This window comes from Actinomadura fibrosa, assembly GCF_900659615.1.
Classification (GTDB): Bacteria; Actinomycetota; Actinomycetes; order Streptosporangiales; family Streptosporangiaceae; genus Spirillospora; species Spirillospora fibrosa.
The window spans coordinates 1-56,259 of record NZ_CAACUY010000033.1 but is presented as its reverse complement, the minus strand read 5'-3'; the positions used below and the strand labels follow the sequence as shown (position 1 = coordinate 56,259).

At 71.9% G+C, this 56,259-nt stretch carries 52 protein-coding genes (1 of these 52 only partly in view); 27 read left to right on the top strand and 25 right to left on the bottom strand.

The window, feature by feature from the left end; translation table 11 throughout:
- A protein-coding gene (locus E1300_RS14755; protein ID WP_131757560.1) for a lactate 2-monooxygenase crosses the window boundary here: on the bottom strand, positions 1-847 show its 5' portion. 317 nt of this gene lie to the left of the window's left edge; only the first 847 of its 1,164 coding nucleotides appear in the window; its start codon is at positions 845-847; its stop codon lies beyond the left edge, outside the window.
- A gap of 173 nt (positions 848-1,020) precedes the next feature.
- On the opposite strand from E1300_RS14755, the gene E1300_RS14750 reads away from it, so the two are divergent.
- Positions 1,021-3,552, top strand: a complete 2,532-nt coding sequence (locus E1300_RS14750; protein ID WP_131757559.1) for a DNA gyrase/topoisomerase IV subunit A — start codon at positions 1,021-1,023, stop codon at positions 3,550-3,552.
- A gap of 188 nt (positions 3,553-3,740) precedes the next feature.
- On the opposite strand, the gene E1300_RS14745 is transcribed toward E1300_RS14750, so the two are convergent.
- Complete coding sequence (locus E1300_RS14745) at positions 3,741-4,097, bottom strand: DUF1801 domain-containing protein (protein WP_131757558.1); 357 nt, start codon at positions 4,095-4,097, stop codon at positions 3,741-3,743.
- Between the two features lie 161 nt (positions 4,098-4,258).
- On the opposite strand from E1300_RS14745, the gene E1300_RS14740 reads away from it, so the two are divergent.
- Entirely contained in the window at positions 4,259-4,825 is a 567-nt protein-coding gene (locus E1300_RS14740; protein ID WP_131757557.1) for a thioredoxin family protein, read from the top strand.
- A gap of 25 nt (positions 4,826-4,850) precedes the next feature.
- Here the strand turns inward: E1300_RS14740 and E1300_RS14735 are convergent, their stop codons facing one another.
- The 5 genes from E1300_RS14735 to E1300_RS14710 all read right to left on the bottom strand — a co-directional run bounded on the left by E1300_RS14735 (position 4,851) and on the right by E1300_RS14710 (position 10,121).
- On the bottom strand, positions 4,851-5,261 hold the full coding sequence (locus E1300_RS14735) for a hypothetical protein (protein ID WP_131757556.1): 411 nt from the start codon (positions 5,259-5,261) through the stop codon (positions 4,851-4,853).
- A gap of 197 nt (positions 5,262-5,458) precedes the next feature.
- Complete coding sequence (locus E1300_RS14725) at positions 5,459-6,121, bottom strand: response regulator (RefSeq protein ID WP_242619154.1); 663 nt, start codon at positions 6,119-6,121, stop codon at positions 5,459-5,461.
- Positions 6,122-6,137: 16 nt separating this feature from the next.
- Complete coding sequence (locus tag E1300_RS14720; RefSeq protein WP_131757553.1) at positions 6,138-7,325, bottom strand: sensor histidine kinase; 1,188 nt, start codon at positions 7,323-7,325, stop codon at positions 6,138-6,140.
- Positions 7,322-7,906 (bottom strand): hypothetical protein, encoded by a 585-nt coding sequence (locus E1300_RS14715; RefSeq protein WP_131757552.1) that lies wholly within the window; start codon positions 7,904-7,906, stop codon positions 7,322-7,324. Before E1300_RS14715 ends, E1300_RS14720 begins: the two co-directional genes overlap by 4 nt.
- 124 nt (positions 7,907-8,030) lie before the next feature.
- Positions 8,031-10,121, bottom strand: coding sequence for a DNA gyrase/topoisomerase IV subunit B (locus tag E1300_RS14710; RefSeq protein WP_131757551.1), 2,091 nt, complete (start codon positions 10,119-10,121; stop codon positions 8,031-8,033).
- A 212-nt stretch (positions 10,122-10,333) separates the two neighbouring features.
- Here E1300_RS14710 and E1300_RS14705 point away from each other — a divergent pair, with 212 nt between their 5' ends.
- The 4 genes from E1300_RS14705 (at position 10,334) to E1300_RS14690 (ending at position 13,705) form a co-directional block, all read left to right on the top strand.
- Complete coding sequence (locus tag E1300_RS14705) at positions 10,334-11,236, top strand: ABC transporter ATP-binding protein (RefSeq protein WP_131757550.1); 903 nt, start codon at positions 10,334-10,336, stop codon at positions 11,234-11,236.
- Positions 11,233-12,306, top strand: coding sequence for an ABC transporter permease (locus tag E1300_RS14700; RefSeq protein ID WP_131757549.1), 1,074 nt, complete (start codon positions 11,233-11,235; stop codon positions 12,304-12,306). Before E1300_RS14705 ends, E1300_RS14700 begins: the two co-directional genes overlap by 4 nt.
- A 143-nt stretch (positions 12,307-12,449) precedes the next feature.
- Entirely contained in the window at positions 12,450-12,680 is a 231-nt protein-coding gene (locus E1300_RS52460; protein WP_131757548.1) for a DUF7455 domain-containing protein, read from the top strand.
- 284 nt (positions 12,681-12,964) lie between these two features.
- Positions 12,965-13,705, top strand: coding sequence for a YaaA family protein (locus E1300_RS14690; protein WP_131757547.1), 741 nt, complete (start codon positions 12,965-12,967; stop codon positions 13,703-13,705).
- 86 nt (positions 13,706-13,791) lie between these two features.
- On the opposite strand, the gene E1300_RS14685 is transcribed toward E1300_RS14690, so the two are convergent.
- From E1300_RS14685 to E1300_RS14670, 4 genes are all read right to left on the bottom strand, one after another.
- Complete coding sequence (locus E1300_RS14685) at positions 13,792-14,778, bottom strand: hypothetical protein (RefSeq protein WP_131757546.1); 987 nt, start codon at positions 14,776-14,778, stop codon at positions 13,792-13,794.
- 199 nt (positions 14,779-14,977) lie between these two features.
- Complete coding sequence (locus tag E1300_RS14680) at positions 14,978-16,627, bottom strand: RNA polymerase sigma factor (protein WP_131757545.1); 1,650 nt, start codon at positions 16,625-16,627, stop codon at positions 14,978-14,980.
- A 254-nt stretch (positions 16,628-16,881) separates the two neighbouring features.
- The gene (locus tag E1300_RS14675) at positions 16,882-19,008 is read right to left on the bottom strand and encodes a SpoIIE family protein phosphatase (RefSeq protein WP_131757544.1); all 2,127 of its coding nucleotides are present in this window, start codon (positions 19,006-19,008) and stop codon (positions 16,882-16,884) included.
- A 541-nt stretch (positions 19,009-19,549) separates the two neighbouring features.
- Positions 19,550-20,131, bottom strand: coding sequence for an HhH-GPD-type base excision DNA repair protein (locus E1300_RS14670; RefSeq protein WP_131757543.1), 582 nt, complete (start codon positions 20,129-20,131; stop codon positions 19,550-19,552).
- 152 nt (positions 20,132-20,283) lie between these two features.
- Between E1300_RS14670 and E1300_RS14665 the strand changes: the two genes are divergently transcribed.
- From E1300_RS14665 to E1300_RS14620, 10 genes are all read left to right on the top strand, one after another.
- Complete coding sequence (locus E1300_RS14665) at positions 20,284-20,988, top strand: molybdopterin-dependent oxidoreductase (RefSeq protein WP_207399724.1); 705 nt, start codon at positions 20,284-20,286, stop codon at positions 20,986-20,988.
- The gene (locus tag E1300_RS14660) at positions 20,975-21,736 is read left to right on the top strand and encodes a cytochrome b/b6 domain-containing protein (protein WP_131757542.1); all 762 of its coding nucleotides are present in this window, start codon (positions 20,975-20,977) and stop codon (positions 21,734-21,736) included. Before E1300_RS14665 ends, E1300_RS14660 begins: the two co-directional genes overlap by 14 nt.
- A 143-nt stretch (positions 21,737-21,879) precedes the next feature.
- Positions 21,880-22,203 (top strand): three-helix bundle dimerization domain-containing protein, encoded by a 324-nt coding sequence (locus tag E1300_RS14655; RefSeq protein ID WP_242619153.1) that lies wholly within the window; start codon positions 21,880-21,882, stop codon positions 22,201-22,203.
- A gap of 173 nt (positions 22,204-22,376) precedes the next feature.
- Entirely contained in the window at positions 22,377-23,915 is a 1,539-nt protein-coding gene (locus E1300_RS14650) for a hypothetical protein (RefSeq protein ID WP_165502838.1), read from the top strand.
- A 104-nt stretch (positions 23,916-24,019) separates the two neighbouring features.
- The gene (locus E1300_RS52455; RefSeq protein ID WP_242619152.1) at positions 24,020-25,657 is read left to right on the top strand and encodes an SseB family protein; all 1,638 of its coding nucleotides are present in this window, start codon (positions 24,020-24,022) and stop codon (positions 25,655-25,657) included.
- 71 nt (positions 25,658-25,728) lie between these two features.
- On the top strand, positions 25,729-27,768 hold the full coding sequence (locus E1300_RS53410) for an SseB family protein (RefSeq protein WP_131757540.1): 2,040 nt from the start codon (positions 25,729-25,731) through the stop codon (positions 27,766-27,768).
- Complete coding sequence (locus tag E1300_RS14635) at positions 27,765-28,133, top strand: UCP033725 family protein (protein ID WP_131757539.1); 369 nt, start codon at positions 27,765-27,767, stop codon at positions 28,131-28,133. The genes E1300_RS53410 and E1300_RS14635 overlap by 4 nt, the downstream gene beginning before the upstream one ends.
- 75 nt (positions 28,134-28,208) lie before the next feature.
- On the top strand, positions 28,209-28,961 hold the full coding sequence (locus tag E1300_RS14630) for a LamB/YcsF family protein (RefSeq protein ID WP_131757538.1): 753 nt from the start codon (positions 28,209-28,211) through the stop codon (positions 28,959-28,961).
- Positions 28,958-29,584 carry a 5-oxoprolinase subunit PxpB gene (gene pxpB, locus E1300_RS14625; protein WP_131757537.1) on the top strand — a complete coding sequence of 209 codons (627 nt, stop codon included), beginning with the start codon at positions 28,958-28,960 and terminating at the stop codon, positions 29,582-29,584. Before E1300_RS14630 ends, pxpB begins: the two co-directional genes overlap by 4 nt.
- Positions 29,581-30,429, top strand: coding sequence for a 5-oxoprolinase subunit C family protein (locus E1300_RS14620; protein ID WP_131757536.1), 849 nt, complete (start codon positions 29,581-29,583; stop codon positions 30,427-30,429). The genes pxpB and E1300_RS14620 overlap by 4 nt, the downstream gene beginning before the upstream one ends.
- Positions 30,430-30,432: 3 nt before the next feature.
- Here E1300_RS14620 and E1300_RS14615 read toward each other — a convergent pair whose 3' ends face one another.
- From E1300_RS14615 to E1300_RS14605, 3 genes are all read right to left on the bottom strand, one after another.
- Positions 30,433-31,128: a histidine phosphatase family protein gene (locus E1300_RS14615; protein ID WP_131757535.1), complete on the bottom strand. Its 696-nt coding sequence runs from the start codon at positions 31,126-31,128 to the stop codon at positions 30,433-30,435.
- Positions 31,129-31,247: 119 nt separating this feature from the next.
- Positions 31,248-32,336, bottom strand: a complete 1,089-nt coding sequence (locus E1300_RS14610; protein ID WP_131757534.1) for a winged helix DNA-binding domain-containing protein — start codon at positions 32,334-32,336, stop codon at positions 31,248-31,250.
- Positions 32,337-32,400: 64 nt separating this feature from the next.
- The gene (locus E1300_RS14605) at positions 32,401-35,031 is read right to left on the bottom strand and encodes an AAA family ATPase (protein ID WP_207399723.1); all 2,631 of its coding nucleotides are present in this window, start codon (positions 35,029-35,031) and stop codon (positions 32,401-32,403) included.
- Between the two features lie 184 nt (positions 35,032-35,215).
- Here E1300_RS14605 and E1300_RS14600 point away from each other — a divergent pair, with 184 nt between their 5' ends.
- The 4 genes from E1300_RS14600 to E1300_RS14585 all read left to right on the top strand — a co-directional run bounded on the left by E1300_RS14600 (position 35,216) and on the right by E1300_RS14585 (position 38,579).
- Positions 35,216-36,430, top strand: a complete 1,215-nt coding sequence (locus tag E1300_RS14600; protein WP_131757533.1) for a sensor histidine kinase — start codon at positions 35,216-35,218, stop codon at positions 36,428-36,430.
- Between the two features lie 35 nt (positions 36,431-36,465).
- A complete protein-coding gene (locus tag E1300_RS14595; protein ID WP_131757532.1) occupies positions 36,466-37,071 on the top strand; it encodes a response regulator transcription factor in 606 nt (201 codons plus the stop codon).
- A gap of 93 nt (positions 37,072-37,164) precedes the next feature.
- Positions 37,165-37,875: a ribonuclease HII gene (gene rnhB / locus E1300_RS14590; protein WP_131757566.1), complete on the top strand. Its 711-nt coding sequence runs from the start codon at positions 37,165-37,167 to the stop codon at positions 37,873-37,875.
- A gap of 71 nt (positions 37,876-37,946) precedes the next feature.
- Positions 37,947-38,579, top strand: a complete 633-nt coding sequence (locus E1300_RS14585) for an HhH-GDP family DNA glycosylase (protein ID WP_131757531.1) — start codon at positions 37,947-37,949, stop codon at positions 38,577-38,579.
- A 77-nt stretch (positions 38,580-38,656) separates the two neighbouring features.
- Here the strand turns inward: E1300_RS14585 and E1300_RS14580 are convergent, their stop codons facing one another.
- Positions 38,657-40,204 (bottom strand): TerD family protein, encoded by a 1,548-nt coding sequence (locus E1300_RS14580; RefSeq protein ID WP_131757530.1) that lies wholly within the window; start codon positions 40,202-40,204, stop codon positions 38,657-38,659.
- A 129-nt stretch (positions 40,205-40,333) separates the two neighbouring features.
- Positions 40,334-40,975, bottom strand: coding sequence for a TetR/AcrR family transcriptional regulator (locus E1300_RS14575; RefSeq protein WP_131757529.1), 642 nt, complete (start codon positions 40,973-40,975; stop codon positions 40,334-40,336).
- Between the two features lie 143 nt (positions 40,976-41,118).
- Here E1300_RS14575 and E1300_RS14570 point away from each other — a divergent pair, with 143 nt between their 5' ends.
- Positions 41,119-42,279 carry a Gfo/Idh/MocA family protein gene (locus E1300_RS14570; protein WP_131757528.1) on the top strand — a complete coding sequence of 387 codons (1,161 nt, stop codon included), beginning with the start codon at positions 41,119-41,121 and terminating at the stop codon, positions 42,277-42,279.
- A 15-nt stretch (positions 42,280-42,294) separates the two neighbouring features.
- Here E1300_RS14570 and lplAB read toward each other — a convergent pair whose 3' ends face one another.
- Both lplAB and E1300_RS14560 read right to left on the bottom strand, forming a co-directional pair.
- Entirely contained in the window at positions 42,295-43,344 is a 1,050-nt protein-coding gene (lplAB, locus tag E1300_RS14565; protein ID WP_131757527.1) for a lipoate-protein ligase LplAB, read from the bottom strand.
- Positions 43,345-43,499: 155 nt separating this feature from the next.
- Complete coding sequence (locus tag E1300_RS14560; RefSeq protein ID WP_131757526.1) at positions 43,500-44,273, bottom strand: amidohydrolase family protein; 774 nt, start codon at positions 44,271-44,273, stop codon at positions 43,500-43,502.
- A 77-nt stretch (positions 44,274-44,350) separates the two neighbouring features.
- Between E1300_RS14560 and E1300_RS14555 the strand changes: the two genes are divergently transcribed.
- The 4 genes from E1300_RS14555 to E1300_RS14540 all read left to right on the top strand — a co-directional run bounded on the left by E1300_RS14555 (position 44,351) and on the right by E1300_RS14540 (position 48,562).
- Positions 44,351-44,725 carry a MerR family transcriptional regulator gene (locus E1300_RS14555; protein WP_131757525.1) on the top strand — a complete coding sequence of 125 codons (375 nt, stop codon included), beginning with the start codon at positions 44,351-44,353 and terminating at the stop codon, positions 44,723-44,725.
- A gap of 122 nt (positions 44,726-44,847) precedes the next feature.
- Complete coding sequence (locus E1300_RS14550; protein ID WP_242619151.1) at positions 44,848-45,177, top strand: winged helix-turn-helix transcriptional regulator; 330 nt, start codon at positions 44,848-44,850, stop codon at positions 45,175-45,177.
- A gap of 74 nt (positions 45,178-45,251) precedes the next feature.
- The gene (locus E1300_RS14545; RefSeq protein ID WP_131757524.1) at positions 45,252-45,800 is read left to right on the top strand and encodes a carboxymuconolactone decarboxylase family protein; all 549 of its coding nucleotides are present in this window, start codon (positions 45,252-45,254) and stop codon (positions 45,798-45,800) included.
- A 1,796-nt stretch (positions 45,801-47,596) separates the two neighbouring features.
- Positions 47,597-48,562: a pirin family protein gene (locus tag E1300_RS14540; protein ID WP_131757523.1), complete on the top strand. Its 966-nt coding sequence runs from the start codon at positions 47,597-47,599 to the stop codon at positions 48,560-48,562.
- Between the two features lie 12 nt (positions 48,563-48,574).
- Here the strand turns inward: E1300_RS14540 and E1300_RS14535 are convergent, their stop codons facing one another.
- From E1300_RS14535 to E1300_RS14525, 3 genes are all read right to left on the bottom strand, one after another.
- The gene (locus E1300_RS14535; RefSeq protein ID WP_165502836.1) at positions 48,575-49,738 is read right to left on the bottom strand and encodes an alpha/beta hydrolase; all 1,164 of its coding nucleotides are present in this window, start codon (positions 49,736-49,738) and stop codon (positions 48,575-48,577) included.
- Between the two features lie 93 nt (positions 49,739-49,831).
- Positions 49,832-50,734 (bottom strand): LysR family transcriptional regulator, encoded by a 903-nt coding sequence (locus E1300_RS14530; RefSeq protein WP_131757521.1) that lies wholly within the window; start codon positions 50,732-50,734, stop codon positions 49,832-49,834.
- 28 nt (positions 50,735-50,762) lie between these two features.
- Entirely contained in the window at positions 50,763-51,542 is a 780-nt protein-coding gene (locus E1300_RS14525) for a helix-turn-helix domain-containing protein (RefSeq protein ID WP_242619150.1), read from the bottom strand.
- Between the two features lie 86 nt (positions 51,543-51,628).
- On the opposite strand from E1300_RS14525, the gene E1300_RS14520 reads away from it, so the two are divergent.
- Positions 51,629-52,003: a nuclear transport factor 2 family protein gene (locus E1300_RS14520; protein WP_131757520.1), complete on the top strand. Its 375-nt coding sequence runs from the start codon at positions 51,629-51,631 to the stop codon at positions 52,001-52,003.
- 15 nt (positions 52,004-52,018) lie between these two features.
- Here E1300_RS14520 and E1300_RS14515 read toward each other — a convergent pair whose 3' ends face one another.
- Both E1300_RS14515 and E1300_RS14510 read right to left on the bottom strand, forming a co-directional pair.
- Positions 52,019-52,483, bottom strand: a complete 465-nt coding sequence (locus E1300_RS14515) for an OsmC family protein (RefSeq protein ID WP_131757519.1) — start codon at positions 52,481-52,483, stop codon at positions 52,019-52,021.
- Entirely contained in the window at positions 52,480-53,106 is a 627-nt protein-coding gene (locus E1300_RS14510) for a GntR family transcriptional regulator (RefSeq protein WP_131757518.1), read from the bottom strand. The genes E1300_RS14515 and E1300_RS14510 overlap by 4 nt, the downstream gene beginning before the upstream one ends.
- A gap of 163 nt (positions 53,107-53,269) precedes the next feature.
- Here E1300_RS14510 and E1300_RS14505 point away from each other — a divergent pair, with 163 nt between their 5' ends.
- Positions 53,270-54,244: a serine hydrolase gene (locus E1300_RS14505; protein WP_131757517.1), complete on the top strand. Its 975-nt coding sequence runs from the start codon at positions 53,270-53,272 to the stop codon at positions 54,242-54,244.
- Between the two features lie 174 nt (positions 54,245-54,418).
- Here the strand turns inward: E1300_RS14505 and E1300_RS14495 are convergent, their stop codons facing one another.
- Complete coding sequence (locus E1300_RS14495) at positions 54,419-55,606, bottom strand: FAD-dependent monooxygenase (RefSeq protein ID WP_165502835.1); 1,188 nt, start codon at positions 55,604-55,606, stop codon at positions 54,419-54,421.
- Positions 55,596-56,096 carry a GbsR/MarR family transcriptional regulator gene (locus E1300_RS14490; protein WP_131757515.1) on the bottom strand — a complete coding sequence of 167 codons (501 nt, stop codon included), beginning with the start codon at positions 56,094-56,096 and terminating at the stop codon, positions 55,596-55,598. Before E1300_RS14490 ends, E1300_RS14495 begins: the two co-directional genes overlap by 11 nt.
- Positions 56,097-56,259: the final 163 nt, after the last annotated feature.

The window sequence follows — 56,259 nt, the reverse complement described above, 5'->3', positions numbered from 1 at the left end:
TGGAGACGATCACGCCGTCCATGCCGGCGTCCACGGCGCGCCGGGCGTCGTCCGGATGCTGGATGCCCTTGAGCGCGATCGGCCCGTCCCAGTGCTCCCGCAGGAAGGCCAGGTCGTCCCAGGTCAGCGAGGGATTCCCGAAGTTGGCGACCCAGTGGAGCAGCGCGGCGTCGCGGTTGGCCTCCGTCACGGGCCCGCCGATCGCCCGCTGGAACACCGGATCGCTGAAGTAGTTCGCGACGCCGATGCCGCGCAGGAAGGGCAGGTACGCCCGGTCCAGGTCGCGCGGGCGCCACGCCAGCGTGAAGGTGTCCAGGGTCACGACGAGGGCCGTGTAGCCCGCCGCCTTGGCCCGCCCCAGGAAGCTGGCGGCGAGGTCGCGGTCCTTGGGCCAGTAGAGCTGGTACCAGCGCGAGCCTTCGCCGTTGGCGGCGGCGACGTCCTCCATGGCGTACGAGGCGGCCGTGCTGAGCACCATCGTGAGCCCGGTGGCCGCCGCCGCCCGCGCCACCGCGAGCTCCCCGTCCGGGTGGAAGATCGACTGGACGCCGATGGGCGCGAGCAGCACCGGGGACGGCATCGAGGTGCCGAGGACGTCCACCGAAAGGTCCCGGTGGGCCACGTCCCGCAGCATCCTCGGGACGATCCGCCACCGGTCGAACGCCGCGCGGTTCGCCCTCGCGGTGGCCTCGCTGCCCGCCGACCCGGCCACGTACCCGAACGCCTGCGCCGACAGGACCTTCTCGGCCCGCGCCTCCAGCTTGGTCGGATCGGTGGGCAGCGTGGGCAGCACGTCCCCGAGACCTTGCAGGTAGATGGAGTTCTGGAAGTCGGCCAGCGCGCTCAAGGGAAACCTCCGCCGAGGGGACGCGGCCCGGCGGCCGCTCATGGATCGTCCCCCCAATCTGCCACGGCCGCTGACCGGACCGCCGGCCGGACCGTGTGACAGAACGGCACCAATCGGCGGGACCTCCGGTGGGGCGGGCCAAAGATGTCCGTGGGACCGGCCACAATGTGCTCATGGCACGACGCGGATCCCAAGCCCCTCCACCGCCGCCGGACTTCGAAGAGAACATCATCGACGTCGATGTCTCCGAGGAGATGCGCGGCAGCTTCCTCGAGTACGCCTACTCGGTGATCTACCAGCGGGCGCTCCCCGACGCGCGCGACGGGCTGAAGCCCGTCCAGCGGCGGATCCTGTACTCGATGAACGAGATGGGCCTGCGGCCCGACCGGGGGCACGTCAAGTGCGCCCGCGTCGTCGGCGAGGTCATGGGCAAGCTGCACCCGCACGGCGACAGCGCGATCTACGACGCGATGGTCCGGATGGCGCAGCCGTGGGCGATGCGGATGCCGCTGGTCGACGGGCACGGCAACTTCGGCTCGCTCGGCGGCGACGACCTGCCCGCCGCCATGCGGTACACCGAGGCCCGGATGTCCCGCGAGGCGATGCTCATGGTCGCCTCCATCGACGAGGACACCGTCGACTTCCGGCCCAACTACGACGGCCAGGAGACCGAGCCCGAGGTCCTGCCCGCCGCGTTCCCGAACCTGCTGGTGAACGGCGCGTCCGGCATCGCGGTCGGGATGGCCACCAACATGGCGCCGCACAACCTCGGCGAGGTCATCGCCGCGGCCCGGCACCTGATCGACCACCCCGAGGCGTCGCTGGACGACCTCATGCGCTTCGTGCCCGGCCCCGACCTGCCGACCGGCGGCAAGATCGTCGGTCTGGAGGGCATCCGCGACGCCTACGAGCGGGGCCGCGGGACGTTCCGCACCCGTGCCACGACGTCCATCGAGAACGTCACGGCCCGCCGCAAGGGCATCGTCGTCAGCGAGCTGCCGTACGCCGTCGGCCCCGAGCGCGTCAAGGCCAAGATCAAGGAACTGGTCAACGCCAAGAAGCTCCAGGGCATCGCCGACCTGAAGGACCTCACCGACCGCACCGTCGGGCTCCGCCTGGTCATCGAGGTCAAGAACGGCTTCAACCCCGAGGCCGTGCTCGCCGACCTCTACCGGCTCACGCCGATGGAGGAGACCTTCGGCATCAACAACGTCGCCCTCGTCGACGGCCAGCCCCGCACGCTCGGGCTGCGCGACATGCTCCAGGTCTACGTCGACCACCGCATCGACGTCGTGCGCCGCCGCTCGCTGCACCGGCGCAAGAAGCGCGAGGACCGCCTCCACCTGGTCGAGGGCCTCCTCGTCGCGCTGCTCAACATCGACGAGGTCATCCAGGTCATCCGGCAGAGCGACGACGCCGGCCAGGCCAAGCAGCGCCTCATGCAGATCTTCGAGCTGTCGGAGATCCAGGCGCAGTACATCCTCGACACGCCGCTGCGCCGCCTCACCCGCTTCGACCGGCTGGAGCTGGAGAAGGAGAAGGAGCAGCTCACCAAGGAGATCGCGAAGCTGACCGCGATCCTCGAATCGGAGAAGAAGCTCCGCAACCTCGTCTCCAAGGAGCTCGGCGAGGTCGCCGCCGAGTTCGCGACGCCCCGCCGCACCGTCCTGCTGGAGTCCTCCGGGCACACCGCCGCGTCCGCGGTCCCCCTGGAGGTCCCCGACGACCCGTGCACGGTGCTGATGTCGTCCACCGGCCTGCTCGCCCGCACCCACGGCGCCGAGCCGCTGCCCGACAGCGGCGCCCGGTCCCCGCACGACGTCCTGCTCTCCGTGGTCCCCGCGACGGCACGCGCCCAGGTCGGCGCCATCACCTCGCACGGGCGGGCGATCCGGATCGACGTCCTCGACCTGCCGACGCTGCCCCCGTCGGCCGCGCCCCCGTCCCTCGCCGGCGGCGCCCCCGTCACCGAGTACGTCGACCTCGAACCCGACGAGACCGTCGTCGGCATCGCCGCCCTCGACGACACCGGCGGCGGCCTCGCCCTCGGCACCGCGCACGGCGTGGTGAAGCGGGTCGTCCCCGACTTCCCCGCCAACCGCGACGACTTCGAGGTCATCGGCCTCAAGGACGGCGACCGCGTCATCGGCGCCGTCCAGCTCCTCTCCGAGGACCAGCACCTCGTCTTCATCACCAGCGACGCCCAGCTGCTGCACTTCGCCGCGTCCAACGTCCGCCCGCAGGGCCGCGCCGCCGGCGGGATGGCCGGCATCAAGCTCGGCGCGGGCGCCTCCGTCATCTGGTTCGGCGCGCTCGACCCCGGGCGCGAGGCCCGGGTGATCACCGTGTCGGGCTCGTCGTCCGCGCTGCCCGGCACCCAGACCGGCGCGATCAAGGTGGCCGACTTCGCCGACTTCCCGGCCAAGGGACGCGCGACGGGCGGCGTCCGCTCGCACCGCTTCCTCAAGGGCGAGGACGTGCTGATCCAGGCATGGGCCGCCCCGACCCCGCTGCGGGCGGCCGGGGCGGGCGGCCGGCCCGCCAACCTCAACGCGCCGCTCGGCCGCCGCGACGGATCCGGTGAGCGGCTCGACAAGCCGATCACGGCCATCAGCGGCCCGATCGGCCCCACCGCCGACGACTCCGGCGTCTCCCCGGCCGACACCGCCGCCGCGGCCGCCGAGTCCGACGCGTCCGACGGCTGACCGACACCGCCCCCGGCCCGGCCGCGCGAAACGGCGGCCGGGCCAAGAGCCGCACACGAGGTCGGTTGGCTGTCTCAGCCCAATCGCCCGCCTAAGCCCGGTCGCCGACCTCAGGCCGGCTTACCCGGTCTCAGGCCGGGTGCCCACCTCAGCTCGGGTGCTCGGCTCCGGTCGGGTGCCCGGCTGTCTCAGGTCGGTTGCTCGTCGAGGCGGACGGCTTGCGCGATGTAGGCGCGGAGGGCGTCCTCGTCGATGTCCGCCACGGTCCTGAGCTTGACGTGGCGGGTCTTGCTGCCGGCGCCCTCCAGCAGGCCGTGCTCGTCCTCGAACTCGGCGCCGCGGCCGAACGCCAGGGTGAGGTGGGTCTTGCTCTGGCTGATCACCGCGAGGACCTGCCGGCCGCGCCAGGCGGGCGAGCCGTAGGCGAGGCACTCGACGGCGTCCGGGGCGGCGGACGCCATCAGGCGCCGCAGCGCGCTCACGATCTCGGTGTACCTCGGATCGAGCCTGGTGGCGACGTACGCGTCCACTCCGTTACCGGCCATTGGGGGTCCTTTCAGCGTGTGATGCCGCCACCCTCGCCGGAGGGCTGCCGCAACCGTAGGCCGGGGCAAGATCCTGTATCAGGGCCCAAGGGCCCCGATCCGGGGCCGCGGGGGCCCTAGGGTCCCCCCGCGGCGGCTACTTATGGGTAACAATGGGGCGCATGGCGATCGCATCGTTCATGGTCCCGCTCGGCTCGCCCGCACCGCCGTTCCGGCTCCCGTCCATCGACGGCGGTCCGGTCGCGGACACGGACTTCGGCACGGCGTCGGCCCTGCTGGTGATCTTCCTGTCCAACCACTGCCCGTACGTGCGGCGCGTCGAGAACGGCATCGGCGCCCTCGCCGCCGAGTACGCCGGGAAGGGGGTCGCCACCGTCGGCATCTGCAGCAACGACGTGTCGCGGTACCCCGACGACGGCGCCGACCACCTGCGCGAGCAGGCCGCGAGGGCGGGCTTCGAGTTCCCGTACCTGGTGGACGAGTCGCAGGAGACGGCCCGCGCCTACCGCGCCGCCTGCACGCCCGACTTCTTCCTGTACGACGGCGACCGGAGGCTGGCCTACCGGGGCGAGTTCGACGGTGCGCGGCCGCGCAACGACGTGCCCGTGGACGGCTCCTCCCTGCGCGCCGCCCTCGACCTCGTCCTCGCGGGCAAGGCCGTCCCGGAGCCGCACACGCCCAGCCTCGGCTGCGGCATCAAGTGGATCCCGGGCAACGAGCCCGTGTGAACGCCGCCGGGGGTCGCTCAGCGCGTCACGCCGAGGCGGCCTCTCCTTGACGTGGGTGGGGCAGCGATGGGCCTCGTATCGCGCCGGACGTGACCACGACCTTGCGGTCGCCGCCGGGCTGCAACCCGCGTTCGGCGGACGCCGCGAGCGCCTCCAGGAGCTCGGCGGGCCCGCCGGCGGCGTCGTCGTAGTGCCAGAAGCGGATGATCGCCTCGCCCTCGGCGCCCGGGTTGAAGCGGCCCAGGGCGAAGCAGCCGGCGATGGCCATGCGGACGATGACGCGCTCGCTGTCGTCCATCTGGGCCACGTACGCGGCCGCGTCGATGAGGCCGATCGCGGCGCGGGCGTTGCGGCCGTCGTCGCACGGATCGGCCCGGTTGATCCGCCATTGCGCGTACGGTCGCAGATAATCAGCGATCATCCAGGTCTTGAGCACGCCGCAGTCCTCTCGGGGTCAGCAATGCCTTCATGGTGCTGACGATGACCTGCCGCTGCGGGCGTTTTGACCGACCTCTTGCCGCCGGCTGCCGACCTCTTACCGCGAGCTGCCGGATGTTGACCTTGTCCTGACCTGCGTAGATCTACTCGGCGCCCGCGCCGCACCCGGCGGGCGGCCGGACCCCGGCCGGACGATCAGCCGGTGAGGCCGTGCCGGAACGCGTAGGTGACCGCCTGGGCGCGGTCGCGCAGCCCGGCCTTCGCGAACAGGTTGTTGATGTGCGTCTTGACGGTCGCCTCGCTGATGAACAGGTCGCCGGCGATCTCGGCGTTGGAGCGCCCCTGGGCGATCAGTGTGAGCACCTCGGCCTCGCGGCGGGTCAGGCCGTCGGGCAGGTCCCCGCCCTGCCGGCGCGGCCGGGACGGCTCGCCGGACGCGACCGCCTCCACCAGCCGCCGCTGGACGGCGGGGTCGAGCTGGGCCGCTCCGCCGCGGACGGCGGCGACGGCGCGCGCGATCTCGTCCGCCCCGGCGTCCTTGGTCAGGTAGCCGCGCGCCCCGGCGCGCAGCGCGGCGAAGACCGACTCGTCGTCCGCGTAGGTGGTGAGGACGACGACCTCCACCTCGGGGTGCGCCTCCTTGATGCGGCGGGTCGCCTCCACGCCGTCCACCCGCGGCATCCGCAGGTCCATCAGGACGACGTCGGGCCGTACCTCGCCGACCATGGCGAGGGCCGCCTCCCCGTCGCCCGCCGATCCGGCGACCTCGATGCCGGGCAGCAGTTCCAGCAGCAGGACCAGGCCCTCCCGCACCACCGTCTGGTCGTCGACGACCAGGATCCTCGTCGTGTCGCTCACCGCGTCCCGTCCCCTGTCATGCGGGCACCCGGAGGAACACCCGGAAGCCCTCGCCCTGCTGCCCGGTCTCCAGAATCCCATCGATCAGCTCCGCACGCTCCCGCATGCCGACCAGGCCGTATCCGCCGGTCTCCAGATCCATGGGCCGCTCCGCACCGCCGGTGTCGGTCACCTCAAGTTCCACTTCGTCGTCCAGGTACCGGAGGGTCACGTGCGCGCGCGCTCCCGGGGCGTGCTTCCGGACGTTGGTGAGCGCCTCCTGAGCCGTCCGGACGACCGCGAGGCCTGCCTGCGGGGACAGCTCGCGCGGCTCACCCGTCACCTGCACGTCGCAGGGACGGCCGGTACCGACGTAGAACTCGTCCGCCAGCTCGGCGAGCACGTCCTTCGGCTCCGGGATCTCTCCGCGCAGCGTGGCGAGCGCCCGCTTCGTCTCCTCAAGCCCCGTCCTGGCGAGGTTGCGCGCCCGCTCGACGCGGTCGAGCGCCTGGACCCGGTCGCCGTCGCGGGCCAGCAGCAGCCGCGCGCCCTCCAGGTGGACGAGCTGCGCCGACAGCGAGTGGGCGAGGATGTCGTGGATCTCCCTGGCGATGCGGGAGCGCTCGGCCAGGACGGCGCCGGCGGCCTCGGCCCTCCGCGTCGCCTCCCGCGCGGCGTCCGCCTGCCGGCCGGCGACGGCGCCCACCGTCAGGCCCGCGACCGCCGCCATCAGGCCGAGGTCCGCGCCGCCCTGCCGGACGATCTCGCCGACGACGCCCGTGACGGCGGCGCCCAGCGCGCCGAGGCCGAGGCCCCAGGGCAGCGGGAGCCGCCTGACCAGCACCCAGAGGGCGGGCAGGGCGAAGAAGAAGCCGCTGCCCGACCGCGGCGAGATTCCGTAGAGCGCGAGTGCGGCGGCCATCGCGGTGACCAGCAGGGCGACGACCGTCCGCCGCCACCGGGCCTCCTTGCGCCCCTTCAGGACCAGCGCGGCGACGAGGGAGCCGAGCATGACCCCGTTCAGCAGGACGAGGGCCAGGCCCGCCCCGTGCAGCGCCGGACGCGGGGTGTTGTCGAAGAGGCCGCGGACGTAGGAGGTGCTGCCCCAGACGGCCAGCGCACCGAAGACGAGCATTCGTAGCCACCAGGACAGCGGGAGGCCCTCCAGCCTCCCGAAGGTCCTGCCGATGCCCGCGGGGCGCTTCACCACGAGGTCATTGTTCACGACCGGGAGCCGGCTGGCACGGTCGCTGGCACGGCGGCGGGAGCGTCGGCGGGCACGGCGGCGGGAGCGGCGGTGGGCACGGTCGCGGGAGCGGCGGCGGGCACGGCGGCGGGCACGGGCACGGTGGCGGGCATCCGCCGTGCGCGCAGCCCGACGGCGAGGTTCTGGACGAGCAGCGTCAGCCCGAGGAACACGAGGACGGCACCGGCGGCGGGGTGGACGCCCGCGGCGTAACCGGCGCCGATGAGCGCCGCCCGGATCGCGATCGAGGCGGTCCACGCCGCCGCCGTCCAGGCGGTGCCGCGCCGCCACAGCGCGCCCCCGGGTCCGCGCCACAGATGGACGGTGGCCGCCCGCCACACGCCGAGGGCGACGGCGGCGACGGCCTCCGCGGCGAGCAGCGCGACGCTCACGGCGGGATGCGCCGCGTCGGCGAGGCCGCCCTGCGCGGCACCGATGATGATCATCACGATGGGGATCGTGGCGAGGCTGCGCTCGTCCAGGGGCCGGGCCCGCATCTGCCGGTGGAGGACGAAGGCGAGGACCGCGATGGCGAGGAGGACGTCGTCCAGCGTGTTCATGCCCTCAACGCTAGGGACGGCCGCGTTCCTGAGGATCGGAGCCAGGCTGGACTTCACCGCCTCCACCGGAGGGTGGAGACGGCGCCGCGGACCAGCCGCGGACCAGCCGCCGACCAGCCGCGGGCTACACGTCGATGCGCTCGGCGTCGAGCTCGGAGGCGCCGGCGGTGATGAACTCCCGGCGGGGCGCCACCTCGCTCCCCATGAGCAGGTCGAAGATCTTGGCGGCGTCCTCCGCGTCCTCGATGCGGATGCGGCGCAGGATGCGGTGGCGCGGGTCCATGGTGGTCTCGGCGAGCTGGTCGGCGTCCATCTCACCGAGGCCCTTGTAGCGCTGGACGGGCTCCTTCCAGCGCTGGCCCTTGCGCTCGAACTCGACGAGCTTGCGGGTCAGCTCGCCGTCGCTGTAGCAGTAGACGTACTTGTCCTGGCCCTTGCGGGGCTTGGTCAGCTCGATCCGGTGCAGCGGCGGGACGGCCGCGAAGACGCGCCCGGCCTCCAGCATCGGCCGCATGTACCGGTACAGCAGCGTGAGCAGCAGGCAGCGGATGTGCGAGCCGTCGACGTCGGCGTCGGCCATCAGGATGATCCGGCCGTAGCGGGCGGCGTCGATGTCGAAGGTGCGGCCGGAGCCCGCGCCGATCACCTGGATGATCGCGGCGCACTCGGCGTTCTTCAGCATGTCGGCGACGGACGCCTTCTGCACGTTGAGGATCTTGCCGCGGATCGGCAGCAGCGCCTGGAACTCGGAGTCGCGGGCGAGCTTGGCGGTGCCGAGCGCCGAGTCGCCCTCGACGATGAACAGCTCGCTGCGGTCGTCGGCGGTGCGGCAGTCGACGAGCTTGGCCGGGAGCGCCGAGTTCTCCAGGGCGTTCTTGCGGCGCTGGTTGTCGCGCTGGGTGCGGGCGGCGATGCGGGTCTTGGCCGCGCCCACCACCTTCTCCAGGACGGTGCGCAGGGGCTGCTTCTGGCCGCGCGACGGGTTCTCGAACACCGCCCGCAGCTCGCGCATCACGACCTGGGACACGATGCGGGTGGCGGCGGAGGTGCCGAGGATCTCCTTGGTCTGCCCCTCGAACTGCGGTTCCGGGAGCCGGACCGTCACCACGGCGGTCAGGCCCTCCAGGACGTCCTCCTTGATGACGTCCTCGTCGCCGTTCTTGAGCAGCCGGACGGCGCGGAGCTGCTCGTTGATCACCTTGAGCACGGCCCGGTCGAAGCCGCGCACGTGCGTGCCGCCCTTCGGGGTGGCGATCACGTTGACGAACGACTTGGTGATCGTGTCGTAGCCGGTGCCCCAGCGCAGCGCGACGTCGACCTCCAGGTCGCGCTCCACGTCGGTGGGCGTGAGGTGGCCCTGGTCGTCGAGGACGGGGACGGTCTCGGTGAAGTGCCCGCGCCCCTGGAGCCGCAGCACGTCGATGAGCGGGGCGTCCTTGGCGAGGTAGGAGCAGAACTCGCCGATGCCGCCGTCGAAGCGGAAGGTCTCCTCGACGACCTCCTCGCCGCGCTCGTCGCGGACGTCGATGGTGAGGCCCGGGATCAGGAACGCGGTCTGGCGCATGCGGTCCATCACGAGGGCCTGGTCGACCGTGGCGTCCTTGAGGAAGATCTGGAGGTCGGGCCAGAAGCGGACGCGGGTGCCGGTGACCTTCTTGGCGACCTTGCGGGTCTGCCGCAGGCCCGACTTCTTCTTGAAGCGGGCGTTCGGGCGGCCGTCGTCGGCGAACTCGCCGGGCAGGCCGCGCCGGAAGCTGATCGCGTGGGTGTGGCCGTCGCGGTCGACCTCGACGTCGAGGCGGGCGGACAGGGCGTTGACGACGGACGCGCCGACGCCGTGCAGGCCGCCGGACGCCGTGTAGGACACGCCGCCGAACTTGCCGCCCGCGTGGAGCCTGGTCATGACCAGCTCCACGCCCGGCAGGCCCGTCTTGGGCTCCAGGTCGACGGGGATGCCGCGACCGTTGTCGCCCACCTCGAACGACCCGTCGGCGTACATCGTCACGCTGATATGGGTGCAGTGTCCGGCGAGGGCCTCGTCGACGGAGTTGTCGACGATCTCCCACAGGCAGTGTGCGAGGCCTCGGCTGTCGGTCGACCCGATGTACATGCCGGGTCGCTTGCGCACGGCCTCCAGCCCCTCCAGCACCGAGAGGTGCCGGGCGGAGTAGCCGTGCGGGTCATCGGTGGGCGCTTCGGCGGTCGCGGCGGTCAACTGCGTGTGCTCCTCGGGGGTAGGACATTCGGCAGAAGGGTACCCCCGGCCGACGACATTCCACCGAAAGGCTCGCCGCCGCAGGGGGTGCGACGGGCGATCCGCCGGGTTTCCAACGGTCCGCCGAGCGGGTCCGCACCCGGGGGTGGAGAGGCAGAACGTCCACCTCTGGGTTGGTGTTCCCGGCATGCCCGATCTCTAGTCTCCTCGGCATGGCACAGACGATCGAGGTCACGGGCCTCCGCAAGCGATACGGCGACGTCCAGGCCGTGGACGGGGTCACCTTCTCGGTCCCGGAGGGCGAGTTCTTCGGCATCCTCGGGCCCAACGGGGCGGGCAAGACCACGACCCTGGAGATCATCGAAGGGCTGCGCGAGGCGGACGAGGGCGGCGTCTCGGTCCTCGGCATGGCGCCGTGGCCCCGCAACCCCCGGCTGCTGCCCCGCATCGGCGTGCAGTTGCAGGCGACCGCCTTCTTCGAGCGGCTGACCGCCCGCGAGCAGCTCCAGACGTTCGCCTCCCTCTACGGCGTCCCGGCGCGCAAGAGCGACGCGATGCTGGAGAAGGTCGGGCTGGGCGACAAGGCCGACGTCCGCGTCGAGAAGCTGTCGGGCGGCCAGGCGCAGCGGCTGTCGATCGCCTGCGCGCTCGTCCACGACCCCGAGCTCGTGTTCCTGGACGAGCCGACGGCCGCGCTGGACCCGCAGGCCCGCCGCAACCTCTGGGACGTCCTCAGGGACATCAACACCGAGGGCCGGACGATCGTCCTGACCACGCACTACATGGACGAGGCCGAGCTGCTCTGCGACCGCGTCGCGATCATGGACGCGGGGCGGGTGCTGCGGCTCGGGCCGCCGGCGGCGCTCGTGCGCGGCCTGGACGTGCCCGCCCGGATCAGCGTCGCGAGCGGGGTCCTGCCGGTCGGCGACGCCCGGCGGCTGCCGGGGGCCGACGAGGCCGCCGACGACGGGGTGTCCCTGACGATCTCCACGCGCGACCCCTCGGCCGTCGTCGCCGCCATGGCCGCCAAGGACGCCCTGGACGGCGTCCAGATCCGCGGCGCCACCCTGGAGGACGTCTTCCTCGACCTGACCGGACGGGAGTACCGGGCATGAGCACGCTCGACAGCTTCAAGAGCCTCTCGCGGGCCATGCTGCTCGGCTTCCGCCGGGACCGCGGGGCGCTGTTCTTCACCGTGCTCTTCCCCCTGATGTTCCTGGTCATCTTCGCCGGGGTGTTCGGGCACCAGAGCACGGCGAAGGCGAAGGTCCTGGAGGTCGGCCCGGTCGCGGCCGTGGACCAGGCGGTCGCGCGGGACCCGGCCGAGCTGAAGAAGATCATGGAACTGACCCGGACGGCGGACCGGGCCGCGGCGCTGCGCAAGGTCGAGAAGGGCGACGCCGACGCGGTCGTGGAGCAGCGCGGCAGCGAGGTCGTCGTCCACTACTCGGCGGCCGACCAGGTCCGGTCGGGAACGGTCCGGGGCCTGATGGACTCGCTCGTCCAGTCGGCGAACCAGGCCGCCAGCGGCAAGCCTCCGGCCTTCACGCTGCGCTCGCAGCAGGTCGAGGACGACTCGCTCAAGGCGATCCAGTTCTTCACGCCGAGCCTGCTCGGCTGGGCGCTGGCCTCCGCCGGGGTCTTCGGCGCCTCGCAGACGCTGGTGACGTGGCGGACGAAGGGCATCCTGCGGCGCCTCCAGCTCTCCCCCGCGCCCATCCCGACGGTGTTCGCCGCGCGGGTCGCGGTCAGCCTCGGCGTCGCGCTCGGGCAGTTCGCCCTCTTCATCGTGGTCGCGCAGCTTCCGATGTTCGGGCTGAAGCTCGGGCACGCATGGTGGATGGCGATCCCGATGGTGATGGCCGGCGTCCTCGCGTTCCTGTCGATCGGCATGGTGATCGGGGCGTGGGCCAAGAGCCAGGAGACGGCCCAGGCCGTCACGCAGCTCGTCGTCCTGCCGATGGCGTTCCTCGGCGGTTCGTTCTTCCCGCTGGACTCGGCCCCGGCGTGGATGAAGGGCCTCTCGTACGCCTTCCCGCTGCGCTATCTGAACGAGGGGATGCTCAACGTGATGGGCCGGGGCCTCGGACCCGGGTCCGCACTGCCCCAAATCGGCGTGCTGCTGGGCGTCGCCGCGGTCGGCGCCCTGATCGCCACGCGGCTGTTCCGCTGGGAAGCGGCCTGATCAGGACGGTGGGCCACGACGCGATGTGACCTCGGTCACTTATTGGGCCATTCTGCTGTGGGCGTACGAAGAAACAGGTTGGGAACGTCCACGTCGGGTTAGATGTTCTCCTAAGTACCGACCCCGAGCATGAGGAAGGTGCCGTGACTGGAGCCCTTGCCCCAACCAAGCCGTTGACCGTCGCCGACCGTTGCGACCGCTGCGGCGCCCAGGCCTACGTCCGTGCAGTCCTTGTAGGCGGCGGCGACCTTCTGTTCTGCGCCCACCACGGGCGTAAGTACACAGAGGCCCTGCGCGCCAACGGGGCCGACATTCAGGATGAGACCGACAGGCTGAACGAAACCCCGGCCTCCGCTTCACCCGACGAGCGGTAGCCCTCGAAATAGAACGACCCGGAACGGCGGCCACCGGACACGGTGACCGCCGTTCGCATTCCCTGCGTCCGCGTCGCCGTTTCGCACCGTTTCGCCCGCGACTCCTTACCGTGAGCAGTCGGATACTCTGCGTGCTTATTCGCGTTGCCCCGGTGGCGGGAATCACCGGTCCGCCGCCACGACGCACCGTAGTGTTCTTATTCACTCTGCGTAGTTCGTGCGTCAAGCGCAATATCCTGAGAGAACAGCGCGGACGGCCGCGACGACGAGTTATCGGGGGGATCGTGCACTTCCTGCTGCCACCGTCGGAGAAGAAGGCGCCCGAGGGGGACGGCCCTCCGCTCGACCTGGCATCGCTCAGCTTCCCCGAGCTGAACCCGGTCCGCGAGCGCGTCCTCGCCGCACTGGGCGAGGCGTGCCGGCTGGACAGCGCCGGCGAGGTGCTCGGGCTGCCCGCCGGGCAGGCCGACGAGGCGCTCGCCCGCAACCGGGCCCTGCGCACCGCCCCGACCCTGCCGGTGGCCCGCCTCTACACCGGCGTCCTGTACGACAACCTCGACCTCGCGGACCTGGACGAGCGCGCCGCGAACGAGCAGATCATCGTCTTCTCGGGCCTGTGGGGCGCGCTGAGGCTTACCGACCGCATCCCGCCGTACCGGCTGGCCATGGCGGTCTCGCTGCCGCCCGAGGGGCGGCTGGCGGCGCTCTGGCGGCCGGTGATGCGCAAGGCCCTGCGCCTCGACGGGCTGATCGTCGACATGCGCTCGGGCCCTTACGCCTCCGCGTGGAAGGCTCCTCAGCCCGCCGTCGCCGTGCGGGTGTTGCGCGAGCGGATCCTGGGCGGCGTGCCGAAGCGCACGGTCGTGAGCCACATGGCCAAGGCGACACGGGGCAAGGTCGCGCACGACCTCCTCAAGGCCGACGCCAGGCCCACCACCCCTGAGGAGCTGCTGAAGGCGGTCGCCGACCTCGGGTACACGGTGGAGCTCAACGGGACGAACCTCGACGTCATCCTGCACGCCTGACCCGCAAAGACGCCTGTCCCGCAGAGGCGCCTGACCCGCAGGGGCGCCTGTCCTCCGCGCGGTCGAAGTGTCTCCCGGCCGTGACGTCAGTCGAGGACGACGTTGAGGTGCCGGCACGCCTTGACGTACTGGCTCACCTCGTCTCCGCCCAGGTAGGTCCAGGGAAGGCTGCTGGGGCGCCCCCAGGTGCGCAGGAGGTGCTGCCGTGCCGGACGGCGCGCGTCCGCGAGGTGGAAGGCGGCCCCGAAGAGGTTGTGGGCCTCGACCGTCCGCGGATGGGGGCGCGGGCCCTCGAACCAGCCCCGCGCGGCGACCTGGACGTCCCGGCACTCCTCGTGCGAGAACCACGACGACGAACCGCGGATGATGCCCGACCGCTCCTGCACGAAGTACTCGAAGTACGCCAGCGGGAGCAGGGCGGAGCGCGGGTCCTCCCGCGACGCCGTGCCCATCGCCGTCCGCGCGAAGCCGAACATCTCCTCCGCTAGGCCGCCCCACTGCGGGGACAGGCTGACGACCCGCGCGACGTGCGCGCCGTAGAGGGTGGGGCACCGCCTGCTGGCCTGCACCCACAGGGCGTCCTTCTCGTCCCGGTCCAGGTCGAGGCCCAGCGCGTACCAGAGCATCGCCTCCCACGGGACCGGATCGTCCGGCCACAGCGCCGCCGCGCGCATCAGCGGCTCCCGGGCCGCCTGCATCGTCCTCGTGTACGCGGTGTACCCGGCCGCCTGGACCGCTCGTGCGCGCGCGTCCGGCCGGATCGCCCACGCCTCCTCCACCCGCGTCCGGCCGAGCCACAGCCACAGGTCCGGGTTGTGCGGATCCTCCGCGGCGAGGACCTCGATCCCCTTGCTCTGGCCCAGCGCGGCCTTGGCGAGGGCCTCGACGCGCAGCGACCGGACCTCCGGGTCCACCCGGCTCTGGGCGAGCGCGTGCGCGCCGGGCCGCAGGAATTGCTCGCGGACCGCACTGACCGCCGCGTCGAGCCCCGTATCGTGCCAGGGACGTCCGCCGACCACCTGCGCCGCACGCGGACGGACCGCGGAAGGGCCCGCGAACCTGCTGTGCTCCACCGGACCTCCAGATGGCCGGTCAAGCTCCGTCAGTCCCATGCGCGCGAGCGTAGGAACGGGCAAGACGGTGAACGCTACCCGGAGGTTAAATGTGTGTTACATGCCCTACAGCACGGTGACGTGGAACTTTTCCACGAGTCAGAGGTAAACGCGAGAGAAGGCCCGTCCGGAGCGGACGGGCCCTCTTCGAGAGCGCGGGTCAGTCGAGGTAGTCGCGAAGCACCTGCGACCGCGACGGGTGGCGCAGCTTCGACATCGTCTTGGACTCGATCTGCCGGATGCGCTCCCGGGTCACCCCGTACACCTTGCCGATCTCGTCCAGCGTCTTCGGCTGGCCGTCGGTGAGGCCGAACCGCATCGACACCACGCCCGCCTCGCGCTCGCTCAGCGTGTCGAGCACCGAGTGCAGCTGCTCCTGGAGGAGCGTGAAGCTGACCGCGTCGGCCGGGACGATCGCCTCGGAGTCCTCGATGAGGTCACCGAACTCGCTGTCGCCGTCCTCGCCCAGCGGCGTGTGCAGGGAGATGGGCTCGCGGCCGTACTTCTGGACCTCGACGACCTTCTCCGGCGTCATGTCGAGTTCCTTGGCCAGCTCCTCCGGGGTGGGCTCGCGGCCCAGGTCCTGGAGCATCTGCCGCTGCACGCGGGCCAGCTTGTTGATGACCTCGACCATGTGCACCGGGATGCGGATGGTGCGGGCCTGGTCGGCCATCGCCCGGGTGATCGCCTGCCGGATCCACCAGGTGGCGTAGGTGGAGAACTTGTAGCCCTTGGTGTAGTCGAACTTCTCGACCGCGCGGATCAGGCCGAGGTTGCCCTCCTGGATCAGGTCCAGGAACAGCATGCCGCGGCCGGTGTAGCGCTTGGCCAGCGAGACGACCAGCCGCAGGTTGGCCTCCAGCAGGTGGTTCTTCGCGCGGCGCCCGTCCTCGGCGATCCACTCGAAGTCCTCCTGGTCCTCCTCGGACATGGCGGGACCGTCGGCGGCGAGGCGCTCCTCGGCGAAGAGGCCGGCCTCGATGCGCTTGGCGAGCTCCACCTCCTGCTCGGCGTTGAGCAGCGGGACCTTGCCGATCTGCTTGAGGTAGTCCTTGACCGGGTCGGCGGTGGCGCCGGCGGCCGCGATCTGCTGGGCGGGAGCGTCCTCGTCGTCGTCACCGAGCGTGAACGACTCCTCCTCGCTCGTCGGCGCGGCGCCGTCGGCGCCCGGCTTGCCGGGGGCCGCCTTGGCCACCGGCGCGGCGACGGGCTCGTCCTCCTCGGCCTCGGGCGCCTCGTCGGCCTCGACGACGGCCTCCTCGACCTCCAGGTCGACCTCCAGGTCGGTGAGGTCCTCGTCGAGGTCGACCTCGACGTCGTCCTCCAGCTCGGGGTCGTCGCCGGCCTTCTTCGCCGGGGCCGCCGCCTTGGGCGCCGCCGCGGGCGCCTTCTTCGCGGGAGCGGGCTTCTTCGGCTTGGCGGCCTTCGGGGCCGCGGGCTTGCGCGGAGGCGCCGGACGCGGCGCGGCGGCCTCCTCGGCGGGCTCGTCGTCGCTGACGACGGCGGTCACCGTGTCGGGCTGCTCCTTGGCAGCAGCGGCGGTCTTGGGCCTGCGCGCCGGCGGCGCCGCACGTTTGCGCGGACGCTTGGGCGCTGCGGAGTCGGCAGCGCTCACCATGACGGTCACACCCTCCTTGCTGAGGCTCCGCAAGATGCTGGAGGCCTTCGACACGGGGATGTCGGCCTCCTCGAACGTACGTCGTACGTCGTCGGCTTCGAGGTAACCCTGGGACCGTCCACGCTCGATCAGTTGCGCGATGACGTGCTCGTGCAGATCTGACGCTTTCGAGGTCGAGCTAGCAGGCGACACAAATACCTCTCGAACGAACGTGTGGCTGGGCTGACCCAAGTGCCCTGACGGGCCGGCCTCACACTGGGTGGGACCACACACTGGGCGGGACCTCCCGGTGCGGGACCGCAGCGTACCCGCTCTTACTAGGGTCAAGCATTCTGGCACTGCTGCGCATTCCGCGTTGATGTCCTGCCCGGTAACACTCCACCTTAGAGGGCGCGGGACGGTCCTTCGTACGTACTACACCGTCTTCGGGCCGTCTTCGGCGGGTGTCACGCGGGCTTCGGCGGGACGTGCAGGGCAAGCACGGTCACATCGTCCACCTGCTCGTATCCGGCAAGCATCCGATCGACCAGGAAGTCGACGAGTCTCTCGGGATCTCCTACCACCTCGGGCGGGGCGTCCGCCGCCACGGCGACGAGCTCCTCCAGCCCGGCGTCCACCCCGCGTCTACGGTTCTCCACAAGTCCATCGGAATAGAAGACCACAGTGTTGCCGGTCTCGATGGAAAAACTTGTCTGCTGCCGCTGGCTCGGCCAGCCGAGGGGTGTGCCGGGCTCCCGCGTGCTGACCCGCGCGGGCGTGTCGGGCGAGATCAGCAGGGGCGGCGGGTGGCCCGCGTTGCTGAAGGCGCCGCGGCCGGTCTCCGGGTCGATGACCGCGTACGCGACCGTGGTGAACTGCTCCTCGTCCTCGGTGGCGCTGAACAGCCGGTCGAGGCCGGCGAGGACCGCGGCGGGCCGCGGATCGTTCAGCGCGAGGGCGCGCAGGGCGTTGCGGACGCGTCCCATTCCGGCCGCGGCGAGCACGCCCTTGCCCATGACGTCCCCGACGGCGACGGCGAGCCGGTCGTCGGGGAGGCGGAACACGTCGTACCAGTCGCCGCCGACCTGGACGTGCCGCGTCGCCGGGTTGTAGCGGGCGGCGAGGACCATGCCGGGCAGCTGCGGGAGATCGCTCGGCAGGAGGCTGCGCTGGAGCTCCTCGGCGGTCTTGTGCTCGCGCTCGAACAGCAGCGCCCGCTCCACCGCCAGCGCGCACTGGCCGGCGAGCGCCTCCAGGAAGACCCGCTCCTCCTCGGTGATCTCCCGCGGCCGGGTGAAGGAGAACCGCAGCGCGCCGATCGGTGCGCCGGCGGCCAGCAGCGGCAGGCCCACCCAGGCGCGCTCCCCCGTGTGCTGGGCGAACAGGCCCTTCTCGTCGTGGCCGAGCTGGAGGCGGAGGCTGTCGGGGTGCTCGGCCAGGAACGGCCGGCTCTCGCGGACCGCGACGGACATGACCGTCTGGTCGCTGACCTTGATGTCGTCGCGGGAGGCGGGCCGGGCCTCGCCCTCGCCGCCCGGCTGGGACGGCGCCACGATGCTCAGCCGCAGCTTGTCGTCGTCCAGCAGCGCCACCGCGGAGTAGTCGGCGCCGATCGCCGACCGGCCCACCTCGGTGATCACCTGGACGACCTGCGAGACGGTGAGCGCCTCGGCGAGCATGGACGTGGCCTGCTGGAGGCGCGCGGTCCGCAGCGCGGCGGCGGAGAGCTGCTCGGTCAGCCGCCCGCGCATCTCCTCGGCCTCGCGCTGGCCGGTGACGTCGGTGTTGGCGCCGACCCACTCGATGACCGCGCCGCCCTGCCAGATGGGCACGGCACGGACGTCGAAGTGCCGGTAGGTGCCGCTCTTCGTGCGGACCCGGTAGTTGGTCTCGAAGACCCGGTTGTCCTCGACGCACTCCCGCCAGGTGGCCTCGATGCGGGGCCGGTCCTCCGGGTGGATCACCGACAGCCATCCGCCGACCGCGTAGTCGTCGGGCGTCTGGCCGGTGATCGCGCGCCACTCGGGCGCGTCGTCGATGACGCCGCCGCCCGGCGCGGCGACCCACACCACCTGGGCGCTGGCCTCCACGAGCGACCGGTAGCGCTGCTCCTTGCGGCGGATGACCTCCTCGGCCCGGCGCCGCTCCGTCACGTCCAGGGCCGTCAGGACGACGCCGAGCGCCTGCCCGTCCGGGCCGCGGGCGGGCAGCCACGTGCAGGCCAGGATCCGTTCCTCGACGGCCGTGGCGAGCGCCGCGTCGCCGGGCGGATCGCCGGTCGGGACCACGAGGTCCAGGTCGCTGAGCGGGCGGTCCTCGGCGAGGACCTTCCGCAGCGCCGTCTCGAACGCCGTCGCCAGGTTCCCGGGCAGCACCTCGGACGGCCGCCGCTGCTGGAGATCGCGGACGGGCACCCGGAGCAGCGCGGCGAGCGCGTCGTTGGCGCGGCGGCAGCGCAGGTCGCCGTCGAAGAACGCCAGCCCGCCCGGGGCCTCCTTGAGCAGGGTCGCGTACAGCGCGGCGTCGGACGCATCCATGGGCTGGCCCTCCACCCCTGAGACGCGGGGATGCGGAACGGACGTCTCGGTGCTCATGGACAACACCTCCGCCCCAGAAGGTCCCGTACCGCGCGGCAAGTTTTCATCACTATGAGTGAATGGGAGCAGGCTAGCGCTCCCGCCTCCATCACAACACCGATCGGAGTCAGGTTCTCATCATCCCGATGGTTCGCCGCCTACGGAAGCCCTGATGGACATCCTTGTCCCTTCGGCCCCAGGCGACAACCTCGGATTCGGACGCCGTCCCCGCGGGCACCGGATGGCGATCCGCTCGGACGGCGAGTAGGAGATGTTACGGCGCCCGGGTGCCGCGGGCCGTGATCTCGCATCGCTCGGCGAGTTCCGGACACCGCCAAAACCTCCCGCGCGCCGCCCGCTTCACCAGGCAAAAAGACGGCAAAGCAGGTCCGGGCCGCCGCCCCGTCCGCCGGACTCGTCCCTGCTAGGCCGATTGTCCGGCGGCCTGCTCGACCGCCCTGTTCCACCCTGTTCGGCCGCCTCACCAGGCCGCCCTACCCGGCCACCTCAGTCGACCGGCCTACTCGACCGTCCTACTTGGCGGTCCTACTTCGCCGTCCTACTTGGCGGTCTTGGCGGCGGCCTTCTGCTCGGCCTTGAAGGCCCGCACCTTGGCGAGCGACTCCGGACCCGTGATGTCCGCGACCGACCGGTGGGAGCCCTCCTCGCCGTACGGGCCGGCGGCCTCGCGCCAGCCCTCCGGCCGGACCCCGTACTGCTTGCCGAGCAGCGCCACGAAGATCTGCGCCTTCTGCTTGCCGTACCCGGGCAGCGCGTTGAGGCGCTTGAACAGTTCCTTGCCGCCGTCCACGTCCTTCCAGATCCGCTCCGCGTCCCCGTCGTAGTGCTCCACGACGTACTGGCACAACTGCTGCACCCGCTTCGCCATCGAGCCGGGGTAGCGGTGGACGGCCGGCTTCTCCGACAGCAGCGCTGCGAACCGCTCGGGGTCGTACGCGGCGATCTCGTGGGCGTCCAGGTCCTCGGACCCGAGCCTCTGGGCGATCGTGTACGGCCCGGAGAACGCCCACTCCATCGGGACCTGCTGGTCGAGCAGCATGCCCACCAGCGCGGCGAGCGGGCTGCGTCCGAGCAGTTCGTCGGCCTCCGGCCGCTGTGTCAGTTGCACCTTCGTGGCCATGCGGCCCAGCTTAGGACCCGGCCCCCCGGACGCCCCGGGGCGAGACCGGCCGCTCGGGGACGGAATCCGTCAGAAGTCTTGAATCTGTCAGAAGTCTTACGGACCTCGCCCGATCGTGGCGGGAACGGCGGCGACGGTGCTCGAATAGAGACGTGAACGCGGACGAACCGGCAGAAGGCACTCCCGTTGGCCGGCGGGTGGTGCTCGGGATGCTCGGCCTCGGCGTGGCGGGGGCCGCCGTGGGGGGCGCTCTGCAGCAGAAGGTGAACCGCGCGCTGGCGCCGGTGGGGGAGATCGGCAACGTCCTGCCGGCGGCCGGCGGTTTCCGTTACTACACGGTCACCGGAAGCGTGAAGCGTTACAGCGCCGCCGACTGGCGTATGACCGTGGACGGGCTGGTGAACAAGCCGCGCACCTTCGGTATGGCCGATCTGGCGAGGTTGCGGCAGACCGTCCTCGACAAGGACTTCCAGTGCGTGACGGGCTGGCGGGTGCCGGACGTGCGCTGGGTGGGGGTGGCCTTGCCCGACCTCCTGGACGCGGTCGGCGTCTCCCCCGCGGCGAAAGCGGTCCGGTTCACGTCGTTCGACGGCACCTATACGGAGTCGCTGACCCTGGAGCAGGCGCGGCGTCGTGATGTCCTTGTGGCCACCCAGATGGAGGGTGGAGCGATCAGTCACGACCATGGCGGGCCCGTGCGGCTGTACGTGGCGCCCATGTACGGCTACAAGTCGCTGAAGTGGCTGGGCGGGATAGAGCTCACCGACAGGGTCCGTCCGGGTTACTGGGAGGACCGGGGCTACGACGTGGACGCCTGGGTCGGGCGGTCGAACGGACGTGACGATGCGCCCACCTGAGCCCGTCCACCCGCAGCCGGAGCGGCCAGAGCGGTCAGAGCGGTCGGAGCGGTCGGAGCGGTCGGAGCGGCTGGCGCGGTTCACGCGCGCCGAACGGTCGATCCACCATGTCACCGCCCTGCTGATGCTGACCTGCGTCACGACGGCGGCATTCCTGTACTTCCCCGCCCTGTCCACGCTGGCGGGGCGCCGAGAGCTCATCAAGACGGTGCACGTGTGGTGCGGGTTCGCGTTGCCCGTCCCCATCGTCCTGGGGCTCCTGTCGCGCGCGTTCAGGGCCGACCTGAGGCGGCTGAACAGGTTCGCCCCGCACGACTGGGAATGGCTGAGGCGCCGCGACCGCCGCGCGGTACGGGGTGGACGCGGGATCCTGCCGGTCGGCAAGTTCAACGCGGGGCAGAAGCTGAACGCGGCGTTCACCGCGGGCGCCATCCTGGTGATGCTCGGCACGGGCGAGATCCTCACGTTCCCCGACCCGTGGCCGGACCGGTGGCGCACCGGGGCCACGTTCGTCCATGACTGGCTCTTCCTGGTGGTCCTCGTGGTGACGGCCGGGCACCTGTGGGAGGCGTTGCGGGATCGCGACGCGCTCACCGGGATGCTCACCGGGCGGGTGGACCGTGATTGGGCGCTGAGACACCACGCGGGCTGGGCGGACACCGCGGGAAAGGGCACCGAGGCCACGGAAAACGGGCCGGGTGACGAAGGACATCCAGAATTTGCCAGACGTCGCCCGGATACATCTTGACTCTCCCGACAAAAGCGCTGGAATTAGACATCGAGGCGGGGTGCGGGCGGAAGCTCCCTGAGCCGGTTCGGTCCGCGAGCGCTTCGTCCTCGGCCGGCGGTGCGGCCCCGTCCGCCGGAACCCGTTCGCGGAGGTGTGCGCAGATGCCTGCACTGACCGACCAGCGAAGCGAGGCACGCGACGCGCTCACGCGACGCCTCGCGGACGAGTTCGCGGACGTCCCGTCCGAGGCCGTCCGGCGCTGCGTCACCGACGTCCATGCGCGTATGACCCACCTGGGGCTCGACGCGACACCCGATCGGGTCGAGCGGATGGCACGCGAGCATCTGCTGGGGAAGGTGAAGTCGGAACCGCCCTCCGGACGGTCGCCGGGAGGGCACTCCGACGAGCACACCGCACCGCCGGACGCCTCCCCCACGGCGCGCCGCCGGCGGGACGGCCTCTCCGGCGGCGACATCGACGGCTGACCACGGGAGACCGCGTGCGTCCCATTGCGGTCTTCCCCGGTGTCCTGGACAACGTCCGGCGCTGGATCTGAGAAACTGGGGGCGTGAGTCCCCGAAGCCGTCACCGCTCCTCCGGGGATCCGGCCGGGGACGGCACGCCCCCCTCGGACGAGGTTTCCGCGATCTTCGACGGCATGCTGCGCCATGCCCGCGAACTGCTGGCCGTCCGCAGCCCCCTCGACGCCGAGCTGATCGTCAGCGAGATCCTCGGGTCCTGGTGGGGCCACCACGTCCCGGGCGGCGACGTGGAGCAGGTGATCGGCGAGGCCCTCGTCGACCACGCCGGACGGGCCGGCACCCCGGCCGCCCTGGCGCTCCTCACCGGCATGGCCTACCTCGGCACCCCGCGGCAGGCCGCCAAGGCCGAACGGGCGGCGCTCGAACTCATGGAGCGCGGCGTGGCCCGCCCAGGCTGGGCCGACCGCGTCGGGATGGTCGCCCCCGAGGAGTGCTTCGTCTCCAGGGACGTCTACGGCGACCAGGACTCCGTCGTCTGCACCTACACCTACGGAGGCGCCGAGCGCCACGCACTCGTCGTCCTGGTCGACCGCAACAAGGCCGGGGCCCTCCAGTACCAGGGCGACCCGTTCGGCGCCGCCGCGCGCAGCGGACGGCCCCCGACGAGCGGCATGATCCGGGACGCGTGGGTCTCGTCCCAGGTCGACAAGCTCCTCGACCACTGCCGGCGGGAGGGCCGCGACAACCCGCTGATGCGGTTCGAGCAGCTCGACCCGCGCGACACCAAGGCGCTCCTGCAGAGCGCCCTCGACCTCACCGACGACATCGACGACCCGCCCGTCAACGAGAACTTCGGCTCCTACCACGCGTTCGTGCGCGCGCGCGTCGGCATCCTCCCGCCCGGCGGCCGCCTGCCCCAGCCGCCGGTGTACGGGCGCGACCGGCGCGCCACGATCGCGGCCCGGTTCCTCGCCTCCGACGAGGCGGAGGACCTGTCCGACCGGTCGGCCGCAAGCCGCTGCGTCGACCGCATCATCGACTACGGCTGCACCCACGACTTCGGACGGCCGCTCCGGGTCAGCCCCATCAAGTGCGAGATGTTCCTTCTCGACTGGCTGCCCCGCAAGGTGCTCCTGTCGCCGACCGAGCAGGAGGCCGTGCCGCACGTCCTGGCCGCCTGGGTGCGGTGGGCGGGCAAGCGCACCGGGCTGCCCGAGGAGGGCATCAGGGCGACGCTGGACGCTGTCTGGGACGCCACGGCCAAGTTCGCCGAGGCCTACCGCGACCCGGCCGCGTTCGGGCTCGACCGCGAGCTCGTCGACCGGCTGCTCCCCGACGGCGAGCTGGAGGCGCTGCCGCGCCGGGCGTTCGCCCTGCCGTTCCTGTCCGGCACCCACCGCCAGACCGGACGGCACGGCTCCATCGACCTGTCCACCCTCGACCCCGCCGATCCCGACGACCGCCGCATCATGCTGGAGTTCGAGCACCCCGGCGCGGACGAGGCGCACCTGAGCGCGCACGAGCGGCTCACGGAGCGCCTGTGGAGAGGCGACCCTCCCCAGCTGTGGGAGACCGCGCAGGCGCTGCTCGACGTGGGCTACGAACGCCACGAGATCCTGCACAAACTCATCGACGTCCTCGATCGCCACGGCGACGGCCCCGAGGCGCTGCGCGCGGCGCTGCGTGTGCTGCGTCACGAACCCCCGCCCGAGTGAACTCCCGGTTTGCGCGCGGCGTCCGTGGCGACAATCATCGGGTCTCGGGCACGGATGGTCTCGCGGGGGTCCGGGAGATCGCCCCCCGGTCGTAGGGAGTGATCTTGTTGGAGTGGTCCGAGTTCGCCCGGCGGCTGGGACGTGAGCTGGCGGGCCTCGACCGGGACACCATCCTCATCGTGCGCGAACGCGACGAGAGCCGGCACTACGTCCAGGCCATGCGCGAGCCCGACCGGCTCTACGCCGAGGCCGTGAGCAACAACTTCCTCGACGGGCCGCTGCTTCTCACGCCGGCCGACGAGGAGGTCATGAGCGAGGCGGGCTGGCGCCCGCCCGCCGACCCCGCGCCCCGCAACTGGTGGACGGAGCTGCCCGAGGGCGGCGCGCCCGGCGGGATGGCCGCCGTCACCGCCGGCGACTACGCGCGGCTGGCCGACGTCATGGTGACGGCGCTCCGCGACGTCCAGGGCGTCCGGCGCCCGTCCGACCTCGTCTACGAGTCGTTCCACCGGCACGGCACCGGCCTCATCGAGCTGCTCGACTTCGGCATCGAGACCGCCGACCGGTCCCGCGTCACGCGGCGCCGGTCGTCGGCCGACCCGCTGAGGTCGAACCCAGTGGGGTCGAACCCGGTGGGCCCCGACCCGCTGGGGTCCGGCCCCATGGCGCTCCCGCTCGACGGCGTGCCGGGCGCCTCCGCCGACCTGCTCGAACCGCGCCTCGCCGAGGCGAAGGAGCGCGGCGACCACGCCACCTACTTCGACCTCCTCGCGAGCGCCGACCCCGTCCTCCCGGCGACCGCGAACGCGGTGGAGGACCCCGACCGCGCCGAACTGCCGACCATCACGATCGGATCCGGCACCTACGTCACCGTCTTCACCTCCCCTGGCGCCCTGGCACGCACCGGGGACCAGCATCCCGGCCTCTACCGCCGCACCTCGTTCGCCTCCCTCGCGTCCGGCTGGCCCGACCCGTCCTGGCAGCTCGCCATCAACCCGGGGCTGCCCAGCGAAGTGCTCCTGGACCCGTCCGCCCTGACCCGTCTGAACGGTGCGACGTCCGCCGTAGCGCCCTCTCCGGCGACGCCCACTACGCCGCCTCCTGTAGCGCCACCTGCGCCACCCGCTTCGTCGCCTTCGGCTACGTCGTCCGGGCCGTCTTCTATGCCGCTTGAGCAGCGCGACGTCCCGAACCCGTACGGCACGGTCGATCCCAACGCGCTGTCCGGCCCGAACCCGGTCGCCGGAGGCACGCTCCCTGCGGCCAACGGATCGCTCCCCAGCGTCAACGGGACGCCGTACACCGACGACCGGCACACCGCGATCGACTCCTACTCGCTGGCCGAGTTGCAGGCGGCGATCGACTCCGGAGGAGTGGACAAGAGCCCGGCGTCCGCACCGCCGGCCTCCCCTCCGCCTCCCGCCCCGCCACAGCCCGCCCCGGCACCGGCCACCCCGATGCCGGACGAAGCGCGCGCGGCCGACCCGGCCGTGCCCACCGCCTCGCCTCCGTCGGCGATGTCCGCTCCACTCGGCGCCCCGACCGGCGAGGGTCACCGGCCCACGGACGGCGGACCCGCACCCGCACGGCCCGTAGGCCTTCCCCTGCGGCCACCGCACGGCACCCGCCTCTGGGCCATGACCGACGAGGGCGGCGCGACCCCGATCGCCGTCTACGACGCCCTCAGCGGACAGTGGTCCCAGGCGGCGGCGGACGTGGTCCCGGCTCCCTGGACCGAGTGACGAGGCGTTCGACTACCGTCGAGTACGGCAGTACGGCATTCCCACCCCACTGACGCGAGAGTGGATCCCGATTGGACTGGAACGACTTCGCCCAACGGCTGACCCTGGAGCTCTCGCGGCTGCCCGTCAGGTCCTTCCTCATCGTCCAGGGGCCGAGCGGGCTGCCCTACGTCCAGGCCATGCGCTCCGAAGGCGCACTCGACGCCGAAGCGGTGAGCAGCGCCTTCCTGCCCCGCCCGCTCGCCCCCCGCCAGGAGCGGCGGCTCAGGGCCCTCGGCTGGGAGCCGCCGGACGAGGAGGAGCGGCAGAACTGGTGGGACCGCTTCACCCTCCGCGAGCGCGGCTCCCGGGCGTCCTCGGAGCATCTGGAGGCGTGCGCCCTCCTCTCCGGGCAGATGGTGGGCGCCTTCCGCGACGTCTACGGCATCGAGTCGCCGCTCGAACTCGTCTACCAGGCGAGCAGGTCCGGCCCGGAGGGCGGTCCGCTGGCGCTGCCGGGGCTCGGCATCCCCCTTGCCATCCCTGAGAACGAGAAGAAGCCGGCCGCCGACCGGCCGCGGGCCGCGGCACGCGCGGCCCGTCCGTCCGGTTCGACCCTGGAGCGGGCGCTCGCCGAGGCACGGGAGCGCGGCGACCAGCAGGCCTACCTGGAACTGCTCGCGCGGGCCGTCCTCTACCTGCCCGCGCCGGGCGACCCGAACGCCGCCGACCACCAGTACGCCACGGCCCAGTTCGGCGACGGCACGTTCGTCCTGGCCTTCACCTCTCCCGAAGCGATGGACCTGTCACTGCAAGGGCAGGCCGTCCACCACCGCCAGGCGACGCTCGCCGAGCTGTCACGCCACTGGCCGCACCCGGAATGGCAGTTGGCCATCAACCCCGGCCTGCCGAGCGCCTCCTACCTCGATGCCAACGCCCTGCTTGAGCCCGTGGAGGAGCGGCCGCCCGCACGTCCGTCCCGGCCCGCGCGCGCGCCCAGGCCGCCCGCGCCCGCCAAGGAGGCACGGACCAGGCGCCCCCAGGCGCAGCAGCCACAGGGCCCGCCCCCAGCCCAACCGCCGCCGCCGCAGGCTCCACCCCCAGCCCAGCCGCAGCCGCAGCCGCAGCCGCACGTTAGCCGGGCGCCCCAGAACCACGCACCGCAAGCGCCCGCGAATCCTGTGCAGCCTGAGCCGGTGCGACCGCAGCCACAGGGCGACCCATTCCGCACCCGGCCGGTACAGCCGAGCCCCACGCAGGGTGAACCCGTTGAGGCACGCCCCCCGCGGAGCGCTCCAGCACCGGCGGCCTCAGCGCACACGGTCCCTCCCACGCAACCCGACCCTGTACAGCCCCGGCCCCCGGCCCCACCGGCTCCTCCCCAGGCCACACGTCCAGTGCCAGTGGCCCGGCCGATACCGCCCGACCCGGCGGACGTCCACGTGGCCGGTCGTTCCACGATGGCCCCCGGCGCGCCACCGGCCGGTCCGGGGTCGCACGCGACGCCTCCGGACACTCCGATCCAGCCTCGCGGCGCGTCCGCTCCGGCACCGCCTCCTCAGGAAGTGCCGAGCCGCGCCCAAGGCGGGCGCGATGAGCCGCAGCGGATGGGCGACAGGACACCCGCCGAAGGCCCGGCCCAGGTCGTCGTCATGCAGAAGGTGATCCGGGCCGAGCACGTCCAGCACTACCTGGAAGGCGGCTACGACCTCATCGCCGGGTACGTGCACCGATTGCAGGACGTGCGCGAGCTGAACACGCCCGCGGCGCTGATCAGCGGACTGGGGCTCGTCTACGAGGGCTCTCCGTTCGCCCTCTCCGACAAGGAGATCTTCGTGGTCCGGTGGCCGGCGGTGAAGCCGTCGTTGTTCCGGCGCCCGCTCGGCGGGATCGACGAGTGGAGCATGGGCATCATCCCGGGCGGATGGGTGATCGAGAAGGCGCCGTTCCCGGGCTCGGGGTACGCGCCGGGCGACGGCCCCGCGATCCCCGAGTTCAAGATCGAGAGTCAGCGGCTGCCGCACGGCGCCGAGCTGTACCGGCTGGACGCGGCCGGGGCCGAGTCGCTCGTGGCGGGGTACGACGCCGACCTGCGCCGGTGGCTCGTGCGACTGCCGGGAGGACGGGGATGACCATCAGGCACGGCTTCTACGCCGGCTGGCGCGGCACCGAGTACGAGGCGAGCCCGGACGGCGACCAGGTGCGGCTGTACCTGCCGCGCCACGCGGACGGGTTCCGCCAGGTGGCGCACGACCGGTTCGTGCAGGTGGTGCCCATGGCGCAGGTGGACCGCCTGGTCTACGTCAGCACGTACTGCACGTGGCGCGGGGAGCCGTTCGTGGTCCTCGGCGAGCACGAGGGCTGGGTGCGCGTCGAGTACACCGGCGGCAAGGCGCCCGTGGCCGAACGGCTCGGGCTCGAACTCTTCGACCGGGGCGTGTACCAGGCGTGGGCGCCGCGCGCGGAGATCGAGGACATGCGCGAGGAGACCGTCTGAGGCATGCCCGCGCCCCGCGACGGGGCGGTCCGGGGCGGGCAGGACGCGCGCGAGGAGCGATGGTAAGTCTTGGGGATGGCCGTCATCGACATCAACGCCGACCTGGGTGAGGGGTTCGGCATCTGGGAGCTGGGCGACGACCTGGCCCTGCTCGATGTGATCACCAGTGCGAACGTGGCGTGCGGCTTCCACGCGGGCGACCCGCTCATCATGCGGCGGGTGTGCGCGGCGGCGGTCGAGCGGGGGGTGACGATCGGCGCGCAGGTGTCCTACCGCGATCTGGCGGGCTTCGGCCGCCGGGAGATGGACGTCGCCGCGCCCGAGCTGACCGCCGAGGTCCTCTACCAGCTCGCGGCCCTGGACGGCATCGCGCGCGCGGAGGGCGGACGGGTGGCGTACGTCAAACCGCACGGCGCCCTCTACAACCGCATCGCGCGCGACCCCGCGCAGGCCGGGGCGGTCGCCGACGCCGTACGGGCGTACGACGCGTCGCTGCCGCTGCTGACCCTTCCCGGTTCCGCCGTCCATGACGTCGCCGACGGCCTCACCGTGGTCGCCGAGTGCTTCGCCGACCGCGCCTACACGCCGTCCGGTGGGCTCGTCTCGCGCCGGGAACCCGGAGCCGTGATCCACGATCAGGAGACCGTCGTCGGGCGGGCCGTCCGGATGGCCGTGGACGGAACCGTCGTAGCGGCAGATGGAAGCGAGGTCACCTTGCGGGCGCGTTCGGTGTGCGTGCACGGCGACACCCCTGGCGCCGTGGCGTTGGCTCAGGCGGTCAGGACCGCGCTCACCGAAGCCGGGGTGAAGCTGGAGCCGTTCGCGTGAAGGTCCTCCGTGCGGGCGACACCGCGTTGCTGGTGGAGACCGGGGACGTGGCGACCGCGCACCGCCTCAACGCAGCACTGCGGGCCGCCGCCATCCCCGGTGTCGTGGACGTCGTCCCCGGGGAGCAGACCGTTCTCGTCGTCACCGATCCCGCGACCGGCCCTGCCGTCGACCTCGACCGCTTGGCGGCCCGCCTGCCGGGCCTGGCGCTGCCCGCGGACGCGGAGGACGACACGGCGCCCGTGGAGATCCCCGTCGTCTACGACGGCGAGGACCTCGACGAGGTCGCCGAACTCACGGGCCTGTCCCGGGACGAGGTCGTCCACCGGCACGCCTCCGCGTCGTACACGGTCGCCTACCTGGGCTTCTCTCCCGGCTTCGGCTACCTGACGGGACTCGACCCCGCCCTGCACGTCGCGCGCCGCGAGTCACCGCGCACCGCGGTCCCGGCCGGCTCGGTGGCGATCGCCGGACCGTACGCCGCGGTCTACCCGTCGCGGTCGCCGGGCGGGTGGCGGCTCCTCGGCCGCAGCGACCTCCCCCTGTGGGACGTGACGCGCGATCCCCCGTCGCTGCTCCGGGCCGGAACACGCGTCCGGTTCGTCCCCGAGGAGTCCCCGTGATCGAGGTGGTCCGCCCCGGCCCGCTCGCGACCGTGCAGGACCTCGGCAGGCCCGGCCACGCCCACCTCGGCGTCCCGCGGTCCGGCGCGGCGGACGAGCGCTCCTCCCGGCTGGCGAACCGGCTCGTCGGCAACCGGGAGGACGCGGCGGTCGTGGAGTTCACGCTCGGCGGGGCCGCGCTGCGCTTCCACGCGCGCGCTTGGGTCGCGGTCACGGGCGGACCGGTTCCCGTACGCGTCGACGGCCGAGCCCACGGCACGAACGCACCGTGCTTCGTTCCGGCAGGCGCTCTCGTCGAACTCGGTACTCCATCGTCGGGACTGCGCAGTTACCTCGCCGTACGCGGAGGCCTCACCGTGGACGAGGTGCTCGGCAGTCGATCCACCGATCTGCTCTCCGGGCTGGGCCCGTCCCCTCTGGCGGCCGGTGACCGGCTGCCGGTCGGCCCGTCCGACGGGCTCGACGACATCACCGTGGACGTGGCGCCCGCCTGTACATTCCCGGACGCACCCGTCCTGCGCATCCTGCCCGGGCCGCGTGACGACTGGTTCAGCGACGACGCCCTGGCCACTCTCACGTCCACACCGTACGAGGTGAGCGCGGACAGCAACCGCGTAGGCGTCCGCCTACAGGGCCCGCCGTTGACCCGTGCACGCAAGGGCGAGCTGAGCAGTGAAGGGATGGTGACAGGTTCTCTCCAGGTACCGCCCAGCGGACTGCCCATCATCTTCCTGGCGGACCACCCCACCACCGGTGGTTACCCAGTGGTCGCCGTACTCGCGTCGGCAGACGTGTCCATCGCCGCCCAACTGCGCCCCGGACAGCAGATCCGCTTCCGCCTGTAGGGCCTAGGTCAGCGGAGCAGAGGCGGAGCCCGCCAGGTGGGCGACGTCGTTGTAGCCCCGGATGGCCGACAGGCCGCCGGCACGCACCAGCCGCGAGATGGAGCCGTTGTCGGGTGCGAGGAAGGCGAACGGCCGGGAGCCCGTCGCGGTCGCCAGCGCCTGCGCGATCACCCCGCCGTGGGTGAACACGGCGACGCGCCCGCCCGGATGCGCCGCCGCGAGCCGCCCGAGGCCCTCCTCGATCCGCTCGGCGAACGCCTCGTCGCGCTCGGCGCCGGGGATGACGTCCCAGCGCTGCTCGGCGAACATCCGCTGCGCGACCGGGTCGTTCTCCGCGACCATCTTGCGGAACAGCCCGCCTTCCCAGTCACCGAGATGCACTTCGCGCAGTCCCGCCTCCACGCGCGGCTTCAGGCCGAGCCGGCGAGCGAGCGGCGCCGCCGTCTGGACGGTACGGCGGAGCGTGGTGACGTAGATGGCGTCGAGGCGCTCCGTGGCGAGCCGTTCACCGACGCGTTCGGCCTGCTCCACCCCTTCCGGGGCGAGTTCGGGATCGCCTTGCCCGTCCACGAGCGGGAACGGCGTGTCCGGACGGGCCGGCGCGGACGCCCCGTGCCGGACCAGCAGGATCTCGGTCGCGCCCGCGGGCGCCTCGTACGGCTTCTGCCGGTATTCGACCGGCTCCTCCCGCTCGTCCACGAACGGCACCCTAGAGGACCGCTCCCTCCCCGCTCGCACCCGGGTTGGACCGAAAGCCGCCGTCGATGCTCTGGACGGCACCGTGTGACGTACGAGGCGTTCGAGCTCCCTAGCAGGGCCTACAGATTCAGCAGGGGGCGGAGGCGCGCTATCTCGGCGTCCAGAGGACCACTGGGAACGCTCTCGAACGCGGTGACGGCCACAGCGCCTTCCTTGGCCTCCCAGACGCCTGCGACACGGCCCTCGTACAGGACCACTGGGGAGATCCACCCGCCTGGACGACTGACATCGCCCCGATGCTCGACCGGGATGATGGAGGTCGCTCCCGTTCCCGCACCGAGGATGTACTGGTCGAACGCCCCCAGCAATCTGACGGACGTGGTGGGCTCGGCTCCCGCCAACTCGTCCAGGTGCTCCTCCCTCACGTACATCGGGACACCGTCCACCTCGACCGTGGACAACCCGTCCTCGGCTGCGGCGAACCACGACCTGACGTCCTTCTTGCGGCTCGCCTTCCGCGTGAGCCACGTGTCGAACATGTCAGGGGTGGCGGGTCCGTGCGCTCCCAGGTAGGTGTGGATGACGGTTCGGGCGGCGTCCTCGACCGTGGGCAGACCAGTCCATCCGGGCAGCCACCGCTCGGGTGAGGTGAAGGTGACGCGGGCGCCCTGCCGCGGTCCGAAACAGAGCACCCCCCACCAGGCCAACGGTTTGAGCAGCGTCCCCCAGCCGGAACCCAGGACCTCTGCGAGATGCCGCGAACCCGTCTCTTCGACCACGGCCGCGGTGAGCTCCTCCCGGGTGAGCTCAGCACCGCCGCCCAGCGCACCCGCGGCGGCCTCCGCGATCGCCTCCAGGTCGGCGGGCGTGGCACCGAACGTTTTCTGCCAGCTCGCCTTCTCCCAGTTCCGCGTCGTCGCGCAGAGGGCGAGGTAGGCGGCGGCGTCGTCCGCGGGCAGCAGGTGCAAGGTCCCCCGCATGGCCCAGGTCTTGACGAGCGTCCGATCGTCCAGCAGCGCCCGCTGCACCTCCGTGCGGTCGGGCTCCGCCTGCCGGACGGCCACGGCGAACTCGGCGGCGGACGCCACCTGCGCTTGGACGCCGGCCAGCCGACGCGCGAGCCCGACCGCCGTGACGTCGCCGGGCGCCTCGATGTACTGCCGCCGCATCCGCCAGGACCGCACCTGCGCCCATGTCACCGACACCATGCGCCAATTAGAACCCGCGCCACCGACGAAACCGGAATCCGGCGGAAGTCCCGGAAGGCGTCCCTCAGGCGAGGCGGTGGGTCAGCTCGGCGAACGCGTCGCGGACATCGTCGGTGGTGAGCAGCGTCAGGTCGTCGGCGGTGGCGGCCGAGCCGAGCTCCGCCGCGCGGAGCGCCCGGCAGGCGCACGCCTTCTCGTAGAGGGAGCGGGCGAAGCGGCCGTTGCCCAGTTCGTCGATCCGGCCCGTCCCGCAGGCGCGCTGGAACACCAGCGCGAGGTCGTCCAGCGCGCGTTCCTCCCACTGGTCGCCACCCTGCTCCGCGATGAGCTGAGCGATGCGGAGCAACTCGTCGGGCCCGTAGGAGGGGAAGTCCACCCGCACGTCGAACCGCGAGGCCAGCCCCGGGTTGGACGACAGGAACGCCTCCATGTCGGCCTCGTATCCGGCCAGCACGACGACGAGCCGGTCACGGTCGTCCTCCGCGCGCTTCAACAGCGTCTGCACCGCCTCCGCGCCGAACGCGTCCCCGCCCGCGTAGCCCGGGTTGCTCAGCGCGTACGCCTCGTCCACGAACAGGACCCCGCCGAGCGCGGAGTCGATCACCTTGTTCGTCTTCAGCGCGGTCGCGCCGAGGTGCTCGCCGACCAGGTCCGCGCGCTGCGCCTCGACGACCTCCGGGCGGGCGAGCAGGCCGAACGCGGCGAAGATGCGGCCGAGCACGCGCGCGACCGTGGTCTTGCCGGTCCCGGGAGGTCCGGTGAAGACGAAGTGGCGCGTCGGCGGGCGGGTGACGAGGCCCTGCTCCTGCCGCATCCGCGCCACCTGGAGCTGCGCGGCGATCTCGCGGACCTGCCGCTTCACCGGCTCCAGCCCGATCATCGCGTCGAGCGAGCCGAGCGCCTCGTCCAGCGTGGGCGTCTCGGCGTAGCCGCGGTACCGCTCGGTCACCTCGGCGTAGGCGGTCTCGACGTCCTCCGCCCGCAACGTCACCAGGTCGTCCGCCGTGGGTTGCGCCGGTTGCGCGGACGAGGAGACGGCCTCGACCACACGAACGTCCCGCGCGCGCGCCGCGGCCTCCGTCAGCGACCGGACGAACCGTCCGTTGCCGAGTTCGTCGATGATGCCGCGCCGCTCGACCTCCTCGAACCGGACGGCGAGCCGTTGGCGGGCCTCCGGGTCGAGCCGATCCTCGCGGAGCCCGGTGTGGTAGTCGGCGATCTGCAGGAGTTCCTCTGGCCGGTAGGACGGGAAGTGGACGCGAGTACCGAAACGGGAGGCCAGCCCGGGGTTCGAGCTAAGGAACTCCTCCATCTGCGCTTCGTAGCCGGCGAGGATGATGACGAGGTTGTCGCGGTCGTCCTCCGCCCGCTTCAGGAGCGTCTGCACCGCCTCGTCGCCGAAGCGGTCCGGCTGCCCCTCGGCGGAGTTGACGAGCCCGTACGCCTCGTCGATGAACAGCATGCCGCCGAGCGCGGAGTCGATGAGCCGGTTGGTCTTGATGGCGGTGGCGCCGAGGAACTCCCCCACGAGGTCAGCACGCTGGGCCTCCACCACGGTCGGCTCCGGCAGCAGCCCGAACGCGTAGAAGATTTTGGCGAGGACCCTGGCGACGGTCGTCTTGCCGGTACCGGACGGACCCACGAACACGAAGTGCCGCATGGGCTTCTCGGTCGGGACCCCGGCGGCGGCGCGGAGGTGCGCGGCCTCGATCGAGGCGGCGATGGAGCGGACCTGGCGCTTCACCGGCTCCAGCCCGATCATGCCCTCCAGCTCCGCGAGGGCCTCGGCGACCGAGATCTGCGGCACCTCGTCCCGGCGGCCCTCGGGCGACGCGGCGGGTCCGGGCACGACCGCGGTGTCGGCGGCGGCCTGCGCGGCGGCTCGCTGGTCGTAGACGGCTTGGACGCCCGACGGGACTCCCGGGTCGGCCGCGGTCCCGTCGGCGCCTGAGCCGCCGCCTGAGCCGTCCGCAGGGCCGGTTCGCGGGCCGCCGCCCGGACCCACGCCCCCGCGCCGGTCGGGGCGGTCCGGTCTGTCGCGCTTGTCCGATCCGGGCGGGCCCTTGCGCGCGACCGCCGCGCCGTCCCCCTTGGGACTGGCCTGCTCCTGGACCCAACCCGTCTCGTAGGCCTCGGCGGGCACGGCGCGGCGGGCCTGGTCCCAGCGGTAGGCGAGGACGGCCAAGGCCGCGACCCACCCGGGCGCCACACTCGCCTCCGGAAGGGGATCGGCGGCGGCCGCCGTGACCACCCCGGCGGAACCCAACGCGAGCACGGCGGTGCGCCATGGGGCGTACCCGCGCAGGCGGAACGCGACGAAGGCCACGGGCAGGGCGAGCAAAGCGAGAAGCAGGGTCGGGCTCAGGTAGGACGGTTGCGCGTCGTCCGGGTAGAGCCGTCCCAAGGGCACCGACAGGGCGAGCCAGGAGACCATCACCGCGATGACGGCCATCCCCGTGGGCGACCTGAGCGTCAGGTGGACGACGATGACGAGTATGACCGCGAAGGCTGCCGTGGCGAGGACCGGTCCGTCCAGGACGACCGTGGCGGACAGCACCACGGCCAGCACGAAGAGGCCGCCCAGGAAACGCAGACCGGGCGGGATCTGGAAGTAGCGCCAGCGCAGGCGCTCGAAGAGATCCCGTGCCGCGGTGCCCTTCGGTGGGCGGGAGCGGAACCTGCCGAACAAAGCCATCGAAATCGAGTAAAGCGCAGGACCCGTCAGAACGGGACCTCCCGAGCTCGGTTGCTTGGGCGCCGGCCGGGCGGACGTCCACCGACGGCGTACCGGCGGAACCGCTGGACCAGGACATTCGTACTGGATTAGCCCGTACTTGCAACTCTCGGAGAAGAGAGCCGGGCACGCGTACCGTGTTCCCGTGAAGGCCATACCCAGACGGATCCCCGACCTGGACCTGGAGAAAATCGACAGGCGCGGTCCCAACGCCCGGCCCTTCATGTTCTGGCTGGTCGTCCTCGCCTGGCCCTTGACGGACGCGCTCAAAGGCCGGACCCACCCCATGTGGCCGGCCCTTCTGGCACTCCTGGCGTTCGCGGTCCTGCACCTCTCCGTCATCCGCACGGCGTTCGACGGCCGAGTCCCCCTACGGGTGCCGGTGGGGCTGCTGGTGCTGCAAGCGGGCGTCGCCACCGCGGCGGCACTGGCCTTCCAGGGCCGGTGGTATTCGATGTTCCCGCTGCTCGGCCTCGCGACGGGCGTCGTCGTGGGGCACACGCCGCAGCGGAGGCGAGGACCCGAGATCACGATGCTGCTCGCCATCGGCGGGGTGTCCGTCCTGTGCGCGCTCGTCATCCAGGTGGGCGGCGAGAGCGGCGCCAGCGTCCTCGCCTACTGGTACGGGACCGTCACGGCCGGACTCGTCACGGCGGTCGTCCTCCGCCTGGTCACCGTCATCGGCCTTCTGCGCGACGCCCGGGAGGAGCTCGCCGAGGCCGCCGTCGCACGCGAGCGGCTGCGCTTCTCCCGCGACCTGCACGACCTGATGGGGCACACCCTGTCGCTCATGGTCGTCAAAGCGCAGGCCGTCCGGCGGATCGTCGAGCGCGACCCGACGCTTGCTGCCGAACAGGCCGCCGACATCGAGACCGTCGGACGACAGGCCCTGGGCGAGGTGCGGCAGGCGGTCACCGGTTACCGCGGCCGCGGTCTCGCGGGCGAGCTCGACTCCGCCCGTACTGCGCTGTCGGACTCGGGCGTCGACGTCGACGTGCGCCGCTCCGGCGCTCCCCTCCCCCCTGAGGAGGACGCCCTGCTCGGGTGGGCCGTACGCGAAGGCGTCACCAACGTGATCCGGCACAGCGGTGCGCGGCATTGCGCGATCACCATCCGGAATGAGGGTGACCGTGCCGTGCTGGAGGTCAAGGACGACGGCCCCGGCCCACGCAACACCACCGGCGACGAAGCGGGCTCCGCCGGATCAACCGACACCGGCCTGGATCTGGGTCCGGGTGGACACGGTCTACGCGGCCTCAGGGAGCGGATGGAAGCTGCCGAAGGCACCGTAGCGGCGGGCCCGTCACCGGACGGGGGTTTCCTGCTCAAGGTCACCGTCCCCGTCAGTGCTCCGCGGTGATACGGCAGGTGGACAATGAGGCGGGGAGGAAGCACGTGATCAGAGTTCTGCTCGCCGAGGACCAGGGCATGATGCGCGGCGCGCTCGCGCTCCTGCTCGGACTCGAAGACGACGTGGAGGTCGTCGCCCAGGTCGGCGACGGCGCCGGAGTCCTGGCGGAGGCGCTGCGGACCCGCCCGGACGTGGCCGTCCTCGACATCGAGATGCCCGGCCGCAGCGGGCTCGACGTCGCCGCCGACCTGCGCCGCGAGCTGCCCGCCTGCAAGGTCCTGATCGTCACCACGTTCGGGCGCCCCGGCTACCTGCGGCGCGCGATGGAGGCGGGCGCGAGCGGGTTCCTGGTCAAGGACGGGCCGATCGAGGACCTGGTGGCGGCCCTGCGCCGCGTCCTCGCCGGTGAGCGGGTCGTGGACCCCGTCCTCGCGGCCGCCGCGCTGTCGGTGGGACCGAACCCGCTGACCGACCGCGAGCGGGACGTGCTGACGGCGGCCTCGGACGGGGCGACGGTGGCCGACATCGCCGGACGCCTGCACCTGTCGGAGAGCACCGTCCGCAACCACCTGTCCGCGGCGATCGGCAAGACGGGCGCGCGCAACCGCATCGAAGCCGTCGGCACCGCGCGCCACAACGGCTGGCTCTGACCCTTCGTCCCCTAGGGTGTTCCCGTGACCGACCCGACCGGCGCGCTACCTGGCCTGGACGCCGACACCCCGGCGTCGGAGGCGACGCCACGCATCGCCGGTTACGCCATCGAAGAGGAACTCAAGGCAGCCCTCGCCGAGGACGGCCGTCCGCTCAGCATCGCCGGAGTGGACGAGGTCGGGCGCGGTGCCTGGGCGGGCCCCGTCGTCGTCTGCGCCGCGGTCACCGACCTGAGCCCGCCTCCCGTCCTGCCAGGCCGCGGCAAGCGGACCGTGGGGCTGACCGACTCCAAGCTCCTCACAGAGGCGCACCGCGCGTCGTTCGCCGAGATCCTCCCCGGCTGGCTCAGCGGACACGCCATCGGCGCGTCCTCCCCGAGCGAGATCGACGAGGTCGGCATGACGGAGGCGCTGCGCCGTGCCGCGGTCCGCGCACTGGAGGCCCTGCCCGTACCACCCGACGTGGTCATCCTGGACGGCAAGCACGACTTCCTGCGCCGCCCCTGGAAAGTGCGATGCGAGATCAAGGCGGACCAGCGCTCGGTGACGGTCGCGGCGGCCTCCGTCCTGGCCAAGGTCCACCGCGACCGGCTGATGGCCGACCTGGACACCGAGTTCCCCGGCTACGGGTTCGCCGACAGCGCGGGCTACCCGTCGCCCGTCCACCAGCAGGCGCTGAAGGAGTCCGGCCCCACTCCGCACCACAGGATGTCCTGGTCCTACCTGGACGACCTGCCGCGCTGGCGCCACCTCAAGCGGCACCGTGACCCGCTCGCCGGAGAAGGCCAGCTCAGCCTCATCTAGAACCCCGCGCGGACGACGATGAGTCATCCCGAAGTACCGGGGTACGGCGGCGTCCAGTGGAGGTGAACGCCATGGACGCTGTTGTGAGGAAGCTGCTGGACGAGCACGGCGAGACCTTCGCCGAAGAGGCCGGCGCACCGCTCAAGGACCAGCCGGCCGCGCTCTTCAAGCTCCTGGTCCTGGCCAACCTCCTGAGCGCCCGGATCTCGTCGGGGATCGCACTCGCCGCCGCCCGGGAACTGTTCGCGGCAGGCGGCGGCACCCCGCGCGGCATGTGCGGGCTGACGTGGCAGGAGCGGGTCGACGCGCTCGGCAGGGGCCATTACGTCCGCTACGACGAGAGCACGGCGACCCGCCTCGGCGAAACCGCGCAGAGAGTCCTGGACGAGTACGGCGGCGACCTCCGCAAGCTCGCAGACGCAGCGGACCACGACCCGAAGCGCGCGCGTGAACTCCTACAGCAGTTCCCCGGCATCGGCCCCACAGGAGCGGACATCTTCTGCCGCGAGGCTCAAGCCGTGTGGCCCTGGCTCCGCCCCTACATCGACTCCCAGGTGCAAAAGGGGGCCGAGCGGCTCGGACTGCCCACCGATCCAGAGAAGCTCGCCTCCCAAGTACCGGGGAAGGACCTGGCGAAGCTGACCGCAGCACTCGTCAGAACGGCGCGCGACAAGAAACTCGCCGACGCGGTGAAGGGCGAGTGACAGTCAGAGACCTCAGCCGCGTTCCGCCGACCCACTGACTACACGAGCCGGGGCCGACGGACACGACACACCCAGGGTCAGTCCTTACCGCGCGAAGCGACCCACTCCAGATTCCAGCCGTACGCCTGGTCGACCGACATCTTGCCCCAGCGCGGACGGCCGGGCGGAGGCAGCACGAACCGGCCCTCACGGCGCACCACCAGATCCCCGCCGACGTTCTCGATGAGCGCGAGGACCGCGTCGCGGGACGCGTCCACGCAGTCGTCCATCCGCATCTCGATCGGCTGGGAACCGACCGGGTACAGCGTGGCGATCGCGTCCAGGCCGCGGAAGTCGTCGGCGCCGTCGTAGATCTCGGCGAAGACCAGGATGCGCTTGAAGTCGGCGGTGTGGTCGAGGTTGATGGTGAGGTTCTCACCCGTCTCGACGGCGCCCGTCCGGTCGTCCTTGTCGAGCTTGATGAACGGCGCCCGGTCGAGCGTGCCCATGTCACCGAGCGCGTGGATGATCCCCTTGCGGCCGTCCTGCAGCTCCCAGAGGCAGCACAGGTCGAGGTCCAGGTCGACACCGCGGCGGCGCTTGCCGAGCCGTCCCTTGGCGACGCCCTCACGAGCCGTCCAGTTCAGGTTGACGCGCATGTTCCCGGACGTCGCACCGTGCTTGGTGAGCGACACCGACGGCGCGTTCTTCGTGAGGGAAATCTTGCCGCCCTGCTGCTGCGGGGCCTGCTGCTGGGGCGGCGGCTGCTGACCGTAACCAGGAGCCGGCGGGGGCGCGTACTGCCCGGGCGGAGGCGGACTGTACTGGCCACCAGGCGGAGGCGGCGGAGCGTACTCCCCAGGCCCAGGCGGGGGCGGCGGCGGGGCGTACTGCCCAGGCGGAGGAGGCGGCGGGTACTGGCCGGGCGGCGGAGGCATGTACTGGCCCCCGGGCGGCGGCGGGGCGTACTGCTCCTGGCCGGGCGGAGCGTACGGGCCCGGCGGAGGAGGCGGTGCCTGCGGCTGCGGAGGCGCGGGAGGGGGTGCCTGCGGCTGCGGAGGCGCGGGAGGGGGTGCCTGCGGCTGCGGAGGGGCGGGCGGAGGCGGAGCGGCCGCCTGCTGGGGCTCGTCGACCGAGATGCCGAAATCCGTGGCGAGCCCCGCGAGCCCCGAGTCATAGCCCTGGCCGATGGCACGGAACTTCCACGCGCCCTGGCGCCGGTAGAGCTCGCCCAGCACGAACGCGGTCTCACTGGTGGCGCCCTGACTGTCGAACCGGGCGATCTCCGTTCCCGCCGCGGCGTCCAGCACGCGCACGTACAGCCCCTTGAACTGCCCGAACGTGCCCCCGTCCGCGGACGCGGCGATGACGACCTTCTCGATGTCGGGTTCGACACGGCTCAGGTCGACCGACAGGACGTCCAGCACGGTCGGCCCCTGCTGCTTGCCCTCGTGCCGCACGGCCCCGGACGCGTGGGCCGGCTGGTTGTAGAAGACGAAGTCGTCGTCGGAGCGCACCCGTCCCGTGCTGGCCAGCAGGAGCGCGGACGCGTCCGCGTCGGGCACGCCGGGCCCGCCCTGCCAGCCGAGCTCGACCCGGACCGAGGGAACCGGCACCGCGGTGTTGGCGCCCTTCTGCATGGACATGAACGCTCCTCATCGTCGGCCGACGTCACCAAACTACGGGCAGCCGCGCGGCCCCGCGACCTGCCACGAGGGAGGACGGACGACACCCTCACGGAGTTCCGGGCCCTCGGTAAGGCGCGGCGCACAACGTCAAGAATCGGTGGTCATCTCCACGGGCGGGGTGCCGGGAAGCGGTGTGGGATCGGGAGCGCGGAGCCCGTCCAGAACGATGCCGAGGTTGCGGTCCCACTGCTGCGGGCTGGCGCGGACACCGAGGGTGTGGTCACCCGTGGACACCGACACCATCAGGAAGGCGACGTCCTGCCAGGTGATGTCCGCCCGCATCACACCGGCCGTCTGAGCGCGCTCCACCAGCAGGCGGATACGGTCGCGCAGCTCGGCTCGGGCATGGTCGAGCGGGCCACCGAGCCGTTCGTTGATGTCGCACAGTTCGTTGCGGAGCCGGATGTAGGCCCCGGCGAAATGCCGGAAGCCCTCCCAGGGATCCGGGTCGGCCAGCCCCTCGTCGCCCTTCGTGACGATCTCTCCCAGCACCTCGGCGAGCACCGCCTCCAGCAGGACCTCCAGCGTGCTGACGCGCCGGTAGAACGTCCCGACCCCGACCCCCGCCCGGCGGGCGATCTCGTGCGCCGTGATCTCGCCGCCGACCTCGCCGGCGGCCTCGCGCGCCGCCCGGACCAGCCGCTCCACGTTGCGCCTCGCGTCGGCGCGCGGGCGCCGGCCCGAGCCGTCGTCCAGGAGCCGATCGACGGCGCTCGGTGTGCTGCTCATGACCTCGATCCTAGCAATAAGCGGACACTTACACTCCGTTTTAAGTGGACAGGCCGCGTCCGCTTGCGCTAGCGTCTGCAAACGGACGAGGTCGGTCCGCTTACGCGGGAACGACGACCGACGAACTCACGAAGGGACCCGTCATGTCCAGCGAGAAGATCCGGGTGGGCATCATCGGCGCGAACCCCGACGAGGGGTGGGCCGCACGGGCGCACATCCCCGCCCTCCGCGCGCTGCCCGGCTACGAGATCACCGCCGTCGGCACCACCAGGAAGGACACCGCCGAGGAGGCGGCCCGCCGCTTCCACGTCCCGCACGCCTTCACCGACGCGCGGGAGCTCGCGGCCCACCCGGACGTCGACCTGGTCGCCGTCACCGTCAAGGTCCCCGCCCACGACGAACTCGTACGCGCGGCACTGGACGCCGGCAAGCACGTCTACTGCGAATGGCCGCTCGCCCGCACCACCGCCGAGGCCGAGGGGCTGGCCGACCTGGCCGACGACGTCGGCGCACGGCACGCGGTCGGGTTGCAGGCGCGCTTCTCGCCCGCCGTCCAGTACGCGCGCGACCTGGTCGCCGACGGCTACGTGGGCCGGGTGACCTCCGTCAACGTCTACGCGGCACGCGGCAAGGGAGCGGGCTCCACCATCGCCGCCCGGTCCGCCTACACCCTCGACCAGGCCAACGCCGCCGGCGCACTGGAGGTCGGCACCGGCCACACCCTCGACGCCATGGCGCACATCGTCGGGGACGTGGCCGAACTCTCCGCGGAACTCGCCGTCCAGCACCCCGAGCTCACCGTCAAGGGCACCGGCGAGACGGTCAAAGCCACCAGCCCCGACCAAGTCCTGGTGAACGCCACCCTCGCCAGCGGCGCACTGGCCGCCGTCCACATCCACGACGCCAAGGTCACCGCGGCCCGCACCCGCATCGAGATCGCCGGAACGGAAGGCGACCTGGCGCTCGTCTCCGGCGGCCCCGCCGCTGCCTACGGCGTCCAGATCGGCTCGCTGATCCTCCTCGGCGCGCAGGGGCTCGGCTCGTCCCGCGAGCAGCTCCCGATACCGGAGCGCTACCTATGGGCTCCCGACACCGCACAAGAGACCGAGGTCCTCAACGTCGCCCAGTTCTACGGCAGCCTCGCCGACGACATCCGAACGGGCAGCCGCACCACACCCGACTTCCACGACGGCCTTCACGTGCACCGCCTACTGGACGCGATCAGGGCCTCCGCCGCGACCGGACGGCGCCAGACCGTCGCCCGATCGACCGGCGCAAGGGAGCGAACCGTTGCCCGGTCATGACCGCGCCCACCGCGGTCACGGAACCCGGGCCGTCCACTCCTCGGTGCTGAACTTCTCGGTCACGTACTTCTCGGCCAGCCTCAGCTCGTCCTCGCTGAGCCGGTCGTCCACGAGCCCGTACCGGCCCCGGAAGTGCGCGATCATGCGGTCGATGATCGCCTCGCGGGGCAGCCCGGTCTGCCGCCGCAGCGGATCGACCCGCTTGTTCGCGCTGGCGATGCCCTTGTCCGACAGCTTCTCCCTGCCGATCCGCAGCACCTGCAGCATCTTGTCGGCGTCGATGTCGTAGGACATCGTCACATGGTGCAGGACGGCCCCCGCCGCGAGCCGCTTCTGCGCCGCCCCCGCGATCTTGCCCTGGTCCGAGGTGATGTCGTTCAGCGGCTGGTACCAGGCCTTGACGCCCAGCTCCGCCAGCGCTCCCAGCACCCAGTCGTCGAGGAACGCGTAGCTCTCGGCGAACGACATCCCCGCCACCAGCGTCTCCGGCGCGTACAGCGAATAGGTGATCGTGTTGCCCGGCTCGACGAACATCGCACCACCGCCGCTGATGCGGCGCACCACGTCCACGCCGTACCGCGCGGCCTCGTCCGCGTCGACCTCGTTGCGCAGCGACTGGAAGCTGCCGATGACCACCGCGGGCGACGCCCACTCCCATACCCGCAGCGTGGGCGGCCGCTGCCCGGCGCCGACCTCCTCCGCCAGCACCTGGTCGAGCGCCATGTGCAGAGCGGGCCCCTGCGGTGCCTCATGGATCAGCCGCCACTCGTGGTGCCGCCAATCCGACGCCTTCGCCACCGCCCGCCGGACCGCGATCCCCACGGCCTCGGCCGTGATCCCGAGCATCACCGTGCCCGCCGGCAGCCCGGCCTGGACGCGCGCCCCGATCTCCCTGGCCTCAAGCCCCGCAGGCAGCCCGTCGAGGACGGCGTTGATCGTCTCCAGCGCCTCGTCCGGTTCGAGGAAGAAGTCACCACTGATCCTGGGAGCGCGCAGCAACCCGTCCACGACGTCGACATCGGCGACGACGAGCTTGCCTCCCGGCACCTTGTACTCACCGTGCATCACGCCAAGTCCAACCCCGCCGACCATCGCCCGATTCCGCCGCACCACCGACCACCGAAAAGGACAGCCGCCAGCGCTCCACCAAACACTCGTACTACCCGAGACCACCAAACCGAGGCAGTCCCGCATGAACGACCCCCCAGGCGGAAACACCATCAGCCGTCAAGGAGGGCAACAAGGTTCCCCCCGAGAATCCGGTCGCGGAGTTCGCCGGGCGTGGTGACGCGCTCGACGGTCCGGCGGGCCAGGACAGGATCGCCATAGGGCGCGTCCGAGCCGAACAGGGACCGCTCCGGGATCTCGCTGATCGCCAGCCGCACCGCGAAGACGATCGGCGCCGTCGACAGCTCCAGGTACATGTTCGGCCTGTCCCTGACCAGCTCGATGGCCGTCATCCAGTGCAACCCGCCGAGCTGGCTGATGATCAGCGGCACGTCCGCATGGCGGGCGGCGAGATCGGCCAGCGTCCGCAGATCGTCCTCTGTCGTGGGCGCGAAACCGTGCACGACGACGGGCAGCCGGTGGTCGCTCGCCGCCCGCAGAACCGGCTCAAGACGCTGCGCCTCACCGGGAGGCGGCGTCAGCTCACCGATGCCCTTCAGCCCACGCCCAACAACCTCCCGTTCAACGGCTTCGTCCACCACCCCATCCAAAGGGACGGCACCGAACCCGATGAACCGCTCCGGCCACCGCGCCAAGGCGTCGTCCAACTCGGCATAAGCAAGGCGGTAGTCGGCGGCGCCATTCCTCCGCCCGCCGAGGCTTCGCTGAAGGACGGCCATCTCCTCCCGCAGCTCCGCGAGATCCCGTGCCCGCTCGGGATGCGCTCGCGTACCGAAGATCACCGACCGCTCGACGCCGGCCGCGTCCATCTTGGCGAGGTGTTCCTCGACCGGGTCGTGCACATGCGCGTGAGCATCGATGATCATGCCTTCTCCTCGGAATCGGTGCCGTCCGGCCACGGTTACGGGTTGGCACCGTTGCAAGGTCAAGCGAGGAGCACGAGATGCTGATCGGCGAGGTGTCCAGGCGGACCGGCGTGAACGAGCGCCTGCTGCGCTACTACGAACGCCAGGGCCTGATCACCTCGCGGCGCCTCCCCAACGGCTACCGCGACTACGACGAGAGCGTCCTAGAAAAGATCACCCAGATCCGCGCGCTCCTCGCGGCGGGCCTCCCGACCAGGCTCATCCACCAGGTCATCCCCTGCGCCAACGGCCCGTCCAGCCTCGCCCCATGCCCAGGCGTCCTCGATGCCCTGCGAGACCGCCTCACCACCCTGGACCAGCGCGCCGCCGACCTCGCCGAAGCCCGCACCCTGCTCCGCCGCACGATCACCCGAACCGAACAGCAGAGCCCACCGCCAGATCTCCGGCCATGAAACGACAGAACACTCCACCAGCCGACAACAAGACCGACCACTGCCATGGACTATGCGCCGCAGGGACAGCCTCTCCCCCGTGCTAGCGTTTCGAAATCCGAAGCCTCCGCGGAAGGACGATCATGCCGACACCGGGACGGCGCGTACGCGGCTCGTCCACCGGCCGGCCGATCATGGCGGCCCTCGATCTCTTCGGGCGCCGCTGGACCCTGCGGATCATCTGGGAACTGCACGAAGGCCCGCTCGGCTTCCGCACACTTCAGCAGCGCTGCGACGACATGTCCTCAAGCGTGCTGCGGCAGCGCTTGGTGGAACTGACCGAAGCCGGCATTGTCGAGCAGACAGCCGAGGGCCCCTACACCCTGACCCCACTCGGACAGGACGCTCGCGAGGCACTCCGTCCACTCTCCGCCTGGTCCGACCGCTGGGCCGCGAGCCTGCCCCCGTCCTGAGACCTCCAGACCTTGCACTTCGACTATCGAAGCGCCATCCTGCTTCTAAAACCGAAGCACCCCCGGAGGTCTTCATGGCCCGCATCACCCCGCTCGAACCGCCGTACGCACCGGAGATCGACGAGGCCCTGCGCAAGTGGATGCCACCGGACGTGGCACACGAACCACTGATCCTCTTCCGCACACTGCACCGCAACCCGGAACTGGCGTCCCGCATGCGCGTCCTCGGCGCCGGGCTGCTCGCGCACGGAAGCCTGCCCCCACGAGACCGCGAGATCGTCATCGACCGCGTGTGCGCTCGCGCGGGCTGCCAGTACGAATGGGGCGTCCACGTCGCGACCTTCGCCGAAGCCGTCGGTCTGACGCCCGAACAGATCGACGCCACCGTGTCCGGCGACCCCGCGCCCTGGTCACCGAAGGACCGCCTGCTCGTCAACGCCGTGGACGAACTGCACGACTCGGCCGAGATCTCCCAGCCGACATGGGAAGCCCTCGCCCGCCACTACGACGAGCCGCAGCTACTGGAGCTGCTCGTCCTCGCGGGCTGGTACCGCCTGATCAGCCAACTGATCAACTCCATCGCCCCAGACAACGAACCTTGGGCCCCACCGTTCCCCACCTAACAAGACGAACTCACCGGCACCCCCACCGAGCAGCCACTCCCGACCAGCCCCCGCCACGCAGCGAAGTACCACGGCAGCGCGGCGTTCAGGCGGGGGCGGCCCAAGACAGCACATCGGCAGAACAAGTGCGCCAACGCGACCAACCACCGCAGCCGGACAACACGCCGCCGCAAACAGCCCGGCAAGGCGACGCGGCACGTCCGACGCGAGAGGTTACAGGTTCGCGGACAACACGGCGGGGCAACGGGCCACGGACAGCACGGCGGAGCGCATGGCGCAAACAGCACGGCGGAGCGACGCGCCGCGGGCGGTGTGCCCGGGCGACGCACCGCGGACAGCACGGCACCGCCGCATAGCGCGGACAGCACGGCGGGGGACGCGGCGCCCAGACAGCACGGCGGGGGCAATGCGACGCAGAGAGCATGGCGGGCAACGCGGTGCAGAAGCACGGCACACAGCACGGCGCGGACAGCACGGCGGGTCAAGGCGGCGCGGACAGCAGGGCGCCGCGGCAGAGCGCGGGCAGCACGGCCAAACGACGCGCCGCAAACAGCACGGGCGATGCGGCACGGACAGCACAGCACCGCGGCGCAGCGCGGACAGCGCGGCCGTACACCGCGCCGCACGAAGCACGCCCGCCGTGACGCGGCGCAGGCAGCACGGCGGGGCGGCGCAGGCAGCACGGCGGGGCGGCGCAGGCAGCACGGCGGGGCGACGCGGCGCAGATAGCACGGCGAGTGACCCAGCACGGCTCAGCACGTCCAACGCGTGAGGTCCCAGGGTTTGCGGACGGCGGGGCGGGCCGTATGCCGACGGCAGGGCGCCAGGACGAGGCAGCGTCAGAACGGGGCGTAGCGACCATGCGGGCGACACATGCGGGCGACGCGGGCGGGCAGCGCGGGCGGGCAGCACGGGCGGGCAGTGGTTCGGTGCAGCAGCTTGCGGCGGCGGGTGGCGCAGCACGGCGCAGCACGTCCAACGCGTCCCACGCGTGCGGTCCCAGGGTTTGCGGACGGCGGGGCGGGCCGTATGCCGATGGCAGGGCGCCAGGACGAGGCAGCATCGGAACGGGGCGTAGCGACCATGCGGGCGACACGGGCGGGCGACACGGGCGGGCGACACGGGCGGGCGACACGGGCGGGCAGCGCGGGCGGGCAGCGCGGGCGGGCAGCGCGGGCGGGCAGTGGTTCGGTGCAGCAGCTTGCGGCGGCGGGTGGGGGCAGTGGAGCGGGTAGGCGGTGAGCGGTGAAGAGAGCGGTAGGGCGGCGGGTGGAGCGGGCGGAACGGGATGGCTGGGGACGTCGGTGCCGCATTTTGGCGTAGCGGGCCTGCATGGGCGATAACGCACCTGGTTCGACGGGGGGGCGGAGTAAGGCGCGTTCGACGGGCCGGGCGGCGGTATGGCGGACGTCGGGCTGTGTCTTGATGGGCGGGATGATTGGCAGGGCAGCGTCCGAGCGGGGTGAGGCGGAGCGGGCGCGGATGGCAGGGGGCGGCTGGCGGGGACGGCTGGCGGGGGCGGCTGGCGGGGCCAAGTCGCGGAGGCCAAGTCGCGGAGGCCGGGGGGACGCAGGCGGGGGGCGCAGGCCGGGGCAGGCCGGGGCAGGCCGGGGCAGGCTGGATCAGGCTGGAGGCGGATATCAGGTCACGGAGGGCGGGGGCGCACGTCCGGGGGCGCACGTCCGGGGGCGGATACCGGGAGTGGGTACCGGGAATGGGTACTCGGGGGTGCGGGGTGGAGGGGGCGGGCGGGTGGTCGGGGGTGGGGGGTTAGGTTCTTCTTGGGAGGGGTTTGGTTGAGTGATCTTGAGGTGCGGCCTGAGCCGGTCTTGTGTGGTGGGCGGGACGGGGTTTCGGGTGGGCCTGTGCGGGAGTTGCTGGCGGCGCGGCGGGTGCCGCTCGGGGAGGGCACGTTCGTTCGGCGGCTGTTGCCGAGCATGGGGCGGCGCATGGTGGGGGCGTGGTGTTTCGTCGACCACTATGGGCCGGACGACATCACCGACGAGCCCGGCATGCAGGTTGCGCCGCATCCGCATATCGGCTTGCAGACGGTGAGCTGGTTGCACGGTGGCGAGGTGCTGCACCGGGACAGTCTGGGCAGCTTGCAGACCGTCCGGCCGCGGGAGCTCGGGCTGATGACCGCGGGGCGGGCGATCGCGCATTCGGAGGAGTCTCCGCGCCGGCATTCGCCGGTCCTGCACGGTGCGCAGTTGTGGGTGGCGCTGCCCGATGCGCACCGGCACACCGAGCCTCGGTTCGAGCATCATGCGGACCTTCCGACGGTGAGCGGGCCGGGGTTCAGCGGGACGGTCATCCTGGGTGAGCTGGACGGGGCCGTCTCGCCCGGTACGACGTTCACGCCGATCATGGGCGCCGACCTGTCGCTGGCGGACGGGGCCGAGGTGCGCCTGCCGGTCGAGCCGGACTTCGAGTACGCGGTGCTGACGATGTCCGGGGTCACGGAGGTCGACGGGGTCCGTCTGGAGCCGGGGTCGATGCTGTATCTCGGCTGCGGTCGCGGCGAGTTGCCGATGCGGGCCGAGGGTGACAGCGGGCTGGTCCTGCTGGGCGGCGAGCCCTTCGAGGAGAAGCTCGTCATGTGGTGGAACTTCGTCGCGCGGACGGGTGAGGAGATCGCGGACGCGCGGCGGGACTGGATGGCCGGGGAGCGTTTCGGGACGGTCCGCGGGTATGACGGGGCGCCCATCCCCGCGCCGGCCTTGCCGGGCGTCCCGCTCAAGGCCCGAGGCCGCACGCGGTAACGGGCGGTCGTCTCAGCGGTCGGCGGGGAGGAAGGCGTCCAGGGCCTCGGCCACCTGGACGGGGTTTTCCAGGGTCTGCATGTGGGGGACGCCTGGGAGTTCCTGGTAGGTCGAGCCGGGGATGCGTTCGGCAATGCCGGACATGATCTCCGGGGTGGTCGAGGCGTCGCGCTCGCCGGCCAGGACGAGGGTGGGGGCGGCGAGGGAAGCGAGCCGGTCCTGGACGTCCAGGCCCTTGAAGGCGCGCCAGGCGGCGGCCCAGTCGGCCGGGTGGAAGCGGCGGATGCGCTCGCGGGCGTACCGGACGCCCCAGGGGTTCGTGGCGAGCGCTTCGGGGGTGAACCAGCGGGTGAGGGTCGGGACGATCTGTGCCTCCATGCCGTCGGCCTCGGCTGAGCGCGCCCGGTCCTCGAAGGCCGGGAAGGGGTAGTCGGTGGTCGCGAGGAGGGCGAGGGAGGCGACGCGTTCGGGGGCGCGGACGGCGACGGTCTGCGCCACGCCTCCGCCCATCGACAGGCCGACGACGTGGGCGGTGTCCGCGTCGAAGGCGTCGAGGACGCCGAGCAGGTCGCGGGCGGTGTCGTCCATGGTGAACGGGCGGGGTGCTCCGGCGGCGGACCCGTGGCCGCGCATGTCGTAGGCGAGGACGCGGCGGCCGTGGGAGAGGCGCTCCATGACGGGCTCCCACATCCTCCAGTCGACGCCGAGGGAGTGCGAGAGGATCACCGTGGGGCCGCTGTCGCCCTTCTGCGCGACGACGGTCTCGTGGTCGGCGAGGGCGACCTTGTGCAGGGTGGGCTGGGGCGGGATTCCCGCTTCTTCGAGGATCTCGTTGACGACGACGAGGGCGTCGAGCGCGCGTGGGAAGCCCGCGTAGACGGCGACGTGCTCGCAGAGGGCCAGGAGTTCGGACGGTGCGACGCCCTGGCGGAGGGCGCCGCGGACGTGGCTGGCCAGGCGGCGTTCGGCTCCCCCGGCGGCCGCGACGATGGCGATCGTCGCGAGTTCCCGGGTCCGGCGGCTGAGTTCCGGGCGGGACAGCGCTCCGCCGAACGCGCCTTCGACCACCGTCTCGTACATCTGCGGGGACGTTCTGAGGACTTCGCCGAGGCCGTTCTCGGGAAGGAAGCCCATCAGGCCCTCGTATTCGTGCCGTCCACGCTCGCTGCGGTTCATCTCGTGCTCCTTTCTGGGAACACGACCATCTTCGAGGGCGGACGGGTCAGACGTCCAAGACATGATGTGGCTCGACGTGAGATGCTGCGCTTATCACTGGCCTACCGAGGCGAGTTCGGGGTGGTGGGCCACGAACTCGATGAACGCGGTCAGCGCCGGGGCGGGACGGCGGCCCGCGGGCCAGGCCAGCGAGGGGGCCCAGGTCGGTTCGGGGTCGAGGCGGACGACGCCGATCGGCTGTCCGGGTTCCTCCGCCACGGAGCGCGGGACGACGGCCGCGGCGAGGCCGACGCTCGCCATGGCCCTGGCGGTGCTGTACTCGCGTGTCTCGAACCGGATGTTGGCCGTTGCCCCGGCGTCCGCCAGTGCCGACAGGACGATCTCGCGGATGACCGATCCGCGGGGGTACGAGATGAGGTCGATGCCGTCGAGGGACGCGACCGGGACGCGGTACCGGTCCGCCATGGGCGCGGACGGCGCGGTGATGAGGACGAGGGGTTCCTCGCCCAGCGGGAGCGAGTCGAGCCGCTGCCCCTCCTCCTGCGGGGGCAGCCGCACGACGGTGGCGGCGTCGAGCCGCCCGCCGCGGAGTCCCGCGACCATCTCTTCGGTGTTCATCTCGCGGAGCTCGACCACGACGGCGGGGAACTCGGCGGAGAAGGCCGCCAGCAGGCGGGCCAGCCTGGCGGTCAGGCCGCGGGCGCCGCCGAGGCGGATGCGGCCGCGGGTCCCCTCCGTCCAGGCGCGCATCTCCTCCTCGACCGCCGCGATGTCGGCCAGGATCCGTTCGGCGTGTTCCAGGAGCGCGGCGCCGGCCGGGGTGAGCCGCACGCGGTGGTTGTTCCGCTCGAACAGCGTCAGGCCGAGCTGGTGCTCCAGCTTGCGGATCTGCTGGGACAGCGCGGGCTGTGCGATCCGCAGGGTCTCCGCCGCCCGGGTGAAGTGCAGTTCGCGCGCGACGGCCCGGAAGTACTCGAGCTGGCGTGATCCCATCATCACGCCAGCATCTCACCCAGTGGCCGCGTCAGGCGGTCGCCGTCTTGAGCAGTGTCCGGCGCGTGTGGTCGTCAGCGGGGAAGTACGTCTCGATGATGAGTTCTTCGAGCGTGATGTCGAATGCCGCTCCGAACGTCGTCACCGTGTTGAAAAGGCGCAGTTCTTCGCCCCGGTGTGTGATGTGGATGCGGAGGACGACGTCGGACGGATCGGGTGCCGGGAAGTCGCCGCCGCCGAACTCCGCCAGTTCGGCGTACAGGTCGCTCAGGCTCGGATCGCCCGTGGCGGCGACCTGGCGGGCCAGGCGGGGCAGCAGGAATCCGCGCACTTCTTCGAGGTTGCGGATCCGTGGCGCGAGCCCTTTCGGATGCAGTCCCAGCCGCATCATGTTGATCTCGGGCTCCAGCACCTCGGGATCGGCGCCGTCGAAGAAGACGCGGGCGGCCGGATTCGCCAGGACGAGGTTCCAGCGCCGATCGAGGACCAGGGCGGGAAACGGCTCGTGCGCTTCGAGGAGCCGGTCCAGCGCCTCGCGCGCCTTGGCCAGATCCGGATCGTCCAGCGCGCGTTGCGCGTAGACGGGCGCGTGACCGGCGGCGACCAGGAGGCGGTTCCGCTCGCGCAGCGGAACGCCCAGGTGCTCGGCGAGGCGGAGCACCATCGGACGACTCGGTATCGTCCGTCCCGTCTCGACGAAGCTGACGTGGCGCGGTGACACGTCCGCCTGTATCGCCAGGTCGAGCTGGCTGAGTCCGCGTTGCCGGCGCCACTGCCGCAGCAATTCCCCGATCGGCCGCTCCGCTTGCACGTTCCCTTCCTATCTGTTCTTCAGAGTGCCGTCGATGACATGGCATGTAATCGACGGCGCTCGCGGGACGGTGTGGGATTCGGGGCATGAACCAGCAGGCAGAACGGCACAGGAAGCTCATCGAGGACGGCTACGCCCGGTTCGCCGCAGGCGACATCGAGGTGCTGCGGACGCTCGTCCGCGAGGACTTCATCGAGCACAGCCCCGGCAACCCGTCCGGGCGGGACGCGTTCATCGAGTTCATGACGGCGTCGCCGATCGCCGCGTCGAAGCTTGAGGTGAAACGCGTCATCGCCGACGGCACGTACGTCGCGGTCCATTGGCACATGATTCCGCCGGGTGACGAGCGCGGTGTCGCGGTGGTCGACATCTGGCGGATGGAAGGCGACCAGATCGCCGAGCACTGGGACGTCCTTCAGCCGGTCCCGGAGGCGGACCAGATCCCGCTCGGAATGTTCTGACGAGAAGCCCGGCGCTCAGGCCGAGACGACAGGTTCATGGCGGACGGGGAAGTTCACCGAACTGGCGATGAAGCACAGTTCGTGAGCCCGCTCGTGCAGTTTCAGTGCCTGGTCGGTCCTTTCGGGATCGGCCAGGACGACTGCGGGCCGTAGAACGACCTCGTCGAAGTGGCCGCCTCCGCCTGGGGTTTCGACCATGGTGCCGTGCGGAGTGTCCGTGTAGGCGGTGACCACTATGCCTTCGGTCGCGCACAGATGCAGATACCACAGCATGTGGCATTGAGACAGGGACGCGACCAGCAGTTCTTCGGGGTTCCACTTCGCCGGATCGCCGCGGAACGCCGGATCGGAACTGCCCGCGATGGGCTGCTTGCCCGGTCCATCGATTCGGTGGGCCCGCTCGTAGGCGCGGTAGGAGCTCGTCCCGGTGCCGCTGTTCCCGGTCCAGGTCACGGACACTTCGTAGTGGTGGGTTCTCATTCCAGCACCTTTCTCGTGGCGCGGGCATGCTCGCCGGCGATCCGCCCGGCGAGCGGCCCGTCGCCCTCGGCGATCGCCTGGAGCAGCCGGCGGTGCTCGTCCGCGACGGCGTCCGGGCGTTCCGGGGGGACGAGCGAGTCGCGCGTGGACACGATGATCTGGTCCCACAGCCGGTCCAGGGACTCCAGCGCGATCGGATTGCCCGCCATCTTGGCGATCCCGCGGTGGAAGCGCCGGTTCAGCCGGATGGCGCGGTCGAGGTTGCCCGCGGCCGTCACGTCCTCCAGCAGCCGCGCGTCCCGCTCCAGGTCGGCCAGCGCGGCGGGTGCGACTCGGCCCGCTCGATGGCGGCTGGCGGCAAGTTCGGCTGTGAGAGCCTCCAGGGCGGACCTCACCGCGTAGGCGTGTTCGAGATAATCCGATGTCAGCGCGTGCACCACCACGCCGCGTCCCGCGCCCTGGACGAGCCCGTCGCCCTCAAGCCGCCGCAGCGCCTCCCGGACCGGCGTCCGGCTCACCGCGAGCGACTCGCTGACGGTCATCTCGGTGAGCCGTTCGCCGGGCGAGTACTCTCCCGCGACGATCAGCTCCCGGAGCCGCCGGTAGACGATGTCGGCCTGCATGCACCCTCCTTTGCATGCAAAGCATGCATTGCATGCAGAGACGAGGCCACCGTCCGGCGAAAGTGCGTCCGAAGGTGTTAACGGCCAGGTAACAGACGGACCGTGACACTCCGATCATGCATCTCGACCCGCACATTCCTCCGGGCACGGCCCGGCCGCGCCGATGAGGCGGCTCCGCGGGCGCGGCATCACCCTGGCCGTCGCGGTCGCGGCTATGGTCGTGCCGACGCTCGGCCCCTCGGCCTCCCGGGACGCCCCGACCCGTCCCGCGGCCATGAGACCGTCCGCCGCGCCCCTCCCGAAAGCACGAGAACGGGAAAGGAAACAGGCCGCGACCTTCACCAGTGCCCAGCGCGCGCAGCTCACGCACTCCCTCGACCGGTACCTGAAGGGCCGCCAGGGGGCGCTGTCGGTGTCGGTACGCGAGCTGTCCACCGGCCTGGGCTACGCCTACGACGCCGACCTGCGGACGGCCACGGCGAGCATCGTCAAGGTGGACATCGTCATGGCGCTGCTCCTACAGGCGCAGAAGGACGGCCGTGCCCTGACGTCCACCGAGAAGGCGCTGGCCGAACGCGCCATCAAGGTGAGCGACAACGGCGCGGCGACCGCGCTCTGGCACGCGATCGGACGCTCGGACGGTCTCGCCGCCGCGAACAGGCGGTTCGGGCTCCGCACCACGACGCCCGGCCCCGGGGACGCCTGGGGCTCCACGACCACGAGTGCCGCCGACCAGATCCGCCTCCTGAACGCCCTGACCTCGTCCCGCAGCCCGCTCTCGGCCGCGAACCGCCGCTACGTCCGGCACCTGATGGAGGACGTGACGCCCGAGCAGACCTGGGGCGTCAGCGCCGCCCAGGACACCGCCGCGCAAAGTGCCGCCGGTGCGGCCGCGGCCGGTGCGGTGGTCGGGCTGAAGAACGGCTGGCTGCCGCGCCAGGTCCACGGCGGCGCCTGGACGATCAACAGCATCGGCCTGGTGCGCCGGAGCGGCCGCCTGTTCGCGGTCGCCGCCGTCTCGGAACGCCATCCGTCGATGCGGGACGGGATCGCGGCCGTGGAGCACGCCTGCCGGGCCGCCGTCACGGCCCTGGCCCGCGCGCTCCCACCGGCGTCCGGCGCCGCCTCTGACCGATGACGTGCCCGGGATGACCTAGTGCTCGCCGGTCTCGAGCAGCCGCAGGCCGTACCAGCCCCAGTAGACGCGGTGGCGTTGGATGAGCCCGTCGGCGATCTCCATCACCTCGGCGAAGTCCGTCTGCTCCCCGTCCGGCGTGACCCGCGACTACTTCAGCGTCCGGCCGTCGGTGAATTAGTCGCTGCGGAACCGTCCTTCGGACGATCCTGACTCGTTGCCGTCAGGAGTCCAGTGCCAGAGGCGGGCGCTCTTGCGGCGGGCCACGCCTGAGGAGGCCAGGCGGGTCATCGCGGTCATGAGCCGGTAGGTGACCGGGCTGGTGGACAGGCTGAGCCTGGGATCCGTCCTGGCCATGCGCTGCACCTGCCGGGCGCGGGGACGGCGGGCCGCGTCGTAGCGGTCGAGGGCCTGCGCCACGTCACCGGCGCCGGCGGTTTCGGCCGCGAGCACGACGGCGTCCTCCAGCGCCTGGCAGGCGCCCTGCGCGAGGAAGGGGGTCATCGCGTGGGCGGCGTCGCCGAGCAGCGCGACACGTCCCTTGACGTAGGAGGGCAGCGGGTCGAGATCGTAGATGTCGTGACGCAGCACCGCTTCGGGCCGCGTGGCGGCCAGCAGCGCCGGGATGGGCTCGTGCCAGCCTCGCGTCCTGGCCGACACCTCCCCCAGGTCGTCGTCGAAGCGCAGCCCCTGCTCTTCTTGGCGGACGGTGAGGAACCAGAAGACCCGCTCGCCGTTCAGAGGGTGGGCGCCGAACCGCGCGCCGCGTCCCCAGGTCTGGAATCCGTGCACCGACCGCACCGCGCCCGGCTCCGTCACCCCGCGCCAGCACAGGATGCGCTGGTAGACGGGCTCGGGTGCGTCGGGCCAGGCGCCGCGGCGTACCGCGCTGTGGATGCCGTCGGCCCCGACCAGCAGATCGGCCCGCACCTCGCCGCCGTCACGGCAGGTGACCGTGACGCCGTCGCCGTCCTGGCGGACGCCGGTCACCTCGGCGCCGGTACGGATCCGTTCGGCGGGAACGTGCCGGGCCAGCACGCGCTGGAGCTCGGCGCGGTGGTTGGCGAGCAGCGGCGGGTCGGCGTCCGGCCGGAAGCGCATCAGGTAGGCGCCGTCCGGCCGTCGCATCGTGGCGCCCGCCTCGGTGGGCACCGAGCACGCCCGGAACTCCGCGCCGACGCCCAGGGCGTCGGCCGCGCGCAGCGCGTTCGGCGCGAACGACCAGCCGGCGCCCGCCTCTCTCAGCTCCGGGGCCCGCTCCAGCACGGTCACGTCCCAGCCGCCGCGCAGCAGGCCGATGGCCGCCGCCAGGCCGCCGATTCCGGCCCCGGCCACGATCGCGGAACGACCCTGGTCAGCTTTCATCGACGTCGCCCTCATGCCGTGGCCCGGGCATGCTCGCGAAGGCCTTGTCCATCCAGTCGAAGACGTCGTGCGCCACGCGCAGCCGCCGGGTGCGCGCCGGGTCGGGCCCGGCCAGCTCCATGCCCGCCGCGGTGATCTCGCGGAACGCGGCGAGGCCCTCGATCCTGCGGCGGACGATCCGCTCCCAGGCGCCGTCGTCCACCCGGTAGTAATGCGTCTTCCGCCCCGGACGGACACTGCGGCGCACGAATCCGGCGTCGGTGAGCAGGCGCATGCTGGTGGCCAGTGAGGAGCTGCTGGCGCCGATCGCCTCGGCGATCCGGCCCGCCGGCTGCTCCGGCGGGTCGCAGATCATCAGCCAGGCCAGCACGCGCCCGGCGATGGGCGGGACGGCGTACTCGTCCATGCAGAACGTCGCCGCCCGTTCCACCCACTCCAGGATCCGCTCCTGGTCGTCCGTCGTTCCGTCCACCCGTCCACGACCATCCATATTGTTCAGTATGTACTGAATATACGGATGGTTGGTTGACGCCCGGAAAGTCATGCGGTGGGCCTGAGGCCCTCGCGCCAGGTGGGGTGGGCCGGGCGCCAGCCCAGCTCGCGCTTGGCCTTGGCGTTGGACGCGCCGCGCAGTTCGGTCATCAGCACCACAC

Excerpts from the sequence above, each read along its gene's own strand:
- E1300_RS14750 (WP_131757559.1), top strand. The coding sequence starts at position 1,021 with ATGGCACGACGCGGATCCCAAGCCCCTCCACCGCCGCCGGACTTCGAA.
- E1300_RS14745 (WP_131757558.1), bottom strand. The coding sequence starts at position 4,097 with ATGGCCGGTAACGGAGTGGACGCGTACGTCGCCACCAGGCTCGATCCG.
- E1300_RS14740 (WP_131757557.1), top strand. The coding sequence starts at position 4,259 with ATGGCGATCGCATCGTTCATGGTCCCGCTCGGCTCGCCCGCACCGCCG.
- E1300_RS14715 (WP_131757552.1), bottom strand. The coding sequence starts at position 7,906 with ATGAACACGCTGGACGACGTCCTCCTCGCCATCGCGGTCCTCGCCTTC.
- E1300_RS14705 (WP_131757550.1), top strand. The coding sequence starts at position 10,334 with ATGGCACAGACGATCGAGGTCACGGGCCTCCGCAAGCGATACGGCGAC.
- E1300_RS14700 (WP_131757549.1), top strand. The coding sequence starts at position 11,233 with ATGAGCACGCTCGACAGCTTCAAGAGCCTCTCGCGGGCCATGCTGCTC.
- E1300_RS14675 (WP_131757544.1), bottom strand. The coding sequence starts at position 19,008 with ATGAGCACCGAGACGTCCGTTCCGCATCCCCGCGTCTCAGGGGTGGAG.
- E1300_RS14670 (WP_131757543.1), bottom strand. The coding sequence starts at position 20,131 with ATGGCCACGAAGGTGCAACTGACACAGCGGCCGGAGGCCGACGAACTG.
- E1300_RS14660 (WP_131757542.1), top strand. The coding sequence starts at position 20,975 with ATGCGCCCACCTGAGCCCGTCCACCCGCAGCCGGAGCGGCCAGAGCGG.
- E1300_RS14655 (WP_242619153.1), top strand. The coding sequence starts at position 21,880 with ATGCCTGCACTGACCGACCAGCGAAGCGAGGCACGCGACGCGCTCACG.
- E1300_RS14650 (WP_165502838.1), top strand. The coding sequence starts at position 22,377 with ATGCTGCGCCATGCCCGCGAACTGCTGGCCGTCCGCAGCCCCCTCGAC.
- E1300_RS14635 (WP_131757539.1), top strand. The coding sequence starts at position 27,765 with ATGACCATCAGGCACGGCTTCTACGCCGGCTGGCGCGGCACCGAGTAC.
- E1300_RS14630 (WP_131757538.1), top strand. The coding sequence starts at position 28,209 with ATGGCCGTCATCGACATCAACGCCGACCTGGGTGAGGGGTTCGGCATC.
- E1300_RS14610 (WP_131757534.1), bottom strand. The coding sequence starts at position 32,336 with ATGGTGTCGGTGACATGGGCGCAGGTGCGGTCCTGGCGGATGCGGCGG.
- E1300_RS14605 (WP_207399723.1), bottom strand. The coding sequence starts at position 35,031 with ATGGCTTTGTTCGGCAGGTTCCGCTCCCGCCCACCGAAGGGCACCGCG.
- E1300_RS14585 (WP_131757531.1), top strand. The coding sequence starts at position 37,947 with ATGGACGCTGTTGTGAGGAAGCTGCTGGACGAGCACGGCGAGACCTTC.
- E1300_RS14580 (WP_131757530.1), bottom strand. The coding sequence starts at position 40,204 with ATGTCCATGCAGAAGGGCGCCAACACCGCGGTGCCGGTTCCCTCGGTC.
- E1300_RS14575 (WP_131757529.1), bottom strand. The coding sequence starts at position 40,975 with ATGAGCAGCACACCGAGCGCCGTCGATCGGCTCCTGGACGACGGCTCG.
- E1300_RS14570 (WP_131757528.1), top strand. The coding sequence starts at position 41,119 with ATGTCCAGCGAGAAGATCCGGGTGGGCATCATCGGCGCGAACCCCGAC.
- lplAB (WP_131757527.1), bottom strand. The coding sequence starts at position 43,344 with ATGCACGGTGAGTACAAGGTGCCGGGAGGCAAGCTCGTCGTCGCCGAT.
- E1300_RS14560 (WP_131757526.1), bottom strand. The coding sequence starts at position 44,273 with ATGATCATCGATGCTCACGCGCATGTGCACGACCCGGTCGAGGAACAC.
- E1300_RS14555 (WP_131757525.1), top strand. The coding sequence starts at position 44,351 with ATGCTGATCGGCGAGGTGTCCAGGCGGACCGGCGTGAACGAGCGCCTG.
- E1300_RS14550 (WP_242619151.1), top strand. The coding sequence starts at position 44,848 with ATGCCGACACCGGGACGGCGCGTACGCGGCTCGTCCACCGGCCGGCCG.
- E1300_RS14545 (WP_131757524.1), top strand. The coding sequence starts at position 45,252 with ATGGCCCGCATCACCCCGCTCGAACCGCCGTACGCACCGGAGATCGAC.
- E1300_RS14535 (WP_165502836.1), bottom strand. The coding sequence starts at position 49,738 with ATGAACCGCAGCGAGCGTGGACGGCACGAATACGAGGGCCTGATGGGC.
- E1300_RS14530 (WP_131757521.1), bottom strand. The coding sequence starts at position 50,734 with ATGATGGGATCACGCCAGCTCGAGTACTTCCGGGCCGTCGCGCGCGAA.
- E1300_RS14520 (WP_131757520.1), top strand. The coding sequence starts at position 51,629 with ATGAACCAGCAGGCAGAACGGCACAGGAAGCTCATCGAGGACGGCTAC.
- E1300_RS14515 (WP_131757519.1), bottom strand. The coding sequence starts at position 52,483 with ATGAGAACCCACCACTACGAAGTGTCCGTGACCTGGACCGGGAACAGC.
- E1300_RS14510 (WP_131757518.1), bottom strand. The coding sequence starts at position 53,106 with ATGCAGGCCGACATCGTCTACCGGCGGCTCCGGGAGCTGATCGTCGCG.
- E1300_RS14505 (WP_131757517.1), top strand. The coding sequence starts at position 53,270 with ATGAGGCGGCTCCGCGGGCGCGGCATCACCCTGGCCGTCGCGGTCGCG.
- E1300_RS14495 (WP_165502835.1), bottom strand. The coding sequence starts at position 55,606 with ATGAAAGCTGACCAGGGTCGTTCCGCGATCGTGGCCGGGGCCGGAATC.
- E1300_RS14490 (WP_131757515.1), bottom strand. The coding sequence starts at position 56,096 with ATGGATGGTCGTGGACGGGTGGACGGAACGACGGACGACCAGGAGCGG.